Here is a 55,683-nt window from a genome sequence, read left to right as displayed (position 1 = left end):
GCTGTCAATTCAATCCCTACCCCAACCCGTGATCGCGCAAGTCCACGGCATCGCCACGGCCGCCGGCTGCCAACTGGTGGCCACTTGTGATCTTGCGATTGCAGCCGAAGGCACGCGCTTTGGTGTAAACGGGGTCAATATCGGGTTGTTTTGCTCGACCCCAATGGTGGCCCTCAGCCGGAATATCCCCCGGAAACAGGCATTTGAGATGTTGACGACAGGCGCGTTCATCTCCGCAGAACGCGCGACAGAGCTGGGCCTGGTCAATCGTGCAGTACCCGAAATGTTGTTGGAACATGAAACGATGGCGCTGGCCGAACAACTGGCGGACAAGCTTGGATCAGCGGTCAAAGTGGGCAAACAGGCCTATTACAAGCAATTGGATATGCCGATCGAACAGGCCTACGCCTATACCGGAGAGGTAATGGCGCAGAATATGATGCATCGGGATACCGAAGAAGGAATATCTGCATTTATCGAAAAAAGACCGCCAAATTGGGAACAATAACGAGATTATTTAAGGTAATTTTCGCGACTGTTCGCAATTTAGTCCTTTTCAAAAGGGCCACACTGTGGCAAAGCTGAGACATGGCTTAGGCCCAAATACGCTTTTGGGTCGCTGTAGGCGGAAGGTCCCTCCAAGCTGGTTTCTCTCACCGGCGCTGACATTCCCGCTGCGGCGACCCCAAGTACCCTCCTTAAATTACTAGCTAATCAACGCGAAATCTTGCGTGTGTTGCGTTGCGCGATGCTGTGCCCTATGTGGCACCTCATGACACAGAAATTGCATATAGTTGGCGGCGGCATGGCAGGGTCCGAGGCGGCCTGGCAAGCAGCGGAAATGGGTGTGGACGTTGTAATCCACGAAATGCGGCCCAAAGTGGGCACTTTTGCGCACCAGACCGGCAATCTGGCCGAGATGGTGTGTTCGAACTCCTTCCGCTCGGATGACGACGAACAGAATGCCGTCGGTCTGCTGCATTGGGAAATGCGCGAAGCCAACGGCATCATCATGGGCACCGCCGATACGCATCGCCTGCCCGCCGGTGGCGCATTGGCCGTGGATCGTGATCCGTTTGCCGAAGCAGTGACCGCCAAGCTGCAGGCCCATCCACGGGTTGAAGTGACGGGCGAAGAAGTCACCGCCCTGCCCGACGACGGCCACTGGATCATTGCGACGGGTCCGCTGACATCCTCGTCGCTGGGCGAGTCGATCAGGGCTCAGACAGGTGCTGAGGCTCTGGCGTTCTTCGACGCGATCGCGCCCATTGTCTATGCCGACAGCATCGATATGAGCCAGGCGTGGATGCAGTCACGTTATGACAAGGGCGAAACCGAAGAAGAGCGGACGGCCTACCTGAACTGTCCCATGGACCGCGATCAATACGAGGCCTTCATTGACGCCCTGCTATCCGCTGACAAAACCGAATTTCACGAAGGTGAAACTGCCGGGTATTTTGACGGCTGCCTACCCATCGAGGTTATGGCGGAACGGGGCCGCGAGACGCTGCGCCACGGTCCGATGAAACCGGTCGGCCTGACCAATCCGCATCAGCCTGACGTCAAACCTCATGCCGTTGTGCAACTGCGCCGAGACAACGCACTGGGTACGTTGTTCAACATCGTCGGCTTTCAGACCAAAATGAAATATGGTGCACAAACTGACGTATTCCGCATGATCCCCGGTCTTGAGAATGCCAGTTTCGCGCGCCTAGGCGGGATTCATCGCAACACGTTCATCAACTCTCCGACATTGCTGGATGCGCAGATGCGGCTGAAATCAAAGCCGAATATTCGGTTTGCCGGCCAGATCACCGGAGTCGAGGGGTATGTGGAAAGCGCTGCAATGGGCTTGTTGGCTGGGCGGCTGGCTGCTGCCGAGATCCTGGGGCGTTCCCTGCCTGAGATCCCGCAGGACAGCGCCATGGGCGCGTTGATACACCACATCACCGGCGGGGCCGAAGCCAAGACCTTTCAACCCATGAACGTCAACTTTGGTCTGTTTCGCCCGGTTGATGGCCTCAAAGGTGGTCGCCGGGGCCGTAAGGACCGGTACAAGGCTTACACCGACCGGGCCAAGACGGAATGGACAGACTGGCTGGCGCATTGCTGACTGGACGCATTGCACCCTACCGGCCTAACATACGGGTATGAGCGACAAATACCTCAAAGACGCCTACGGGCTTGATACGCCCGAGGCGACCCGTACGCACTATCAGAAATGGGCCTCGTCATACGACGCCGAAGTTGGGTCACATGGCTACGCCACGCCTGGCCGCGTGGCCGAGGCGCTTTGGTCCCAGATGCCCGAACCGCAGACGCCTGTTCTGGATTACGGTTGTGGCACAGGTCTGTCCGGCAAAGCCCTGCACGATACGGGATTTCAGGTAATCGATGGTGTGGATCCCACGCCAAAGATGCTTGAAGGGGCAGCCGCCAAGGAGGTTTATAGAAACCTCACGACGTTTGAGATCACCAATCCGGAACCACTGGAGCAAGATGCCTATAAGGCAATCACAGCGATTGGCGTGATCGGAACCGGCGCCGCACCGCCAGAGACGTTCGACCTGTTGATGAAGGCGCTACCCAAAGGTGGCTTACTGGCCTTTTCCTTCAACGATCACACACTTGACGACCCGTCCTTCACCACCCGTTTGAACGATTGGCTGGACATGGGCGCTGCGCGGTTGTTGTTTCGGGAATACGGGCCGCATCTTCCCGGGATGGACCTTAAATCTGACGTATATGTTGTTGAGAAGACGTGACATTCATTACCAGATTTGCCCCATCTCCTACAGGACCGCTTCATCTTGGCCATGCCTATTCTGCACTTCTTGCCAGTGATATGGCCGCCGCTGAAGGCGGTCAATTTTTGTTGCGGATCGAAGATATCGACCGCTCCCGCTGCCGGGCAAATTGGGAAGAGCAGATTTATGACGATTTGACTTGGCTCGGGTTGACCTGGCCAGAACCCGTGATGCGGCAATCGTCTCGTGTGTCAACTTATGAAGACGCGCTGAAAACGTTGTGGTCACAAGGTCTGTTGTACCCGTGCACCTGCAACCGTCGGGACATTGCCGCCGCCGCCGGAGCACCGCAGGAAGGAGTTCCTCTGCATGGGCCGGATGGGATCATTTATCCGGGCACGTGCAGGCATGTTTCAGAGCGATCGGGGCCGATTCCACAATATTTGCCCCTTCGACTGGACATTGAAATGGCTGCACGTGTAGTTCCAGATCTGTTTAGGACTGCCACTCAACCATTTGCAAAAGCGGCGATTTTCGAAGAAACAGGCGCAGGACCGGAAGGGGAAACGGGCCCCGTCACTTTCACTGCTGATGAGTTGCGGGACACAATCGGAGACGTGGTATTGTCCCGGCGCGATATGGGAACGTCCTACCATCTATCCGTCGTTCTGGATGACGCAGCGCAAGGCGTAACTCATGTCGTGCGCGGTCAGGACCTGATCGAGGCGACGCGTATTCATGTTCTGCTGCAGGCTTTGCTCGGTTTGCCGACACCCGTCTATCACCATCACAAACTGATCCGAGATGATGCAGGCAAACGCTTGGCCAAACGCGACGACGCGCGCGCCATCGCCAAGTATCGTGGTGATGGAGTTACCGCGGAACAGGTTCGGGCCATGGTCGGGCTGTGAACGACGCTAGTCCATCGGCCGCATTAGCTCGACCTCCTCACCATCCCGCACTGCGGTGTAGAAACAGGTGCGCCGGTTCGTATGACACGCCGCGCCGGTCTGTCGCACCAGGACCAGCAGGCAGTCGCGATCACAATCGACGCGGAAATCGATCAGTTCCTGAACATGCCCTGAGGTTTCGCCCTTGATCCAGAACGACTGGCGTGAACGCGACCAATACGTCACGCGGCGCGTTTCAAGAGTTTTTTCAACCGCTTCTGCGTTCATCCACGCCATCATCAGCACCTCGCCAGAGGCTTCATCTTGTGCGATCGCCGGGATCAGACCAGCGTCGTTAAACTTCAGGCTCAACGGATCGAAAGTGACGGTCTCGGACATTGTAAAAACCTTTTGCATCCCGGTGGATGGCCACTATGTATGGGGAACACGCAACGAGGGAAAGCCATGTCTGGCGAGAACGACCTGATAAAGCTGTATTCTGGGCGCATTCTGGCCCTGGCTGCGGACATTCCGCATCTGGAACGACTGGAAAACCCTGATGCGACCGTAAAGAAACGCTCGCCATTGTGCGGGTCGACCGTGACCGTGGACGTCAAGGTTGAGGACGGTCACGTGTCCGACTTTGGTCAGGACGTTAAGGCCTGCGCCCTGGGGCAGGCCTCGGCCTCGGTCGTTGGATCCGCTGTAATTGGAACCACGCGCGCGCAAATCGAAACTGCGCGAGATCAGCTGTCGGCTATGCTGAAGAAAGACGGCCCTGCTCCGGACGCACCATTTGACGGGCTGGAAGTTCTCATGCCTGCGCGTGATTACAAGAACCGGCACGCTTCGATTCTGCTGGCGTTGGATGCGACCGCTGAAGCTATGGAACAGGCTGAGCAGGCCAACTGCGCCTGAAGATGGTAATTCAATTCAAACCCATCTAACCTCCGCCATAGTTTTGGGGAGAATTTGGTTTGAATAGTTTGCTGGAACATTTTGTTACCCTGTGGGTCGTTATTGATCCGATTGGAACAATTCCCGTATTTATCGCCGTTACAGCCGGGCTTGGGGCCGCGGCGCGTCGCAAAACAGCCCTGTTGGCGGCGTTAATAAGTGCCGGGGTTTTGCTGTTCTTCCTTGTCTTTGGACAGCTGCTGATCGAGGCGCTGGATATCGGACTGAACTCATTCCAAGTGGCCGGAGGGATCATCCTGTTTCTGTTCGCCCTAACGATGATCTTTGGCGAAAGCAAACAAGAGGTCGAGCAACGCGCAGCGGAAGACGATCAGGAAGACGAATTTCACAAGGCCAACCCCGCGATCTTTCCGTTGGCAGTGCCCTCACTGGCGTCGCCGGGTGCGATGCTGGCCGTGGTTATCCTGACTGACAACAACCGGTTCAGCGTGGCGGATCAAGGCATCACGGCGTTGGTTATGCTATCTGTCGTGGCCATCGCCTTTGTTTTGATGCTGCTGGCCGAGCCGATCATACGACTGATTGGCCATTCCGGTGCTGCCATTATCAGCCGCATCATGGGGATGATCCTGGCATCGGTTGCAGTGAATTCCGTGCTGTCGGCGATGCTCGAAATCTTCAAAACCGGACAGTTGTAAAAAAAACCGCCGCTCCTTCCGGGCGGAAAGGGCGGCGGTAGGCAATGCGTGTCTCGCGTGGGATCCGTATTTCCGCGCAGGGCCGAGGCATGGCCCTTACAAGGGAATTTGGACAGGCAGGTCACCCTTGACAGAAATGGGGACGACAGCGCGGAGTTTTCGGCACGAGATCGCAGGCAGAAAGGGTCAGAACGCTCCGGGAAGGTGAAGGGCAACCACCAGCATCACCACCAATGACACCGCACCTGCCGCATCCTGCAATAGCGTGGAATGCGAACGGCTTATGGCGGTCTTGATCTGGGTCAGCATGGTCTCACCTCCGGTCGGGTTTTAATCCTTTGTTGACCTTTTGTTCTCATATTTCGTCGAGTCAGTAAAGAACTTTTTGAGAACATTTGTGAACTTTATAGAACAAAATTACTAACCCACTGAAATTAAACGGATTGCCTGATCCTGTTTCATAAGCCAAAGTAGAACACGCACCGCCTGCCCACGTTCCGTGGCCAAGGTCGGGTCTTTGCTAAGCAAATTGCGTGCGTCCGTCTGTGCTACAGCCATCAATCCGGCCTGGCGTTCCAGGTCCGCAATCCGGAATTTAGGCAACCCGGATTGGGCCGTACCGATCAGGTCACCTGCGCCGCGCATCTGCAGGTCAGTCTCTGATATCCGGAACCCGTCTTCGGTCTCACGCAGAACTTCCAGCCGTTTGCGCCCACCTTCACTGAGCGGGGGTTGATACATCAACAAGCAGGTCGAGTCCGCCTCACCCCGTCCCACGCGGCCGCGCAGCTGGTGTAGTTGAGCCAACCCGAATATCTCAGCCCGTTCGATCACCATGATCGAGGCGTTCGGAACATTCACGCCAACCTCGATTACAGTCGTGGCAACAAGTACTTTTGTTCGGCCCTCTTGAAACGCGGCCATTGCGGCATCCTTGTCGGACGCGGGCATCTGGCCATGGACCAGGCCGACAATACCCTCGCCCAGTATGGCACGCAGCCGTTTGAACCGCTCTTCCGCTGCCGTCAGGTCCGAGACTTCGGATTCATCGACCAGCGGACAGACCCAATAGCACTGACGTCCTTCATCGATAGCCCGACGCAAATGCGCCACGACGTCATCCATACGCTCGGTGCTGATAATCGCCGTTTTGATCGGTTTCCGCCCCGGTGGTTTTTCATCCAGAACAGAGACGTCCATGTCCCCATATTGCGCCAAAGCCAGGCTGCGCGGAATCGGTGTCGCGGTCATCACCAGAACATCCGCGCCCTGCCCTTTTTCGGACAGCTCCATCCTTTGTCGGACCCCAAACCGGTGCTGTTCGTCCACAATGGCAAGTCGCAGGGCGTGGAACTCCACATCGCTTTGAAACACTGCGTGGGTGCCGACAAGGATGTGAATATCGCCCTGTTTTAGGGCGGCCAACTTTGCACGCCGTTCGGCGCCCTTGTCCCGTCCCGTCAGGATTTCCAGAACGACTCCGGCCTCTTCGGCAAGCGGGCGCAGGCCTTCCAAATGCTGCCTGGCCAGAATCTCGGTCGGCGCCATCATGACACCCTGTCCACCAGCCTCGACCGCGACCAGAAGTGCCATGAAGGCGACCAAGGTCTTCCCTGCGCCCACATCGCCTTGCAGCAATCGGTTCATCCGTGCGTCCGAGCCCATGTCGGCGGTTATTTCCTTGATCGCCCGCGCCTGGGCCCCGGTGGGTTTGTAAGGCAGATTAGCAAGAACTTTAGCTTGCAGAGCACCAGTGCCGACGCTCACGATGCCCCGGGCCTTTCGCTCGCGTTGTCGCGCCAGAGCCAGCGTCACCTGATGGGCAAAAAGCTCATCATAGGCAAGGCGTTCCCGGGCTGGCGCATGCGCGGCCACATCATCCGCCCCCTGTGGATTGTGCGCCGCGGATACAGCCGTGGCCCAATCCGCCCAGCCCTGTTTTGACACTTGCGCAGGGTCAATCCACTCAGCCAGCTTTGGTGCGCGGGTCAATGCGCTACGTGCTGCCTTGTACGCCGTTTTTTGGGTGATGCCCTGTGTCAGGTGATAAACCGGCTCGAATTCTGGTATGTCATTCGCGCTTTCCACGGGCAGCATGTGATCTGGATGGACCATCTGCGCCATGCCATCGAACAGTTCGAGCTTGCCAGAGATCACACGACGGCTGCCTTGCGGTAAAACTTTTTTCAAATAGTCGCCGCGCGCGTGGAAAAAGACCAACTGAAACTCGGTCTGCGTGTCTTCGACATGAACGCGGTAGGCCCCGCCCTTGCTTCGCGACGGTCGGTGGGTGCCGACCGTGACCTCAACCGTCAATGTCGTTGGCAGATCAGCCCCCTGGATTGTATCGCGCCGCCTGCGGTCCACGACAGCGTAGGGCAAGCCGAACAGCACATCACGCGGCGACTCGATCCCCGCCTGCACCATTGTCTGCGCAGTCTTGGGGCCAACGCCCTCCAGAGTCTCGAGCCCCGCGAAAAGGGGAAACAGGATTTCAGGGCGGCCGCTCATGCGGTGCCGATCAGGTGCAGCCATTCATCTTCGTCCAGCGTCTCGATACCAAGTTCTGCTGCCTTCTTGGCCTTGGATCCCGCGCCCGGGCCTGCCACCAGCAAATCGGTCTTCTTGCTGACAGAACCAGAGACCTTGGCCCCCAGGGCTTCGGCGCGGGCTTTGGCCTCGGCGCGGGTCATCTTTTCAAGTGACCCTGTAAAGACAACCGTCTTGCCAGCCACCGGACTGCCCGATGTGTCGGGTCGTTTGGCGTCCTGCACGTCCAATTGCGCGACCAAAGCGTCGATGCTGGCGCGTTCTGCGTCCTGAGCAAACGCAGAAACCAACGCGCGCGCCATGACATCACCTACGCCATCTATGCCCAAAAGCTCGTCCCACTCAGGGCCTTCGAAATCAGCAGCTGCGGTTACGGCGTGCTCAAATTCTGTCCAGGCGCCATAGTGGTTCGCGATCAGATTCGATGCGGCCTCCCCGACATGTCGAATGCCCAATGCAAAAAGAAGGCGTCCGAATGGGATTTGGCGTTTTTCATCAATTGCAGCCCAAAGGTTCCCGGCACTTTGCGCGCCCCAGCCCTTGCGGTTGGCGAGCTTGTTTAGATTGGCCGCATCTCTGCTCTGCAGCGTGAAGATGTCCACCGGAGTTCGGATCGGTAAGTCCGGGTCATCATAGAACATTTCAATCTGCTTCGCACCCAACCCTTCGATATCGAACGCTTTCCGAGATACGAAATGTTTCAGTTTTTCAACGGCCTGCGCTGGGCAAATAATCCCACCGGTGCAGCGTCTGACGGCATCGCCTTCTTCCCGAACCGCATCACTGCCGCATTCCGGGCAGGTTGTGGGAAAATCATAAGGTTGCGCGTCATCTGGACGTTTCGAAACATCGACATCCGCCACTTTTGGAATCACGTCGCCCGCGCGATAAACCTGCACCCAATCGCCGACCCTAATATCTTTCCCATCCCGGATCGTGCCGCCCTTTGCGTCGCGACCAGCGACATAGTCCTCGTTATGCAGCGTGGCATTGGACACGACGACGCCACCAACAGTTACCGGGTGCAGCCGGGCAACCGGGCTGAGCGCACCCGTGCGACCCACCTGAATGTCGATTGCCTCCAGCCTTGTCCATGCCAGTTCAGCGGGAAACTTATGCGCGATGGCCCATCTGGGGGTCGTGGATCTGAACCCCAACCGGGCCTGCAGCGCCAAGTCGTTCACCTTGTAGACAACGCCATCGATATCATAACCAAGCGTGGCGCGTTGCGCTTCGATGCTGCGGTAGTGTTCAATCATCTGATCTGTCGTTTCGCACAACGCTGTCAGTGGGTTGGTTGAGAAACCGAATTTCGCCAACCGTTCAATGGCACCCATTTGTGTATCGGCCAAGGGAGCTGACAACTCACCCCATGCATAGGCGAAAAACCGCAGCGGACGGGAGCGTGTGATTTTCGCGTCAAGCTGCCTCAACGACCCTGCGGCAGCGTTTCGTGGATTTGAAAATACCTTTTCGCCCAGTTCTGTCTGTCGCGCGTTCAGCTTGTCGAAGTCTTCATGCGACATGTAAACTTCACCGCGCACCTCCAGAACCTCCGGAGCGTTTTCGACGCTGTGCGGAATGTCCGAGATCGTCCGCGCGTTCGCAGTCACGTTTTCACCAATCTCGCCATCGCCGCGGGTCGCCGCCTGCACGAGCTTCCCCTGTTCATACCTTAGCGATAGGGACAGACCGTCAATCTTGGGTTCAGCAGTAAAAGCCAGCTCCGCCGAGTCGCCCAATCCCAGATATTTGCGGATTGACCTGTCAAAATCCGAAACGTCCTCATCGTTGAACGCATTGCCCAGGGACATCATTCTGACAGCGTGTACGAGTTTTGAAAATCCCTCCGCCGGTCTTGCGCCCACTTGATCTGTGGGGCTGTCGGGCCGTTTCAACTTAGGGAAATGCGCCTCGATGTCCGCGTTTCGCCTCTTTAGCGCATCGTAGTCCGCGTCCGAGATCTCGGGGGCGTCCTCAGCGTGATACAGCGTGTTGGCCCGCGCAATCAATTCCGCAAGCCGCGCCAGCTCGGCACGTGCTTGATCTTCCGTCAGCTCTGTTACCGCAATTGAATCGCTCATGGCCTCGCCCTGTCACTTAGTCTTTGAACCCAGTGATAGGGCGAGGCCATGGCTAGGTCCAGATGTGCTGTTCCATGAGTGAGGGGGTCGCCCTGAACCTACGGCGACCAGATTTCATTTGAAGTCAGGCACCAACGGCGATCCGACGTTCGTCCAGACTGTTGCTTTGGGGATCGCGCAGCACGTAACCCCTGCCCCAGACGGTTTCGATATAGTTCTCGCCACCGGTCGCATTGCTGAGCTTTTTGCGCAGTTTACAGATGAAAACGTCGATAATTTTCAGCTCAGGCTCGTCCATACCGCCGTAGAGATGGTTCAGGAACATCTCTTTGGTTAGCGTGGTGCCTTTGCGGAGGCTTAGCAGTTCAAGCATTTGGTATTCCTTGCCGGTCAAATGAACGGCCTTGCCTTCAACCTCAACGGTTTTGGCATCCAGGTTCACCGCGACCCGGCCCGTATGAATGATGGACTGGGAATGCCCTTTTGACCGGCGAATGATTGCGTGAATTCGGGCAACCAGTTCTTCTCGGTGGAAGGGTTTGGTCATGTAGTCGTCTGCGCCAAAACCAAAGCCCTTGATTTTGCTTTCGGTATCGTCCGCGCCCGACAGGATCAGGATGGGAGTTTCAACACGCGCAATGCGCAGCTGACGCAATACTTCGTGACCGTTCATGTCCGGCAGGTTCAGGTCCAAAAGGATCAGGTCATAATCGTACAGTTTGGCCAGATCGATGCCTTCCTCGCCCAGATCCGTCGCATAGACGTTAAGATTGGCGTGCGTCAGCATCAGCTCAATGCTTTTCGATGTGGTCGGATCATCCTCGACAAGAAGTATACGCATTTACTGCTCCAATTAAGGTCAAATTACCAATTGAAATTGAGACTGATCAAAAATGGTTAACCTGACGTTACCGTTGAATCATTTATTCATACTCATCCTTAGGTTGTCGATATTTTTTTAATGCAGTGACTTTCAGAGCATCCGCGCCGTGTTCAGCCACCGCAGATACCCAGGAATTGAATTCTTCATCGCTTAGCCCATAGCGTTTTTTGGCCTCCGACAACGAAATCAGCCCGTATAGAACGCCGCGCACCACAATGACCTTTCGAGAAGCGACCCATCTGGTCGTCTCTGCAGGTGGCAGATCGTTACGCGATAAAACCGTTCCATCCGGCAGGGTTACGGACCTTGGCCCTTCGACTTTGTGCAAATACATCTCTTGAACCTCTTTCAGCTGCGACAAAGCTGACAACAGCCTACTTAATGCCGCGTGAAACCGCCCCTTGAGAGTGTGTAGAATTTTCCTATATTCTGCCGGTCTTTCTTAACCCACACTGGAATCGCCATGGCCCTCGATACCGAGACACCGCTGAACTCGCTTGGCTTTGCCAAACCCCCGTCAGAGACGCGGGTGGTTGTTGCCATGTCCGGCGGCGTCGACAGCTCAGTTGTTGCCGCTTATCTGGCCGATCAGGGCTATGACGTGGTTGGCGTGACGCTGCAGCTGTATGACCACGGCGCGGCCTTGGCCAAGAAAGGCGCGTGCTGCGCGGGGATTGATATCCATGACGCGCGGCGTGTGGCCGAGGAACGCGGCTTTCCGCATTACGTTCTGGATTACGAGAACATCTTCAAAGATGCTGTGATCGACGAATTCGCCGACAGCTATCTAGCCGGGGCGACTCCGGTCCCGTGTATCCGATGCAATGAGCGTGTGAAGTTCAAGGACCTTTTGGAAACCGCCAAGGACCTTGAAGCCGACTGCATGGCCACTGGTCACTATATCCAGCGCAAGATGGGCGCGAACGGGCCAGAACTGCACAGCGCCGAGGATGCGAACCGGGATCAATCATATTTCCTGTTTTCGACCACGCCCGAACAATTGGACTTTCTCCGATTCCCTCTGGGCCACCTGCCCTCGAAGGATGCGACCCGAGAAATGGCCGCGCAATATGGTCTGTCGGTGGCGGACAAGCCCGACAGTCAGGACATCTGCTTTGTGCCCGATGGGAACTATGCCAGCGTGATCGAAAAGTTGCGCCCCGGTGCGGCGGAACCAGGTGAGATCGTTCATTCCGACGGTCGGGTGCTTGCGCAGCACAATGGCGTCATCCACTACACTATCGGCCAGCGCCGCGGTCTGGGTATAGGCGGGCTGAGCGAGCCTTTGTATGTGGTGAAGCTGGACGTAGACAAAAAGCAGGTTGTGGTTGGCCCGAAAGAGCTGCTGGCGACCCGGACCGTTCCGGTACGCGAGATCAACTGGCTAGGGGATGAGCCTTTTACGTCGCGCGACGAATGGCATCTGTCGGTCAAGGTGCGGTCGACCCGACCGCCGCGTGAGGCGATTGTCCGACCTTTGTCGGAAACGACTGCCGAAGTCGAATTGCTGACACCCGAGGAAGGCATTTCGCCCGGTCAGGCCTGTGTGTTCTATTCCAATGAAAGCAGTCGCATTTACGGCGGCGGCTGGATCTGGCGCGGTTACTGAGGCGTCCGGATCACAAGACGTCGGTCGGGCTGTTCACCAGAATATACAGTCCGACTGCCACCATGATGTAAGGTGCAATCCTGTCAAGGCGGGCAAAACGCGGCCCTAAAACCTGTGCGCGTGGTGCGCCCCAACTTGCAATTCCGATCAGCGTTGCCAGTGCACATCCGGCCCCGATTAAGGCCGTCAAACGAAACGCTGGCGTCGAATCCGCGAACAGCGGAGTCATAGCCGCAAGCGTATCAATCGATAGCGTCAAAAACAGCGCGACGACCGAGGTGATGGCCCCAGTATCGGGCAGTTGACGCCCGCCCGACCCTTTCCGTTGTTGCCGTATGCCATAAAGGCCCAGAGATAACGGGATAATCCCAAGATAACCGACCCAGTTCAGAAATCGGCTGTGATCCAACCCGCTGGCAATCACAAGCGACAGGCTCAGAATTATCATTTGCGCCGCGGCAAAGCCAAAGACGGCCCGGCGTGTCTCCATCACCATGATCAGGCCAAACAGGATGACCAGATTGTCCAGGTTAGTTGATATGGTCACGATCGCAGCGGAAAATGCGAACAGGATGTGTTCAATCATGGCGATTGGGCAGCCTGTTCAAAACCGCTCGGGCGGCGCGCAGACCCGGCGCTTCACCACCCCGCCCCAGACGGACCATGGTCACGTCCATCGCGCTGCGCTGCGCATCCGGACCGGCGGCCACGTCTGAGAGTGCCGAGGCGATCCTATCTGGCTCGCAATCATCCAGCAGGCATTCAGGAACCGCGCGCGTTTCAGACACCAGATTGACAAGCGTCGCTGTGTCCAAATTCACCATGCGCTTTGCGATCAGTGTCGTCAGCCAGTTCAGATTGTAGGCTATCACCATTGGCGTGGCCTGTGCCGCCAGTTCCAATGAAACTGTCCCAGACGCCGCCAACGCAAGGTCGGCCGCAGCAAAGGCCGCCCTTTTCTGCGCCTGAGCCTGGTCCGAGGGCAAGTCCCGCGGATCAACTACGACGGGCGACCCTGGCCAGTCCTGAACATGTTCGGTGACCGCATCAACCATATGGGCCACAGCCGGCACGACAACGCGCGTGTCAGGGCGCTGTTTCAGAAACAGGCTTAACGCCTGACCAAAGACCGGAGCCAGACGATCAACCTCACCCCGCCGCGAACCGGGCAAGGCCAGAACGATGGGCGCTTGGCCTAGGCCGTACGCCTCGCGAAAAGCCTGAATGTCTTGTTTGGTCGCCACTAGTTCGCTGACAACCGGATGCCCGACAAAGTCACATTCCATCCCCGCGCGTTGCATATAGGGCGGCTCGAACGGCAACAGGGCCAGCACATGATCGATGACCTTGGCCATCTTGTCCGCACGCCCCGGACGCCAGGCCCAGACGCTGGGGGCAACATAATGAACTGTGCGAATAGTACTTTGCGCTTTGACCAGCTTGGCAACCCGCAATGAGAAATCGGGACTGTCGATGGTGATCAGAACGTCTGGATTGCTATCCAGAACAGCCTCCGCTGTCTCAGAAATCCGGCGTTTGAGGTGAAAGAACTTGGGGAGAACCTCAACCAGTCCCATGACCGACAATTCGGACATGGGAAAAAGGCTGTCCAACCCCTGCGCCTGCATCAATGGACCGCCGACGCCCTGGAATTCAACCTCGGGAACCAGAGACTGCAGGCCTTCCATCAGCGCGCCGCCAAGCCGGTCCCCCGAAGGTTCACCGGCGACAACGAAAACCCGCATCAGTTCGTCCGCTCGCGAACGTACAGGAACAGGCCAAGCCGATCACATTCCGCAATCACACGGTCTTTCTCAAGTACAAGAACACCGCCCTTTTCGATCACAATTCCCGACAGCCCCGCCGCAACTGCACCAGACACAGTATCCGGCCCAATCGCAGGCAAATCAGCGCGCGTGTCCTGATCCGGTTTTGGTGCTTTGAACAGAATGCCGCCGCCCGCATCGGGGCGCTGAGTCAGAGACTGCAACATCCATGCCGTGCCGAAGATGCCCTCAATTGCCAGCGCCTGCCGTTTTGAAACCACGCAGGCCTGCCCCACATCCGCAGCACCCATCGCCCGCACGACCCCCGAGGCGCGATCGGCATCAGCCAAATCAGCCTCGGACGGTTGTGACTGCGTCAGACATCCCAGTTTTGGAAGAAGGTTCGGCGCGATTTCGTGGGCTGCCTTAACCTCCAGACCTGCATCCTCAAAAATGCTGATGACCGCGCGCAGCGCCGCATCATCGCCGGACATGATGGCTTGTTGCAGGATTGGGACCAAAGGCATTGTTGCAGCATCGATCCTTGCAGGATTAATGGGCGGTCGGCCTACGGCACCTGCCATGCAAATCTGGGTTACGCCCCGCGCCTTGATGTCGGCGAGAAAGGTTCCAACCTGTTCCAGGGGAAACTCGACATCCGGGGTCAGAGTGTCAGGACGGAACCCCTCCATCGCACAGACCACCGGGCGGTCGGACAGTTGCGCGACCACTTCACCCGGCAAAACGCCTGTTCCCGCAATCAGCGCCAGCATGATTTATTTCCCCGGTGTAAGGAAAGACCGATCCGAATGTCCGGTGACAAAATCGACGATCCGCTGAACGTATTCGCTTTCGTTATCTGCGCCGACCCGATGTGCCCGCTCCATGAACGTACCATCGCCCGTGGACAATTCGCGGAAGGCCGCCCGCAATGCGGCAATATCCTCGCGTGAGACACCGCGCCGTTTGAGGCCGACGAGGTTTAGACCATCAAGTTCGCCACGCGGCGCCTGAACCAGGCCATATGGGATCACGTCATTCGGAACCATGGTCAAAGCGCCAATAATCGCGCCACGCCCGACGCGGACCCACTGGTGCAATCCAGAGATACCACCGACAATCACGTCATCCTCAATGATGCAATGACCCGCTGCGCCGGCATGGTTGACCATGATGACACGATTTCCGATTTGAACATCGTGGGCAACGTGAACGCCTGCCATTAGCAGACAATCATCGCCGATCCGCGTGACACCGCCGCCGCCATCGGTCCCGGTGTTTACGGTGACGTGTTCACGAATACGGTTACGTTTACCGATCTCAAGACTCGTGTTTTCTCCGCCGAACTTCAAATCCTGCGGGATCTCTCCAATGACCGAAAAGTTGAAGATCACGGTCTCTTCACCAACCGAAGTATCGCCGGTCACGACAACATGCGACTTCAGCTCAACCCGATCGGCCAACTTGACTTGGGGACCCACATAGCAAAACGGACCTACGACGCAGCCTTCACCAATCTGCGCGCCGTCTTCGATGATTGCGCTTGGATGGATGCCGCTCATGTGGTCTTTTCCATATCCCAGTCGACATAGGCCGAAAACTCGGCCTCGGCCGCGACCTCTCCTTCGACCGTGGCGCGACCGGCAAATTTGAAAATCTTGCCACCCTTTTTACCGCGAACCGTTTCGACATGCATCTCAAGCACGTCGCCCGGGATCACCTTGCGACGGAATTTGCATTTGTCGATGTTCATGAAATAGATCAGCAGCTCGCTGTCGATCACATCCATGCCCACGCCCAGCATGACCCCTGCGGTTTGTGCCATCGCCTCGACAATGGTCACGCCCGGCATGATCGGGGTTCCCGGAAAATGCCCTTGGAAATGCGGCTCGTTCATGGTGACGTTCTTGATGCCAACAGCCGATTGAAAGCCCGAGATATCGACGACCTTGTCGACCAGCAGAAACGGATAGCGGTGAGGCAATATCCGCTGGATCAGCTGAATGTCTGCGCTTTTGGTTTCCGTGGTCATAGTGCAGTCGTCCCGTTCTGGATTTCTCTTTGACGCGTGGTTAGCAACACCGCGCCTTAAGGGCAAGCAAACCTATTCTTTGCTTTCGTCTTCAAGTTGGCTGCCATCGCCAATCTGTTCATTGATCCGCGCAATCGCCGTGTCCGTCACATCGGTTCGGTCCGAGCTGAGAAAGACATTGGACCGCTCGATAACCACCGATGCCCCGGATTCGCGCAACAACTCGATCAGGATCGGTTGCACAAGAACCAGAAAAGTCTGGCGCGCTTCCTCGCTTTGGCGCGCAAGCGCGTCCAGTTTGGCGCGCTGACTTTCGCGGTGCGACTGAACCTTATTGTCGAAGGCCTCGGCCAGAGGGCGAAACTCCTCGGTTGGCAGTTCTGCGCGCTTTTCGGTCAGGTCTTTTTCTTCCTTGCTCAGCTCAGCGACGATCCGTTCATTCTCGTCAGCCAGCAATGTGCCTTCGATTTCGATCTCGCGCATGACGCGGCGACCGAATTGCGACTCGGAAAACAACCGGTCGCTGGACAGTGTCAGAACATTCGCCTGAGGAACGCCTAGTTGCTGCGCCTGAGCGGTCGACACGCAGGCCAGCACCAGAAAAACGCACAGGGCCCGAATTGGGCCCTGCACTTCATTACATATCCGCTTCAACATCTGGCGATCAGAACCGTGCCTGAACGGTCAGGTCAAAGTTCTGCTCCTTGTCGAAATCTTCTTTCTTCAAGGCTTTCGAGAAGTTGAACCGCAGCGGCCCAAAAGGTGTTTCCCACAGAACCGATACACCGATCACATGGCGGACAGACCCGTCCGCGCCCACGATGTCGGCACCAGCAGTGTTCACGTTGTTGATGTTGTAGACGTTACCAACATCGTAGAACACACCGCCGCGCAGCCCCAGTTCTTCGGGCAGGCCAAGCGGGAAGTCTGATTCAAAGCGGGCAACCCAGTAGTAGTTACCACCGATCGCATCGTCCTGGCCGTTCGACAGGTCTCGCGGACCCAGACCCGCAGGTTCAAAGCCACGGAACGTGTTCGGACCAATCAAGAAGCGGTCGAGCACACGGCTGAAGTCGTCGCCCTGCCAATGCAGTGCACCCACTTCCATCGATGCCCGCAGAACAACTTCCTCGTTCAGGACACGTGTCTGCGCGATGCCGCGCGCTGTGGTCTTGTAGAACTCGTTGTCGCCGCCAAGACCGGCTGCATCAACGCCCACCTCAAACAAAACGCCCGCATTCGGGTTGAGACCACCGCGTCGGCTATCATAGAGGTAGGATACACCCAGCGTGCTGGATGTCCGCTTACCCTGCTCAATCTCCGAAGCGATAACAGCACCGTTCGCTTCATCATCTTGCTGCGTCATCTCGCTGCGGTTCCAACCATAACGGAGACGGAGCGAAGACAACTCGCTGATTGCGTAGCTCAGCTGCGGCTCGAAGAAAACGCGCTTGGTATCGTAGCTTGCAAAGCTCGAATTCGTCGATGCAAGGCCAAGACCAAGATCAAACTGCAACCGGCGACCCAGCAAATATGGTTCGGTGAAGTTAATGATGTATTGCTCGGAATCCTGCGCCGTCGAAAGGGTCAAGCCAAGGTTTTGACCGCGACCCAGGAAGTTGGATTCATTCAGGCCAATTGCAATCCCGAAACCGTCGGAAATCGAGTAACTACCACCGAGGCTCAGCGAGCCGGTGGGCTGTTCTTCGACGTCCACATCCACAATCACCTGGCTGGGCGTGGACCCTTCGCGCGGCTCAACATCTGCCACGGCAAAGAACCCAAGGGCACGGATACGTTCAGCACTCTGGCGGATTTCGCGCGGGTTGAACGGATCACCTTCGACCGTATCGAACTGGCGACGGATCACGCGGTCCAATGTCGTTGTGTTGCCTTCGATGTCGATACGTTCAACAAAGATCCGCGGACCTCTGGTCAGAACAAACTGAACGTCCAGCGTCAGATCGCGGGGGTTACGTGTGACCCGCGGTTCGACCCGCAGGAAATCAACACCCTGTTTCAAACCCAACCGTTCCTGACGCGCGATCGAGCTTTCAATCAGAGACGGGGAATAGGTCACACCCGGACGGATTTTCAACGCCGCTTGATATGCGGCGGGATCCACCCCGGGGATTTCACTGACGGTCGAAATCTTACCGAACGAGAACTTCTGCCCCTCGGTGATGTTCATCACCAGGAAGAACGCGTCACGTTCGCGGGTGAATTCGACGTTTGCGCTGTTCACGCGGAAATCCACGTATCCACGCGACAGATAAAAGTCGCGGATGACTTGCTTATCGAACTCGATCCGGTCAGCGATAAACGTGTCGCCGCGCAGGAAAGTACGCAGAATGTTGGCCTGTTTTGTCTCAAGAATTCGGCGCAAGCGGCGATCCGAGTATGCCCGATTGCCGACGAAACTGACACGCTCGACCTCGATCGTGGTGCCTTCGGCGATTTCAAAGACAAGATCGACACGGTTGTCGCTGCGGCGAATGATGCGCGGGATGACAGTTGCGGAAACGCGGCCCTGCGCTGAATAGATTTCGGCGATCTGATCTGCGTCGGCTTCAGCAAGCTGTGGTGTGAAAACCCGGCGGGGCTGAGAATTGATGGCCTCAAGTAAAAGATCGTCTTTTACGCGACGATTGCCTTCGATGCTGATCTGGTTGATCGTCGGATATTCTTCGACCTCGATCACCAGCGTGCTCCCACGCGGCGTCAGCTCAACTGTCTCAAAAACACCACTGTCAAGCAAACGCTGAAACGCATCGTTCAACTGTCCGGCAGTCACTGTCTGGCCGGGTTGGATTCCTGTCCGGGCAATAATTGTCGAACTTTCGATCCGCCTGTTGCCCTCAACATCGAACGAATTGATGGTGTAGCTTTGAGCGCGCGCAACCTCCGGTAAGAAGGTTAAGCTAGCTATAATTACAAAGGAAAAAATACGTAGCGTCTGCCACAAAATCTTGTTTGTTGGCTTCTGCCCCCCGCAGGATGTGCCTGCGCCTCGCCTATCAGTCATTTTTTTCTCTACCCAGAATTTTAGGACTTTATTGTTGAGTAGCGAGATTAAGTTTCCTTGTCAAAAGACGAAAACACAAAGCGACCCAGTGGGCCGCTGCAAGTTGTATTCAAATTGTGGTGAGAATCACATGCTGACAACGACAGCCCAGCCACCAATCGCCAGCGCGGTCGCGCCGAAAAACAGCAGAACGTCCCAGTTCAGCATGAACAGGAATCCAAAACTCTGATAAGATTTCCGCAGCGTCTTTGTCATTTGAGCCTCTGACACAAAAAAAATTAGACGCAGATAACCTAAGCGCGGATTGGGGCGAAAATGCGGCTTTTGTTGGCGCACGCGGCCACAATCAGCAGAACAGATCGTTGGACACGGAAAAGACCATCAGACCCAGGATTAACGATATCCCTACCCCCATCAGAACCTTCAGTACACCATCGCTTGGTGGTTTACCTGCCACGGCCTCATAGGCGTAGAACACCAGATGCCCGCCATCCAATGCCGGGATCGGAAACAGGTTCAGCAGCCCGACAGCCGTAGACAAAACAGCGATAAAGAAGATGAAGCTTTGCGCACCTTGGCTGGCCATCGCCCCGGAGGTTTCGGCAATACCAATTGGGCCGGACATGTTGCAGGTGCTTATGGCCCCCGTAACCATGTGCCAGATACCGGACAGCGACCCGTCTATAATGCGCAGAGTTTGACGTGCACCGCCCGAAATGGATTCAAGAACTCCGGCCGCCTCGGTCGCGGGTTCCAGCATCATGCCGCCAACGATACCGATGCGCCAATGTGTGACAAAGCCGCCTTCTGACTGCGGTTCGTCCGTGCGGCGCGGGGCAAGTGCGAACTCAAGATCTGCCCCGTCGCGCCAGACATTCAGCAACAGAACTTTCCCGTCGGACCCTTCGACATGCTCTTTCAACTGATCAAATGCAAAGATCGGGTCCCCGTTGACCGACGTAATGACATCACCACGCTTAAGGTCGATATCCATGGCCGCACTACGAGGCGTAACCTGCTGAATCAGGGGCGGAAACAGCCAGGGACCGGTCACATCCATGGTCTGATCATCGCGGATGACCGTATAATCCAGAACCGGTTCCACCGGCAACGCGTCAACAAAGTCAGCCCACGCGCCCGCCTCGTCAAAATCGGGCACTGCGACACCGCCAATGGCGACGATTTCGTCACCGTCCTGCAATTGCTGAACAGTGCCGGGCAAAGGGTGCAAGGTCCCGACCGTCAGTGGGTCTTTGGTCACGCCCTGGGTCAGGAAAATCAAGCCAAACACCAGGATCGACATGATGAAATTAAAAACCGGACCTGCGGCAACCGTAGCCGACCGGGCCCAAAGAGGTGCCCCATGCATTGTGCGACGCAGATCCTCCGGACTTTGCTCGGTAATTTCCTCCATCGCAGCTTCGTCTTTGCCCGACGCCGCATTCGCGTCGCCCAGGAATTTGACATACCCACCAAAAGGCAGCGCGGCGATCTGCCATCGCGTGCCGCGCTTGTCGATGCGGCTCCAGAGAACCGGGCCAAACCCGACCGAGAACACCTCGGCATGGATACCGGACCAGCGTCCAACGATGTAATGGCCGTACTCGTGCACCGCGACGATCACCGAAAGTGCGATGACAAAGGCAATGATCGTGTACAGCAAATTGCCAAACTGAGGGATCAGAGAAAGTACGTCCAAAATTTTATCCTGCTCGTTGGATGACGATGTCATCTACCCATGTACGTGCCAAATGGTCCGTTTGCAGCACGTTATCAAGAGTTAAAGGGGCATCAATAAGGCCACCTGCGGCCTCGAATCTGTCCAGAACGGCCTCGACTATGTCGGCCATCTGAAGGAAACCGATTTCGCGCGCGACGAACCGATCCAACGCCCGTTCTTTGGCGGCGTTGAACACGGCGCCTGACAGGCCGCCGCGTTCCATCACGGCACGCGCCAAGCGCAGCGCGGGATAACGCGCCTCATCAGGTTCACTGAACCTAAGCTGCCCAAGTTTGCCAAGGTCCAACCGTTCGACCGGCAAATCCTTCCGGTCGGGCCAGTGGAGAGCGTACCCGATGGCATGGCGCATATCCGGGGCGCCCATATGGGCCATGACAGCGCCGTCCTGGAACCCGACTAAGGCGTGAACGATGGATTCCGGGTGCACCAGCACTTCGATCTGATCCGGGGACACGCCGAAGAATTCTTTGGTTTCAATCAGCTCAAGCGCTTTGTTGAACATTGACGCGCTGTCGATTGTGATCCGCTGCCCCATATCCCAGTTCGGGTGGCTCGAGGCTTGCTCGACTGTCGCATGTGCCAGTCTGCTTAACGGCCAATCGCGAAAGGCGCCGCCACTTGCTGTGATAATGATACGTTCGACCGCGGCCATATCCTCGCCGACAAGCGCCTGAAATACGGCTGAGTGTTCGCTATCGACCGGCAAAAGCCGCGCGTTGTTTGCTTTGGCCGTCTCAAGTACCAACGCGCCGGCGCAGACCAGCGTTTCCTTATTGGCTAACGCCAGCGTGCCGCCTTGCCTGAGTACCTCTAGGCCCGGCTCCAGACCGGCGGCGCCCACAATGGCCGACATAACCCAATCGGCGGGCCGTGCCGCAGCTTCCGTCAGCGCATTTTGACCAGCGGCCACTTTGACGCCCGAGCCCGCAAGGGCCGTGCGCAGATCATCCAGCCGGTCTTCATAGGCCGTAACTGCCACATCGGCGTTCAAACGCCGGGCATCTTCCGCCAGTTTTTCGATATTCGCCCCGCCCGTCAGAGCGACGACGTCATACGCGGTGGGGTCGCGATCAATCAGATCAATCGTGTTCTGCCCAATTGATCCGGTCGCGCCGAAGATTGAGATTTTGCGCATCACATCGCTCCGGGGGAATAGACAATCCCGGCTATCAAAACGAACAAGGCCGCACCCATCATGCCGTCAAAGCGATCCAGAAATCCGCCATGACCTGGTATCAGGTTCGAGCTGTCCTTGACCGCAAATTTGCGCTTTGTCGCGCTTTCGACAATGTCCCCGGCCTGACTGGCCATCGACGCAAGCACCGAAATCACCACAAACATGACGCCAAAACCGGCATGTACAGCAAAGATCGTGCCAACCACAGCTGCTGCAGCCCACCCGCCTGCCGTGCCCGACCATGTTTTCTTTGGGCTGACCTTTGGCCAGAACTTAGGGCCGCCAAAGGTTTTGCCGACAAAGTATCCCGCTACATCCGTTGCCACGACCACCGAGATAAGCCAGACCATCCAGCCGAACCCCATGTTCTCGCGGATTGAGATGAAGCCCAGACCCGATGCAGCAATCCAGAAAGCGAAAAGCGCGTAGATCCCCTTGGATCGACTGATCTGCCCTGCCCCGACCAAGGCCGGCGCAAGCAGGAATGGCAGCGTATAAAGCGGCGGAAGATGATAGCTGAGCACGACCGCAACACCGGTGAGAATGCCCAACTGGATCGCGACACCATTGCGGTTCGGATCGATCATCCGCACCAGTTCCCAGGTCATCAATCCGCAGGCGATTGCGATAAAGGCTTCGAACCACAGCCCGCCCAGCCACACTTCGACCGAACCGATGCACACAAGCACCGCGGCAGACAGAACACGGGCGGTTAGGTCAGACCATCGGCCCTCGCTCATGCCGGAACCGCTCCGAACCGCCGGTCACGGCTTCCAAAGTTTCGGCACAGCCGTTCAAGTTCGGCGGAGGTGAAGTCGGGCCAAAGCGTGTCGATGAATTCGTATTCCGAATAGGCGGATTGCCACAAAAGAAAGTTGGATATACGCGCTTCGCCACTGGTTCGGATCACCAGATCCGGATCGGGAAGAACGTGCGTATCCAGATACTTGGGCAGAGTTTCCTCATCCACGTCCTCAGGGCGCAAATGGCCTTCGGCCACGTCACGCGCCAGCCGTTTGGTCGCCCGAGCAACCTCATCCCGCCCGCCATAATTCAACGCAATGGTCAAGTGCACCAGATCGTTGTGCTGGGTTGCAACCTCCAAAGTGTCCATCAGTTCCGTCAGCTTGGAATCCAGACGAACCCGATCGCCGATAAAGCGTACTCGCACACCGGCTTTGGTCAGGTTGCGCGCTTCCTTGATGATGTACCGTCGGAACAGGCTCATCAAACCGGCGACTTCCACCTGGGTACGTTTCCAGTTCTCGGTCGAGAAGGCAAAGACGGTCAGATACTTGATACCCAATTCCGGACAGGCTTCAACCACTTCTCGTACCCGCCGGGCACCGGCCTGATGCCCAAACAGCCTGGGCCGGTTGCGCGCCTGGGCCCAACGCCCGTTCCCATCCATGATGATGGCTACGTGGCGTGGCCCGATAGCGGGTGAGGGTTGAGTTGTGTCAGGCATGATGCGAGCTCAGACCTGCATGATCTCGGCCTGCTTGGTTTCAAGCGCGGCGTCTACGTTCTTGATCATCTGGTCGGTCAGGTCCTGGACTTCACTTTCCCAGAACTTCTGATCGTCTTCTGACATGCCGTCAGCCTTGGCTTTCTTGATCTGATCCATGCCATCGCGACGGACGTTACGGATCGAAACGCGGGCGTGCTCGGCATATTGCCCGGCAACCTTGCCAAGCTCGCGGCGGCGTTCTTCGTTCAATTCGGGGATCGGCAGCATGATGATGGTGCCGTTCAGCTGTGGGTTGATGCCCAGACCGCTTTCACGGATCGCTTTTTCAACTTTTCCAACCAGGCCCTTGTCCCAAACATTCACCGTCACCATACGCGGTTCGGGGACGTTCACGGTACCGACTTGATTGATTGGGGTCATCGACCCATAGGCATCAACCATGACCGGTTCCAGCATTGACGCCGACGCACGGCCCGTTCGCAGCGAAGCGAATTCAGTTCTAAGGTTGCCCATAGCGCCATCCATACGGCGCTTCAGATCGTCGGTGTCCAGTTCAAAATCGTCAGACATGCTGCTCACTCCCCGTCTTCAGGTGCTGTTTTGCATGGCTCATAGTCCATCGCAATTGGGATGTATAGCAATGATGATCTGGAATTGAGCCAATGACCAGAGGTGTTTCTGGTATTTTCGGGTTCTTTCAATGGCAACTGAACCGGCCAACATTGATGTCGGCCGGCCGGATCATGTGCATAGGAATCAGGCGTTTACATCGACAACAACACGGCCTTTGACCTGCCCTTTTAGGATATCCGCCCCCAATTGAGGCAGATCGCTCAGGGTCGCGGGATGAACCATTGCCTCAAGCTTGTCCATCGGCAGGTCGGTTGCGACGCGTTGCCATGCGCGAACCCGGTTGTCATAGGGCTGCATCACACTATCGATGCCTAGCAGGTTGACACCGCGCAACAGGAACGGAATGACGCTTGCGGGCAGCCCTGCCCCTCCGGCCAGACCAACGGCTGCGACTGAGGCACCGTATTTCATCTGACCCAGTACACGGGCCAACATCTCGCCCCCCACTGCGTCAATGCACCCGGCCCAGGACTCGCTTTCCAACGGGCGTTTCACGGTTTCATTAAGATCCTCGCGTGGGACAATCGTGGTGGCGCCGAGTGATTTCAGATATTCACCCGCCTCTGGCCGGCCTGTCACGGCAGCCACCTCATAGCCCAAATTGGCCAGAATGGCGGTCGCAACCGAACCAACACCACCAGCGGCCCCGGTAACAAGCACTGGACCATGACCCGGCTGCATGCCTTGATCCTCAAGTGCCATAACCGCCAACATCGCTGTGAAACCGGCCGTGCCCACTGCCATGGCTTGACGTGTGTCCAGACCTTCCGGCAAGGGAACCAACCAGTCGGCCAGAGCGTTAGCTTTTTGGGAATACCCGCCCCAATGCGCTTCACCCACACGCCAGCCGGTCAGAACGACCTTGTCGCCGAGTTTATAGCGATCGTCCGAGGACGCCTCGACCGTGCCACTGTAATCGACGCCGGGTACGTGCGGATAGCTGCGCACCAGCCCGCCGCCCTTCGGCGACATACAAAGGCCGTCCTTGTAGTTTACGGTCGAGTACTCAACAGCGATTGTCACTTCGCCATGGGGCAGATCCCCAACGGAAAGCTGTTTGACCGAAGCGCTTGCCAGTCCGCTGTCTTCGTCCTTATCCATTACCAACGCATTGAACATTTAACTTTCCTTTCTTTTAAATCAGTCACCAGCCAGTGCTGATCCGAGATATGTCGTTCAAATCCAGAACTTGTCCCGCACGGTCGCACCACGCATCCCATCGGGGGCTTCAACTTCGATCCGTGTGCCGGGTTCCCAATGGCTCAGCTTGACCATACCGATTGACACATTGGTGTCGAAATCCGGGGACCAAGCGGCCGACGTAATCTGGCCAATCCGCTTGCCTGCAGCCACTACCGGCCAAGGGCGGTCGCATGATGGTACAGCTTCGCCGTCGATTGCGATCGGACGGATTTGTTGAACCGGACCCTCCTTGGCCACGCGCAGCAGAGCGTCTCGGCCAATACAACCGATCGCCGTATGGGTGTTACAGAACTTACCCAAACCGCATTCATGCGGCGTGTTGTCGTCGGTCATGTCGTTGCCGTATGACAGTAACCCACCCTCAATCCGTTCGATTAGATTGGGACAGCCCGCCCGGACGTGCAGGTCTTCGCCCGCCGCAAACAGCGCATTCCACAAGGACATACCGATGTCCGAACCCTCGACATAGATTTCGAAACCACCTTGTTTGGAATAACCAGACCGTGCGATTGCGAGTTCACGTCCCTCGAACTCGAACTTGTCGAATTTAAAGAAACGAATGTCACGCACCCGGTCGCCAAAAACACGGGCCAGCAGGTCATCCGCCTTCGGCCCCTGTATCGCCAGCGGAGACACATCGGGTTCGTCGACCAGCACATCCAGACGGTATCCGTTGGCAATGCCCTTGACCCAAAGCAGCAAGTCACTGTCGGCAATCGAAATCCACCACCGATCTTCCGAAAGCTTCACCGCCACAGGATCATTCAGCATTCCGCCTGTTTCATCGACAATGGGAACGTAAAAGCACTGACCGGGCAACATCCGCCGCAGATCCCGTGGCGTTAGCATCTGCATCAGCCGCGCGGCATCCGGCCCACGCAGTTCTACCTGCCGTTCGCACGATACATCCCAAACCTGCACATGGTTTTTTAAGTGCCGATAATCCGCCTCAACGGATTCGAAAACAGTGGCCAATAACATACGGTTATAAACCGTATATCCTTTAACCCCAGCAGCTTCGACACCATCAGAAAAAGGTGTTCGGCGCAGGCGACGCGAGAGTGAGATCTGAGCCACTTAAGCCTCCTCAGGCAGAAAAACCAGATCGCTCACCGGTGCAGCAGAACCTGTTTCGGTCAGCATTTGATGCAGCTGGCCCCGGTGATGTGTTTGGTGGTTGAAGAAATGAATGACGCATTGCGCATACGGTTTCGTGACATCGGCTTCTTTGGCGGCCGAGAACCATGTGAACGGGCCGCGCAGGTCCTCGTCATTCAAGGACGCGGCCCATTGGGTTGTCCGCTGGTCAATCTGATCGCGCAGGGGCAACCATTCTGCCAGATCGATGCACAGTGACGGGCTTTCCGGGATACCGCCGCCGGGACCTTGCCCCTTGTCAAACCGCGACATCCATATCCAGTCCCCCCAAAGCAAATGATTTGCCGTGCCCAGGATCGAACCAAAAAACGCTCCGCGCTCGCGGGTCAGTTCCTCATTCGAAAGTGCGGTAAGAAAGCCCTTCAACTGGCTGTTTTGCCAGTGATTATATCGGGCCATCTCTTGCGCATAGGCGGCGGTGATCATCACTTTGGCCCATGCCAGTCAATTGGGCAGATTTCGGCAGATTTTCCGCCAAAATCCCAGACACGGCCGTAGTCGCGCACTTTGGACTTCGTACCACGCGCAACGATGATGTCTGGCCCCATCCAATACTTCGAGTTCGACACCATGACCGGATGTTCCGGGTCTTTGCCGCCCAGCATCTCAATCTCACCCTGAATTTTGCGGCCAATCGCGATGCGGCGCTTGGTGCCGTCGCGCTCAATCTGGACTGGCGCGCGCTCGGCCCCGATAATCTCGCTGACCAGCATGGTAAACAAACCGGTGGTCCCGCCTGCCTGACCGCTGAAGATTTGCAACAGCCCGTTGTAGGCCTTGCCGCTGGCACGCTCATCGACATAAGCGGCCACTTTCCACTGCCCTTCGCCCATTCGACCCGGAATATCGACCAGCAGTCCGACGTTCAGACCGGACAGGTCTTCGCCTTCATAGTGGCCCTCATCAACGATAATTCCCATCCACGCGTGGCAATGCCCCTCAGTCGGAGGATGTGCGCCCAATGAAACCACGCAGGGGCAGAACACATCGCATGAGCAGTTCAGGATCAATTCGCCTTTGATTGCCCAATTTGTCGGGCTCATCTCGCGCCGCTTGGGATTGGGCATACGGCTGTCAATGCGCTGACTGATCGGCAGCTTGTCGGCCTCGGGTTTTCTGTTCTTAGCCATAGGCTTATCCTCCGTAGCTTATTGGATAGACGAGCAGAACAAGACCGCCCGCAATCAATGCAAATCCCATCGGTCGGGTCACTGCGTGCCCGATCTGGGGTAGTTTCTCCAAAACCATGAACAGGGTCGCGAGACCCATCCACAACAGGCTCATGACACCGCCAACAAAACCAAGCGCCATGAAGCCCCAGCAGCAGCCCACACAGAATGCGCCCAATCCCAGCCCCATGCGCAATCCGCCAGTGAACCCGGTTTTCCAGTGCCCCAGAAAATAGGTCATGGGAGCATGGCAGACGCCGTGGCAGACCTCTTTCGCGCGGGTGAACTGAAATGCGCCGACGGCAATCATTAGGCCGCCTGCGAAATACCCGGATTTGCCGATGCCCAGCATGTCAACGACCCGACCAAACAACAGCGCCAACTGAACACCGGTGATCAAAGCTGCAAAGCCAACCCAGACGACTAGATACCCGGATAGAACACCCAACCAACCCGCCCGCGAACCATTGGCGCTGCGGATCAGATCGTCATAGCTGCGTAACGTCGGCACGAGCGTCGGCAGCATCATCGCCGCCATCATGATAGCCCACATCCAGAACAGCGGGCCAAACTCGGCCATGGGCATATACATGTCCATGCGCGGGTCCATGGCCGCCATGGCTTGACCCATTGGGCCGGGGCGACCGATCCAATCCAGATCCATGTCGCGGCTCATGGTGAACATGACCCACCACGCAGACAGGATCAGGGCATAAAACCCCAGCCAAAATGCGGTGCGTAGAACTGTGCGACTCACGCGCTCCTCCCGACTCAGTCCTTGCTTTTCAAATGTCAGACTTTTAAATGTCAGACAAATAAAAATTCACCGACGGTCCCCGGAATATGAAAATCGACCCCAAAAAACCTGCTGATCTGTCGGCTCAGATCGCTCAGGCCATTCGTGACGCGATCATCTCGGGCGAATTGATCGTGGATGAACGTTTGCCCTCCGAGGCGGAATTGTCCGAGCAATTCCAGGTATCTCGCCCAACCGTGCGCGAGGCTTTGAAGCGTCTTGCGGCGCAATCCCTGATCCGCACGCAACGCGGCGCAAGCGGTGGTGCATTTGTGAACCGGTTGAGTTTTGAGGGCGCGTATTCCCAACAGATCACGACATCGACTTTGTTGCTGTCGATGAATGCGGTCAGTTTCGACACCGCCTGCGAAGCGCGCTTCGCGCTCGAACGTGCCTGCGCCGCCTTGTCCGCGCAACGCCGTACAGCGGATCAGTTGGCCACCATGCGGGCCGAAGTTCACCGCCAATCCCAACCGGGCCTGACGGATGAGGCATTCTGCGCCTCGGACGTGGCGTTTCACCGAGCGCTGGTGGATGGTGCAGGCAATCCCGTGCTGTCTTATCAACTCGCCGGCGCGGTCGAAGCGATGCAGCCATTGATGAACATGATCACTTTCACAGCGCGGTCCCGGGAAGCAATTATTGCCTTCCACAATCAAATCGCCGACGCGCTGGAAGGTCGCGACTCGACCAAAGTGGACACGACGCTAGTTGAGCTTGAGAGCTACACAAGACAATTGGCGCAAGACGTAGCGCAGCAGCGACGTAATCCGGCGTAAGGAAAATGAAATGTCCACCGCTTTGAACGTGATTGCAGCTCTCATGACCATTGGGTTCGGCCTATTCGGGTTTCTGGCGCCCAGCTTTACCTTGGGCGCGCTGGATCTGAGCACCACCAACAGCAACATGGGGCTGAGCGAGATGCGTGCTTCAGTCGGTGGGCTTTTCGTCGTCACTGGCGTGGCCGTTTTGCTCCTCAACAACCCGATGGCCTACGCAATGCTGGGTGTTGTCTACGCGGGCGCGGCATTGGGTCGGTTTGTTTCAGTCTTTCTGGACAACCCACCGTTGGTCAAGGCGGCTACTTTTGGTGGAATCGAACTGGTCCTTGCACTTTGGTTGATACTGGCCAACATCAACAGGGCCGCCTAACCATCTGTAATTATTTCAAACGCCCGGTAAGATTCCCGGTTTGCATCCGGCTGCAGGCTCACCTATATAGGGTATGTCCTTCGGGACTATGGACATAAACGCGCTCGTAATAAGCGGATCGGACCCGGGGGCGGTACCCGGCGGCTCCACCAACATCCTTCATTTGGGGATCATGGGGCCGAAATAGGATCGACGAACGTCTAAAGGGGTTAGCTTTGTCTCGGCGGGGTGCCACCGTATCGGCCCGAAAAGTACAATTGCAAATGACAATCGTGCTCCGGTTGCAGTTGCTGCGTAAGCAGTAGCAAGACCGAAACTTAAGCCCTTGCGCCTAGCCGCGTAAGGCGGGGTTCGCAGGTACCTGGCAACAGAAACCTGCACTTTCAACTTAAAGTCTGAGTTTTTCGCTGAGCATGTTCATGTTCAGAGTTTTTTCACTATTTGGTCTCATGCTGACCCCAGCAGAATAAGGAGAGCTGGGATGTCGCACGCAGATTTACTCAGAGAGTGGTATTCCGAGGTTTGGGAAAACGGCAATACAGACGCGATTGACCAGTATTTTGCCCCCGAAGCAATGGCCGAAGGGCTTATTCCGGAAATGCAGGTCGGTGCGGATGATTTCCGGGATCTGGTCATGGCCTTTCGCCATATCCTTGGGGACATTCAGGTCGATATGCCCAAAATCATCGAAAACGGCGATTGGGTATCCGCCATCATTCACCTGCGCACGACGCGCGCCGATAATGGTGCCCCGCTTCAGGCCACCGGCAGCGTCATGGGACGGATCAAAAACGGCCGAATGGTTGAGGCGTATAACCAGTTCGATTTCATCTCACTCTTCGAACAGCTCGGCCAGTTCCCGCAGGACACTTTGCCTGTGTGTATGACCGGTCAAAGGCTGGATTGGGCCTGACCAAATAAGCAATCTTGACCCCCTCGGCGCTTACGCGGTAGCAAGTGCCATGGGGTAAGATTGCGAACACCCCGTGAGGCGTCAGCCCAAGTTTCGCATGTATCCGACAAAACCAGGAGACATGCTGTGCCCGCGCCAAACTCGATCACCCCAAAGCAATTGTTAAGACTGATAGGTACGCCGCAATCCCCCATTCTGATCGACATCTGTATGGATGTGGATTTTGAGGCTGACCCGTATCTTATCCCCGGCTCAATACGCAATCCTGCGAAAGATATCGAAGGGCTGGTCAACCTGATCGGTGACCGACCTGCAGTCGTAATTTGCCAGAAAGGCAAGAAACTCAGCCAGGCCGTCGTTTCTTTGTTGCGGGGCGAAGGTGTTCAGGCCGAGTATCTGGAGGGCGGCATGTTTGCGTGGCGAGACATGCCGGACGCTCCGCGTGTGCCTGCGAAAGCGTTTTCGATACTGCAGTCCAAAGGATCCCTTTGGGTAACTCGACACCGACCAAAGATCGATCGCATCGCCTGCCCTTGGCTGATCCGGCGGTTTGTGGACCCAAATGCCCGGTTCCTGTTTGTTGCCCCGTCGGAAGTCGACGACACCGCTGCAATTTTTGACGCGATCCCTTTTGACATCGAAGGCGCTCATTGGAGCCACCGCCAAGACAAATGCACCTTTGACACTATGCTGGACGAATTCGCACTGCACACGCCCGCGCTGGATCGGCTTGCAACGATCGTTAGGGCCGCAGACACCAATCGCCATGACCTCGCACCAGAAGCCGCCGGGTTGCTTGCGGTCTCTGTCGGGTTGTCCCGGCAATACCGTGACGATCACGAAAACCTTGCTGCAGGAATGCACCTGTACGATGCGCTGTATCGCTGGGCGCGCGACGGGTTTGAAGAGCAACACGACTGGCCAATGGATCGCAAATCATGACCCCGACCCTATCGGAGCTGGTTCGTATCTTTGGACGCATCGGGCTTTTGTCCTTTGGGGGGCCTGCTGCGCAAATCTCACTGATGCATCAGGAATTAGTGGAAAAACGCCCGTGGCTGGACGAACAATCGTATCTGCGGGCGTTGTCCCTTTGCATGCTATTGCCCGGGCCCGAGGCGATGCAACTTGCCACATATGCCGGCTGGCGGCTGCGCGGTGTGACCGGAGGGTTGATCGCCGGAGGCCTATTCGTCATCCCTGGCGCGCTGATCATCGCCGTTTTGGTCGGGCTTTACGCAGCTTTTGGGGACCTGCCTCTGGTTCAGGCCGCTTTCCTTGGTGTGAAGGCCACGGTAATCATCATTGTCCTTCAGGCGCTTAGAAACCTGACGCGCAAAGCCCTGACCGATGTGGAACACCGGGCAATAGCAGGATTGGGCTTTGTTGCTATCTTTGCCTTTAACCTGCCTTTTCCCTTGATCATTCTGGCTGCGGCGCTTTGGGGGTATCTGAGTTTCAAGGGTGAGGCCAGCACCGCCCAAGCACCCCCTGCCCCCAGTGCGACGCGCCCACTGCACACCTGCGCCATCTGGCTGACCCTATGGCTTGGCCCTTTGGTTCTTCTGAGCGTGACCGGTCAGAAATTGTTGAGCGATCTCGGGTGGTTCTTCGCCCGTCTGGCCGTTGTTACGTTCGGCGGCGCCTATGCGGTTCTAGCGTATATGACCCAAACCGTCGTCGACAAGTATCAGTGGATCAGCACAGATCAGATGATTGATGCGCTGGGGCTTGCGGAAACAACGCCGGGTCCTTTGATACTGGTGACGCAATTTGTTGCGATGCTAACGGGGCAGATTTCGGGCGGCATCCCTTTGGCACTTGCCGCTGGCGCGGTGGCACTTTGGGCCACGTTTGTTCCGTGTTTCCTGTGGATCTTCCTTGCCGCGCCCTATCTTGACCAATTGGCCGCCCGCCCACGGCTTTCCGCAGCCTTGCACGGGATAACAGCAGCGGTCGTCGGCGTGATTCTCAACCTTTCCGTGTGGTTTGCTCTTAACGTTCTTTTCAGAACAATCCCGGAATTGGCATGGGGACCCCTAACCATCCCATGGCCCGAACTTGCGACACTGAACATAAAAGCGCTGCTTTTGACGTTCATGGCCGGGGTGTTGATATTCAAGCTAAAATTCGGCATGGGAATGACCTTGGCTCTGATGGCCGTGGCCGGAATCGGTTTTCATTTTCTTTGAACAATCCACCAACTCCCGGTCTTTCGTTTCCGAACGAATCCCCTATGCTTGTGGTAACCACTTTTGAGGATCACACATGTCGCAGGACATCGATTATGGAACCCTGATGCACACCGCGATGCGCGGCCTCATTCAGAAGGTTCTGACCAACGTTTCTGAAAATGGTCTGCCTGGGGCGCATCATTTCTTCATCACCTTCGATACCCGGCAGGACGGTGTTGAACTGGCCGATTGGCTGCGCGAACGCTACCCCGAAGAAATGACGGTCGTCATGCAGCACTGGTTCGAAAACCTCGAGGTCGGCGACAATGGTTTCGCGATCACCCTGAATTTCGGTGACGCGCCCGAACCGCTTTATATTCCGTATGATGCGATCAAAACTTTCGTGGACCCGTCGGTTGAATTCGGGCTGCGTTTCGAAAGTCCGGAAGACGAAGAAGAGGTCGCAACCCATATCGTTGAAGAATCGATTGAGGTTGAGGAAACTCCGGTCCAGCAAGACGCAGATGTCGTTTCACTGGACAGTTTCAGAAAGTAAGCTCAGACTTACAAACCCCGCCTCTCGCGGGGTTTACTGTTTTTTGAGGAACGTATCGACCGAGCGGGATTTAATCCCGTTACGGAACCGCGAAAAGGACAGGTTCAGCCCACCCTCGGCCAGCGTGCGATCGAACTGCTGCAATTCATAGCCACCGTTTTCATCAATGAACAACGAGAACACCGTCAGAGTCTCGCCCTCGATCCGGCCCCACACGAACGGTTCGCCTTGCATTGGGTCCAGGGGCACCTCGTGACCAAACACATTGCGTTTCATCGCCGCTGAATACACGTCGGACCTGTCAGATTGCTTGAAATCGATCGAGAAGGATTGATCTTTGACCCGGCCATCCGGCTTATAGGTCGTGGTCTTCCAGCTGACGTTAAATCCCTCTTTGGTTTGATGGATCGAAACGCTCATATCGCGTGGGGTTTCGGTACCGTCATCGTCAACCAAATTGGCTGAACCGACGTAATCCCCGATAAAGGGCGTGATGTCCCCGGCCTGGGCCTGAAGATTGGCAAAGACAAGCCAGAATACGGCACCCACCGCGAATGCGATAAGCCGCAGCGGATTAACCCCGTTAAATTGCAGCACCTGACCCTCCAGCGTTTTGATCTTGCTATTCTACCCCAGTCACAGGCGCACACAATGGTCCTAGCACCTGTGTATCAAAGAAAAATGCCCCACCCCAACGCCTATACCTTTGGTCGGCTTACGCTTATGGTGCGCGCAACTGGCCGATTGCGCGATGACGCCGTCACGGGTAAACGGCATACGACTGCATACTAGACGGAGTGACCGATGTCCCAGACCCGCACCGAATCCGACAGCTTTGGCCCGTTGGAAGTTCCCGCCGACAAATATTGGGGTGCACAGACTCAACGCTCGATCATGAATTTTCCGATCGGCTGGGAAAAGCAACCCGTCGCTATCGTACGGGCGCTGGGCGTTATAAAAAAGGCCTGCGCGATGGAGAACAAAGCCATCGGCAAGCTGGATGCCAAGATCGCCGACGCTGTTATCCAGGCCGCGGGTGAAGTGATTGAGGGTAAGTTTGACGACAACTTCCCGCTGGTCGTTTGGCAAACCGGTTCGGGCACTCAGTCGAACATGAACTCGAATGAGGTCATCGCAAACCGCGCGATTGAGATCATGGGTGGTGTGATCGGTTCAAAAGAACCGGTGCACCCCAACGACCACTGCAACATGGGGCAGTCGTCGAACGACACTTTCCCGACAGCAATGCATATTGCCACCGCCATGAGCGTGCGCGACGTATTGCTGCCCGGGCTTGAGAAATTTGCATCCGCGCTGGAAGCGAAAGCCAAAGAGTTTGCCGGTATCATCAAGATCGGCCGCACACACACTCAGGATGCGACCCCTTTGACCCTGGAACAGGAATTCGGCGGCTATGCGCACCAGATCCGCCAAGGGATCGCTCGCGTCGAGGCTGCAATGCCCGGCATCTATGAACTGGCGCAAGGCGGTACCGCTGTCGGCACCGGCCTGAACACGCATGATGGCTGGGATGAGGCCGTCGCCAAGAACATGGCTGACATCACTAACCTGCCCTTCGTAACGGCACCGAACAAGTTCGAAGCCCTCGCTGCACATGACGCCATGGTGTTCCTGTCAGGCGCGCTGGCGACCATTGCTGGCTCTTGCTACAAAATCGCGAATGACATCCGGTTCCTGGGCTCTGGCCCGCGGTCTGGTTTGGGTGAGCTGATCCTGCCTGAGAATGAGCCGGGTTCGTCAATCATGCCCGGCAAGGTGAACCCGACGCAGGCCGAAGCGCTGACTCAGGTGGCCGCGCATGTAATCGGGAACGATGCGGCGATGAAGTTTGCTGGCTCGCAGGGTCATTTCCAGTTGAACGTCTACAATCCGATGATGTCGTACAATCTGCTGCAATCCATTCAGCTGCTGGGTGATGCCACCGACAGCTTTACCGAGCGTATGCTGCTGGGTATCAAGGCCAATGAACCGCGCATCGACAAGCTGATGAAGGAATCGCTGATGCTGGTCACGGCGCTGGCCCCGACCATCGGTTACGACAACGCCACTACTGTCGCCAAAACGGCGCATAAGAACGGCACGACCCTCAAGGAAGAGGCCATTGCGCTGGGCTTTGTTGATGAGGAGACATTCGATGCGGTTGTCCGGCCCGAGCACATGATCGGCCCCAAATGATCGCGTGGCGCAAACCAACCTGCCTGTGCCTGCTTATTGCGGGCACAGCGACCTCAGCTCAGGCTGACCTGTTCGACCTGATCGACTCTCGGCTGGAATGGATGCAGGACGTTGCTGCGTTCAAACACGCCAATGACCGCCCGGTCGAAGACCTTGAGCGTGAGAAAGTCGTAATTGACAAAACCTTGGAACAAGCAGCGCTTGCGGGCGTTGACCCGGACAGCGCGCAGCATTTTTTCGAAGTGCAGATCGAAGCCGCGAAAGAGATTCAATCCTGTTGGATTGAACGGTGGACCGAAGACCATACCTCTGTTCCCGAAAACTATGCGGACCTGACAACCGAGGTACGCCCTGCACTGTTGGATCTGGGCGGGAAGATCCTTGAGACATTGTCCGATCAACCACCGGTCTCACCCTCGTCGCAGGCCGATTTTCTGGACACCGTGAGTGTCGAATGCCTTTCAGATGACAGCAGCGCGGAATTGTTCGATAGTCTGACCAAAGTGAGACTTGCGCAATGACGGAACCGGTCAATCTGAACAAATATCGAAAAGAAAAAGCGCGGACCGAAAACAAGGCCCGCGCTGATCAAAACGCCATTACTTTTGGGCGCAACAAGGCCGAAAAGGATCTGGCGAAAAAACAGCAGCACAAGCTGAACCAAGACCATGAAGGCCGTAAGTTGGACAAATGAGCGGACGCCCGGTCAAACGATCCCTGACGCTGAAAGGCCATCGGACATCCGTATCGCTGGAAGATGAATTCTGGCAGGCGTTCCGGACCATTGCCAAGGAAAAAAACCTACCGATCAACGCTCTGGCGGCCGAAATTGATATCGAGCGTGACCCGGACATCGGACTTGCATCGGCCATAAGGGTTTTCATTCTAAACTGGTATCAATCCAAGTAAATCAGTCTTGCTCTGACATCCTGAAACCGCTTACAGTAAGGGGGAACAAAAGGAGTACAGGCCGGTGGTTGATACAGTTCTAGGGCCAGACGGAAAACCACGCTGCGCGTGGTGTCAGGCCGCGCCCGAGTTCTTTTACTATCACGATCAGGAATGGGGGTATCCGGTTGGTGACGACCAACGCCTGTTCGAAAAGCTATGCCTCGAAAGCTTTCAGTCCGGTCTAAGCTGGCGCACCATCCTGTCTAAGCGCGAGAATTTTAGGAAAGCCTTCAAATCTTTTGATATCAACGCAGTAGCCGCGTTTGATGATGCAGATACACAGCGTTTGTTACAAGATGCAGGAATTGTGCGACATCGCGGAAAGATCGAGGCCGTGATTAACAACGCACGCCGTGCGCAAGAGTTAATCGCTGCCGAAGGGTCTCTGGCCGCATATGTGTGGCGATACGAGGCGGATACACCGCCTGCCCCGCAAACAGCTTCAACGTCGCCGGAATCTGTGGCGATGTCGAAAGACCTGAAAAAACGGGGCTGGAAGTTTGTCGGGCCGACGACAGTGTTTGCCTTCATGCAGGCAATGGGGCTGGTGAATGATCACGCCGAAGCCTGCGTCATGCGTGAAAAAGCGGCGCAGTTGCGCCGCGAATTCACCAAACCCCAATAGTGTTTAGATTGACGCGCGGAAAATCTTGTCGATGTTTCCGCCCAAGGCCGCGTTGAACTCGGCATCCGATTGCTTTTTTGACAATCCTTCGGTCAACGCGCGCGAGAAGGACGCGATCATCTTACCGTTCTGGCCCAGCAGATCGCAGGCCTGTTCCGTCGAATAACCACCCGACAGCGCAACCACGCGCAGAACACGCGGATGATCGGCCAATTCATCATAGAGGTTAGCTTGGTTAGGGATCGTCAGCTTGAGCATGATGTCCTGTCCGTCAGCCAACTGATCAAGGTTTTTCAGGATTTCAGCCTTCAGGATGTCTTCGGCTTCGGCTTTGGTGGCGGAGTTGATGTTCACCTCAGGCTCAACAATCGGAACCATTCCGGAAGCCACGACTTTACGCGCAACGTCGAACTGCTGTGCAACAACCGCCGCGATGCCTTCGGCGTTTGCCTCATGAATGACCGAGCGCTCCTTGGTCCCGAAAACACCATCGGCTTTGGCCAATGTTGCGGCCAGACCCGGGATGGGTTTCATCATCTGAACGCCATTCGCTTCGTCTTCCAAGCCTTTGTCAATCTTGAGGAAAGGTACAATGCCTTTCACTGACCACAAATAGTCGGCGACCTTCTGACCATCAATTTGCTCGCCCAGAGTGCGTTCGAACAGGATCGCGCCGATCACTTTGTCCTTGGTGAAATCATCCGCCAGAATAATCCGCGCACGCATTTTCTGGATTTCACCGAACATCTCTTCGTCCGAGCTGTATTCAGATGCGTCCACGCCATAAAGCGCCAGCGCCTTGGGGGTCGAGCCACCGCTTTGATCCAATGCTGCGATGAATCCTGCGCCGTCGGACATTTGTGTGCGCTGTTCTGCTGATGACATAAGACTTTCCCGTTCAATATGATTCCGCGATTTAAAACCGCATACAGCAAGGCGTGAAAGGATGGTAGTTTGTTAGCGCTCAACCAACCGCAACCAAATTCCGTCTTTCGATCGGACAGTCAAATGCGCGACAGGAACCGGCGTTTGTCCCGCGACCAACTCGAACCGGTAGTGTCGCAACAGCATGGATAACAGAAGCGGCCCCTCGATCATGGCGAACCCGGCACCGGGACATACACGGGACCCTGTCGAGAATGGAATGTACGCCTTGCGCTGACAGGTCTTTCCACTCTCAGTTCCCCACCGGGTCGGATCAAACTCGTCGGGACGTTTCCAGAGCCTTTCCTGCCGATGTAGATGCCACGGGCTGATCACGATTTGCGATCCTTCGGCGACAGCCCTGTTGCGGAAACGTTCGGGGCATTTCGCTTCACGAACCATCATCGGCACGGGCGGATAAAGCCGCAGCGCTTCGCGGAACACATCCCGGCTAAGCTTTAGCCGCGACATTACAGAAAAATCGGGCGTGTCGAGCGCCGCAGCTTCCTCGGCCAGACTGTCCTGCCATTCGGGATACATGGCCATCAGGTACAGCGTCCAGGCCAGAGCGGATGCGCTGGTTTCGTGCCCGGCAAGAAAAAAGATCGCCACCTGATCGACCATTTCCTGCGTGTCAAACCCACGCCCGGTTTCGGGATCACGCGTGGTCATGATCTTGGTTGCTAGATCATCCGGCGCGCCACCACGAGCGATCAGTTCAGCCCGATCCGCCGTAAGTCGCTGGATTAGCGCCCTGATATCCTTTGCATTCTTCTTGGTGCGTCTTGAATGCAGCCGCGGCAACCACTTTGGCAGAGGGACAAAGGCCGCAATGTTCAGAATGGGTTGTTCACGCTGATAGCTGCGAAACTTGTCAAAAACCTGAGCGGCAATTTCGTGTTCGATGGGCACCGAAAACAAGGTGCGAAAGATGACATCCGCCGCGATATGGCTGGTGACCTCTTCAAACTCAACGACACCGCCTGACTGCGGACGCAACCGGTCTACCGCTGCTTGACCAGCCGCATGCATCGCCGGAAAGGTATCTTTCAAACGACCGCCCTCGAACGCGGGATCAATGATCCTGCGCTGCCTCTTCCAGGTGTCCCCATTGGTCAGGAAGACAGAGTCCCCCAGCAACGGACGCAGCCCTTCACTTATGCGGTTTGATTTGGGAAAATCATCAGGGCGTTTTTTCAGAACTGTGTCGATCAATTCTGGCTGATTTACCAAATATGATCGAAAGAACGGCGTGCGAAATTCGGCCATCCAGGCGCGGTACAGCTTATGGGGTTGGGCTGACAGAATATCCTTGCGAAACAACCTCAGATACCGCCAAAGCGATACTTTATCGGGGCGCGAAGTTGGCTTGGGCGGCGTCATACCTTCACCGAGATGTATTTTGAGACCGGCTTATCCATCCGTGATTTCGACGGTGCCCGTCCCTCAAACCTCTGACCTAAGGTTTGAGGCCCGGCAGTGATGCGAAAATAGTCATACCGATCGGGCTTGTCGAAGGCGCAGAGATACTGGAAATGCAGGCGGAAGAATTTCCATCGCAAGTTCTTCCAGCGTTCGGGGGACAGGGTCTGTGTGAAGGCCGCAGACAGAACCAGCGGCCATTTCTTTTCGGCGGTTGCGACACCGCTGACGGAAACCGGATCGCACAGCGCAAAAGAACAGCCATCACCGGGGGCCGAGACGTCGACCCAGGTCAGGCCTTCCTGCGTGGACAAGAATTGCAAGTCCGCCCTCAAACCCTGCGCCTCGGGTAGAAATGATACCATGGGCACGACCTGCCCCAATGTCAGGAACGAAAACGCGGGGCTGTCGTCGCGCTGCCTGCTGTCTCGGATAACATCGGCCAGAACACTGACACCCAGATGGGCCCCTGAGCTATGCCCGACGACCAGCACCTCGTCTGCGTCTGAATTCAGCGCCTCTTGGATCAAAGCACCGAATGCACGCAGGCGATTGCGTAATTCAACTGGCGTCGCCCCTTTGAGTTTTGCGGAATAGGCATAATCATGCATCAGGTAATAAGCAAAAAGCTGGCCGTCTTGCTGGCGAAACCAGCGCATCAAACCGTAGGCGGCACCAACTGCAAGGATTACGCCCATCCAGCCGATAAACGGCGTCAAAACCCATGTCATGGCCCCGGCTAGCAAGATCGCCAACAGCAGTTGAGCCAGCAACATTCCTACCGGGTACAGTGCGGCAATCACCGGTCCTTTACGCAGCTGCATCAGGCGCCACAGCGTTCCGGAGGACATATAGATCCATGCGGTCTGCACCAATTGCAGATAGGTCGCCGGGATCGAATTGGACATGCTGTCACGCACCAGATCCGACCAGACCAAAACACTCACATCGGCCTGAACTTCATCATCATCCTGCCGGGAAGTAACGTGCCATCCATATGGTCCATCGTCTGACTTGGCGGACACCGAAATCTCATAACCGGATATCTCCGCCTGCAGCGAGCCTTCGGTACGATAAAGCTCACGATACCGCCGCGGCGGTATCGGGTCATAGCCGGGAATATAGAATACCCGGCGTTTACACACCCGAGGTTGATTATTCTGACTGCTCATGGCCTTACCTTCTGCAGCGCAGGTTAACGCAGGCTAAGCGTCAAGGTAAGTCAGATCAGCAGATCATCCGAAATTCGCCAGCGCCGGGAATGTCTCTAACAGCCACCAGCTGAATTCAGTGAACAGGCCAGTGATCAGCATGATGCCCACGAATAGCAACAAGCCCCCCATCACCTTTTCGATCGTACCCATGTAAGGCTTGATCCGATTCATCACCGACATCGACCGGTTCAGGAACATCGCAGCCAGCAGGAACGGAATACCCAGGCCCGCCGCATAGACGCCCAACAACAGGGTTCCCCGTGCGACCGAGGCCTCGGACGCGGCCAGCGACAAGATCGCGCCCAGCTGCGGCCCAATGCACGGTGTCCAGCCAAACGCAAAGGCCAGACCAAGGATATAAGCCCCAAACACTGATCCACCGGAATCACCAGTCTCAATCCGCGCTTCGCGGTCCAGAAACGGGATACGGAAGACGTTCAGAAAATGCAGGCCAAAGACGATGACCACTGCGCCAGAGATCTTTGCGAACAACACCTGGTTCTGCAGGACAAACACCCCGAAGGCAGAAGCGGTGAAACCCAGCAACAAAAACACCGTAGACAGACCCAGAACAAAGAACAGAGCGGCCAAGGTTGCCTTGCGGCGTGCTTTCGCCTCATCCTGCATTTCGTTGATCGTCACACCGCTCATATAAGCCAGGTACGGCGGAACGATGGGCAGAACGCAGGGCGACAGAAAGCTGATCAGCCCGCCCAGCATCGCGATGAACATGGCAGGCAGCAGGCCCGCGTCTATGATATCTATTCCGAACATGTCCAAGCACATATGGTATGAGGCGGCTAACGTCACGGGGCCAATCGGTCACATCCTCGTGGTTGCACGCTGGACACCCCGCCAAAGTGGAAATATCTGAACCTTATGTCAAATCCGTCAGAAACACTCGATGCGCTGGGTCTGTTGTGCCCTCTGCCCGTCCTGAAAGCGCGCAAGCGTTTAAAATCCATGCCTGCCGGGGCCGTTTTGCGCGTGCTGGCAGATGATCCTGCCGCCATAATTGATGTCCCGCATTTCTGCGTCGAGAGCGGGCACCAATTGCTGTCGCAGGAAGACGCGGACGGCCATCAGATCTATTTGATCCAGAAATCTCACTAAGATCGGCCAAAAAGAAAAAGGCGGGCACCTGGCCCGCCTTTCCTTGTTACTGACCTAGTGACCACCAGCCACGCCGTTTGGGTTTGGCGGGCTGCTCCGGCTCTTCGGCCACGACCTCCAGAACCGGCTCAGGGGCTTCTTCAACCATGATTTCTGCGGGCTCCTGCGGGTCTTCTGCGATCACCTCAGCCACAGGTTCGGGTTGTTCAGCCTCTGCAGGTTCAACCTGTTTTTCAACGGCGCTTTCCGCTTCGGGCGTGGGCAGTTCTGCCACCGCTTCGGCCTGTTCAACCTTTTCGGCGGTTTCGACAGGAGCTTCAACAGGTGCTTCTGTCACACCAGTTTCCTCGGCCGGCGCTTCAGGGCTTGCGGCCTGGGCATCCTTGCTCACAACAGCTTCAGCGGCGACTTCTTCCGTAGCTTCAACAGGTTCCGCGTCCTTCTTCTTGCGGCGCGGTGCACGGCGACGTTTGGGCTTGGCCGCTTTTTCTTCTTCGGCAGGCTCAGAGGCTTCACCCTCAGGTTTTGCGTCATCCGCCGCTTCGGTTTTGGTTTCATCCGATTCCTCGGACGCCGCTGCGTCACCCTCTTCCGCGTTCACCTCAGGAGTTTCGTCAGAACCATTGCTCTTTTTCCGACGGCGACGACGACGCTTGCGCTTGGGCTTGGCATCCTCTTCGGCCTGAACGGTGGCTTCCTCTTCGACCGGCTCTTCCTCGCTGGCGTCGACAAGATCCATCAGGGACGCATCCACGGAAACAACGGGCGCGCTGGCTTCGGGAACGATCCGGCTTGCCGTCTTGAATTTCTCCATCGAGAAATCCGGGCTGACCAGATGTACGTCGCCTTCAACACGTACAGACAGGCCATAACGGGCCTCAATCTGAGCGATATGCTCGCGCTTCTGGTTCATCAGGAAGTTGGCGATACTGACAGGGCAACGAACAAGCACCTCGCCTGAGCGGCGGCGTGTACCCTCTTCCTCGATCTGCCGCAGGATCGACAGCGCCATATTGTCGTCCGACCGGATCAGACCGGTTCCGTGGCAAGCCGGGCATGGCTGGGTGGTCGCCTCCAACATACCGGGACGCAGACGCTGGCGGCTCATCTCCATAAGGCCAAAGCCCGAGATACGGCCAACCTGAATACGCGCACGGTCGGTTTTCAGCCGCTCCTTCATACGCTTTTCGACGGCGAGGTTGTTCTTGCGCTCGTCCATGTCGATAAAGTCGATGACGATCAGACCGGCCAGGTCGCGCAGACGCAGCTGACGAGCCACCTCTTCTGCGGCCTCAAGGTTGGTCTTAAGCGCGGTTTCCTCGATCGAGCCCTCTTTGGTCGCCCGACCCGAGTTCACATCAATCGCGACCAGCGCTTCGGTCACGCCGATCACGATATACCCACCCGATTTCAGCTGAACAGTCGGGTTGAACATCCCCGCCAGATAGCTTTCGACCTGATAGCGTGCAAACAGCGGCAGCGCATCCTCGTACCGTTTCACGTTCTTCGCGTGCGACGGCATGATCATCTTCATGAAGTCCTTGGCGATGCGATAGCCGCCTTCACCCTCGACCAGAACCTCATCAATTTCGCGATTATAGAGATCGCGTATCGACCGTTTGATCAGATCGCCTTCTTCATAGATTTTCGCGGGCGCAATCGATTTCAGCGTCAGCTCGCGGATCTGCTCCCACATGCGTTGCAGGTATTCATAATCGCGCTTGATCTCAGATTTCGTCCGCTTAGCACCGGCTGTCCGGATAATCAGACCCGCACCGGTTGGAACGTCAATTTCCGCAGCAATTTCCTTGAGCTTTTTACGGTCCGGCGCATTGGTGATCTTGCGGCTGATCCCGCCACCACGAGCCGTGTTCGGCATCAGAACGCAATACCGACCTGCCAGTGACAAGTAGGTGGTCAGGGCAGCGCCCTTGTTGCCACGTTCTTCCTTGACGACCTGCACCAGCAAGACCTGACGGACCTTGATAACTTCTTGAATCTTATAGCGACGTGGCCGCGGCTTGCGAACGGGGCGAATGTCTTCGCTGTCATCCTCGTCGGCGACGGATTCAATCGAATCGTCCTTCGCGGTGGCATCGGCTCGCGCTTCTTCTTCAGATTTGCCCTCGTTTTCTTCGGTCGTGTCCTCCGAAGGTTCGGGTGCATCTTGTGCTTCTGCTTCGCTAACCGCGTCATCGGACTTGTCAGCGGCTTCCTCATCTTTGGCTTCCGTCGCCTCGATTGCAGGCGCATCAGAGCTATTCGCTGCCTCGCTACTGTCTTCCGACGACGCACCTTCTGCTGCACCATCAGCGTCGGTTTCAGACGCCGCCACATCATCACCAGGCTCTTCTACCGGTGTTTCAGCAACGCGATCTGCCGGGGATGTGCCCTCAAGGTCCGGGCCATCAGCGCCGTCTTCGCTTTCGTCCAGATCAATGGTTTCCATGCCGGTGGGTTCGTTCGATACTTCAATCGACTCAACCGCATCGTCAGACTTAACGTCCGCAGCCTTCGACCGCGACCGTGACCGGCGTTTCTTCGGCTTGGCCTCTTCGGCTTCGTCACGCGCTTTCATTGCCTCAGCATAGGCGCGTTCTTCTTCCATCAGCGCTTCGCGATCGGCCACGGGGATCTGATAGTAATCCGGATGGATTTCCGAAAACGCCAGGAACCCATGCCGGTTCCCGCCATAATCCACAAAGGCCGCCTGAAGTGACGGTTCGACCCGGGTTACTTTTGCAAGATAGATGTTGCCAGCAAGCTGGCGTTTGTTTTCGGATTCAAAATCGAATTCCTCGACCTTGTTTCCGTCAACCACCACGACGCGGGTTTCCTCCGCGTGGGTGGCATCGATAAGCATTTTCTTAGCCATGTGTCCTTGGTGCACCGCGCCAAACGCGTTGTCCTTACCCGTCCGGGGGGACAGGCGCTTTTGGGGTGGTGTCTTGTCAGGGCGATTTCGGACGGCGCGCGGCAGGGTCTGGCGCTGTGGCCCCCTGCCCGTATACTCAATCGTTGCGCGCGCGTCATCGCGGTTCTTCTCCGACAGGCGCAGATCTAACCGCCGCCTGCCCATTTATTCCTTTCGCCCGCTGATGCGGGCTCAGGCGTTCATCTGCCCCTATGGGGCATAATCGGTCTGCTTTGCCTTGCGGGATTGATCACCATCAACGGCAGAGCAGCGAAACTCAAAGATTCGGGACTTTTGGGCGCAAATTAGCCCTGCCCGTCCAGATACAATAAAAGCAGTCCTGTGGAAAACACAATGGGCAAACTGCGAGAAGAACAATACAAAGCCCCGGGATCACTTCATCTGGCCAGAAATATTCCGGGGGTAATTTGAGCCGCAGGCTCAAGAGGGGGCTGCCCCCCTCTCTTTCTCACAAATAGTCCGAGCGCTGCAGCCCGTATTTCGCCATTTTCTCGTTCAAGGTCCGGCGTGGCAGGCAAAGTTCGTCCATCACAGACGCAATCGATCCCTTGTGCCGCCGCATTGTATTGTCGATCAACATCCGTTCGAACGCCTCAACATACTCCTTAAGCGGTTTGCCTTCGGTCGTCATGACCGGCTGCATTTCTTCGTGATCGGACATCAACAGCGACGCAATCGTCCCCGATCCACGTCGCGATTGTAGAACAGCCCGTTCCGCGATGTTGATCAACTGCCGCACATTTCCCGGCCATGGCGCCTGTAACAGCTGCGCCGCTTCTTGGGCACTCACCTGCGGCGCTTCGCAGCCGTACTCTTCAGAAAACTGCTCGCTCAGACGGGTGAACAGCGTCAGGATGTCCTCGCCACGCTGACGCAATGGCGGCATCGTGATCCGCAGCGCCGCAAGGCGATAGAACAGGTCCGGGCGCAGAACGTCTTCGCTGGTTTTTCCTGCTTCCTGAAGGTTGGAAATCGCAATGATCCGCGTTTCAGCCGGGGTGCCCTGATCATTCATCACGCTCAACAGGCGGGCCTGCAGCGTATCGCTCAGTGCTTCCACGTCTTCCAGCACAAGTGTGCCGCCCCGCGCCTCTTCGATCGCAGGCAACTGCGCATCTTCCGGCATCATTGGGCCAAACAGGCGTTTCGACAGCGCCTCTTCCTCAAGCGCGGCACAGGACACCAGTACAAACTTCTTACCAGCACGGCTGCCGACCGCGTGCAGCGCATGGGCCACAAGTGTCTTGCCAGTGCCGGTCTCACCATCGATCAGTACATGGCCATCGGCCTGCCCCAGATCGAGGATATCTTCACGCAGGCGTTCCATGACCGGGCTGGCCCCGATCAGTTTGTTCATGATCTGGGTTCCGCCCGACAGCTCACGCCGCAGGGCACGGTTGTCCAAGGTCAGGCGACGCGCGTTGCTGGCGCGTTTGGCCAGTTCCGACATGCGATCAGGGTTGAAAGGCTTTTCAAGGAAATCAAACGCCCCGACGCGCATCGCTTCAACTGCCATTGGCACATCGCCATGACCAGTAATCATGATGACCGGCAACGTGCTGTCAGCCCCCATCAGCTTTTTTAGAAGCTGGATGCCGTCCATGCCGGGCATTTTGATATCCGAGATCACGATACCCGGATATTCCGGTCCCAACACTTTCAGCGCGTCCTCTGCGCTGGCAAAGGTTTCCGTGTCATATCCCGACAGTGCCAGCCATTGGCTGATCGACTGGCGCATGTCCTGTTCGTCATCCACAATGGCGATCTTCATGGCCTGTGCCATAGTCATTCCTCGTTATTCCGCGGCCTCTAGGCCGTCGCTTCCCAGTATCGGCAACTGCATCTCGAACACGGCCCCGCCTTGCGGGCTGTTTCGTGCTGTCAGCCGTCCACCATGGTCGTTCACGATCCCGGATGAGATGGCAAGCCCCAGACCGACCCCGTCGCCGGGCTGTTTCGTAGTATAGAACGGTTCGAACAGGTTTTCGATGTTCTCGATTCCATAGCCGTTATCGCGCACTGTGAGCACCGCCGTATCGCCCGCTGCCAGTATGATTTCGACATCCGGTTCGGATACTGATTTGGTGGCGTCCAGCGCATTGCGCAAGAGGTTCACCATCACCTGCTCGATCCGCATCCGGTCGCCCATGACCGACACCGGTTCGTCGGGCAGTATCTGGGTGATCTTGACGTGACGCTGGCGCAGTTGCGGCTCCATCATGGACAGGGACGATGCCAGTGCTTCACTAAGGTTTACTGGGGAAAACGTATCCGCACCCTTCCGCGCATAGGATTTGAGCTGACGGGTAATCGCCCCCATCCTTTCGATCAGACCATCGATCCGACCAAAGCTTGCCAGCGCCTCTTCCGGCCTATTCCGACGCAGCAAAAGACGCGCGCCAGCCAGGTAGGTCTTCATTGCAGCCAGAGGTTGATTTAGCTCGTGACTCACGGCCGCCGACATCTCGCCCAAAGCGGCCAGTTTTGAGCTTTGCGCCAACGTCTGCTCGGCAACTTCCAGTGTTTTTTCAACCCGTTCCCGCTCAGCAATTTCCCGCTTTAGCCTTGAGTTCAATGCGCGAAGCTCTGCCGACTCGCGCTGGAACAACGCCATGCGGAACGTGGCTCGACGGCTAAGCGCGTAGAAGGCCAGTGCCAGAAGAATCGCAAAACCCATGATCTCAAGCGCGATAACACTGTTCACTTTTTCCCGAATCGACTCGTAGGTGGTGAACGAGGTCATTTTCCAACCTCGGAATGGAATGCGCGTCTCCATCCGCATCACTGCTTCGCCCTGCAGGTAGGCGTCTGGCGGCAACGCGGTCCAGTCTGTCGTGGCACGAATTGCACGCTGGATGGCACCTTGCGCAGGCTGGCGAAGCAATGCGGCGCTTTCTTCAAGCCCCCTCCATTGCGGTTCAGTCGATAGGATGATTGTTCCGGTGCTGTCCGTCACCATCACAGCGTCGGAAATACCGGCCCAAGCGCGTTCGAATTTCTGCAGGTCAACTTCGACCACGATAACGCCCAGAACCTCGGCATTGGCCTCCATTCGTCTTGAATAGACAAAGCTGTAGCCGCCCGATTCCTTTTCAATAACCGTGAAGATCGTCGAATTCGCCCGCACCGCATCAATGAAATACGGCGAACTCCGGTGTGGCTCGCCCAAGCGCGCGCGATCAGTGGCCGCAACAGTACGTCCATCACCGTCCAGCAACATCAGCGAGGCCGCGCCGATCTCTTCGACAAACGAAATCAGGCGCTGTGTGGACAGCGAATAGTCACTGGATCGCAGCGCGGAAATCAACGTGGGGTCACGCGCTAAAAGCTGCGGAACAATTGCGTTTCGGCGCAGTTCGCTCAGCAAGTTGCCCGAGTACAGTGCCAGCCGCACTTCGGCCCGGTTTCGCGTGGATTCGGTAAACCGGTCCGTCAGAAGACGGTTGGTTACATAAACCGTGGTAACCGTTGCGATTAAAAGAAAGATAACCGCCAAGCGCAGCCGCCAACCCAATGGCGCACCACGAAACGGTTTTGTCAGAAAGGACCAGCCAGAGCGAACTTCGGAACTCATCCCGGAAAGTTACGCGGGCTGGATCGTAAGCTCAAGTCACGCCGGGGCAAGAACGCCGGATAATGCGCGGAACAATGCCGTTCCGTCCGTTCCGCCATGGCCGTCATCCGCCGCACGTTCAGGGTGTGGCATCATTCCCAGCACCCGGCGGTTTTCAGACAGGATACCGGCAATATCCCCGACCGAGCCGTTCGGATTCTCGGTATAGGTGAACGCGACCTGATCCTGATCCTGCAGTTTGGACAATGTGGCGTCATCCGCAAAATAGTTACCATCATGGTGCGCGATCGGAATACCGATCACATCGCCCGCATTGTACCCTTCGGTGAACGCGCTGTCGCTGGTTTCCACCTTCAGGCCAACCGTGCGGCAGATATATTTCAGACCGGCATTGCGCAGCAAAGCGCCTGGCAGGACGCCGGTTTCTGTCAGGATCTGGAACCCGTTGCAGACACCAACGGCATAACCGCCACGTTTGGTATGATCGACCACGGCCTTGCAGATCGGTGACTGCGCCGCGATAGCGCCACAGCGCAGGTAGTCGCCGTAGGAAAAGCCGCCCGGAACACCGACGATATCCACGCCTTCGGGCAGCGCGGCATCCTTGTGCCAGACCATATCGACCTGAAAACCCGCCTGTTCAAAAGCGACGGCAAGATCCCGGTCACAGTTGGACCCTGGGAATACGATGACAGCTGCGCGCATGGCGGGGCCTCCGGTGATAAGGTTCAGACCAGTTCGACTTCGTAGCGTTCGATGACCGTGTTGGCCAACAGCTTTTCGCACATCTCGGTGATGTCCGCCTCGGTCGCGCCTTCAGCCAGCTCAAGGTCGATCACCTTGCCCTGCCGTACGCCTTCGACCTGATCAAAGCCCATGGCACCCAATGCGTGACGCACCGCCTCACCCTGCGGGTCGAGGACCCCGTTCTTGAGCATCACATGCACACGTGCTTTCATTCTCGCAACTCCAGCTAAGGGCCGATGTTGTCGGCCCGTTCCGTTGCGCGGGGGATAACGTGCTGAAAGGCGTTCGACAACCCTTGTCAGCACGCAGTTTGACGCAGTTGGTTTTCTTCAGCTGCCGCCCGATAGCCCAGGGTAATGTTTGTCGATTGCGTCGAACGTACCGGTCAGAACCATCTCAACGGCGACAGCCACCAGAATGATTGCCATCACCCGCGTTATTACATTGATCATCGTGGGTCCAAAAAACCGCGAGATCGGATCGGCAAACAAAAGCCCCAGCCCAACGATGGCACAAGCGATCAGGACGGCTGACCCAAGCGTCACAATCTCGGCCCCGTCGGAAAGCGTATGGGCAAAGACAATCGTGGTTGCAATCGTACCCGGACCAATTGTTAACGGAATGGCCAGGGGCACCACGGCGATGTTGCTTTTCTTCTTGGCCCCTTCTTCCATCGCCTGCTGATCCCCTTGCGAGCGGTCGGACGCATTCAGCATCGACATGCCGACGCCCAGAATGATCAGGCCACCGGCGATCCGGAAGGACGCAATATCGATCCCAAAAACAGCCAGGATTTCTTCGCCGATCACGACGGAAATCAGGGCAACCACCACAACGGTGCCTGTCACCACTAAGGCCACGCGTTTACGCTCGGCCGGGGAATACCCTTCGGTCATGCTCAGAAAGATCGGTATGCCGTATAGCGGATTAAATATCGCCAGCAGGGCCGCGAGGAATTTAAAAAATACTGCCTGATCAAAAAGTTCGGCCATTGCTTGAGACACCGTTAAGTTATTTAGCTCGACAATGTGAGAAAATTGATCTGTCTGTCAATTTAACCGCACAAAGAAAAAGCGCTGCGGATGTCCCGGCAGCGCTTTTGCTATACTACTGACCCACAGGATGATCAGTTGATCAGCGTAGGCTTAGCGACGTTACTTTTGGGTAAAACGCCCAGCCGGCGTGCGACTTCGGAATAGGCGTCCGTCAGACTGCCCAGATCGCGGCGGAATACGTCTTTGTCCAGTTTTTGACCGGTTTCGATATCCCACAGACGGCAACTGTCGGGGCTGATTTCATCGGCCACGATCAAACGCTGGAAATCCCCGTCATAAACACGGCCAATCTCGATCTTGAAATCGACCAGACGAATGCCGACAGCCAGCATCATGCCGCTCATAAAGTCATTGACGCGCAGCGCGAGGCTCAGGATATCGTCCATGTCCTGTTGGCTGGCCCAGCCAAAGGCAGCGATGTGTTCCTCAGTAACCAGCGGATCACCCAACGCGTCGTCTTTATAGCAATATTCGACAATCGGGCGCGGCAGTTGCGTCCCTTCGGCAATGCCCAAACGTTTTGACATTGTTCCCGCGGCATAGTTGCGAACGATGATTTCAAGCGGAACAATCTCGCAATTGCGCACCAATTGCTCGCGCATGTTCAAGCGACGGATGAAATGGGTCGGAACGCCAATCTGGTTGAGGCCGGTCATGAAGAACTCGCTCAGGCGGTTGTTCAGCACGCCCTTACCGTCAATGACATCTTTCTTCTCCGCATTGAACGCGGTGGCATCATCCTTGAAATACTGCACAATGGTGCCGGGTTCCGGGCCTTCATACAGAATTTTGGCCTTACCTTCGTAAATCTTTTTGCGACGCGCCATGAGCGACCTTTCCAGTCCGGGGCGAGGGAATGAGTCCCTTCGCGTTGGCGCCCTCATAGTCCAAGCCCCCCTTTCCCGCAAGTTCAGCAGACCGAGAGGCTTTGACGCAGCGCAATTCCCTTGCACAGGCGCTCAGCTATAGTCATATCATCAATTAAGAAGATGTAAGCTATGAGGTCCGCAAACAATGACCACTTTTGACGAACGCGAAAACGCTTTTGAAGCAAAATTCGCTCATGACGAAGAAATGCAGTTCAAAGCACAGGCGCGCTGCAACAGATTGCTGGGCCTCTGGGCCGCTGAAAAGATGGGCAAGTCCGGCGAGGACGCCGAAGCCTATGCCAAAACCGTAGTAATCGCCGATTTCGAAGAGGCCGGGCACGAAGATGTCGTGCGCAAGGTCGCCGGTGATTTGGGCTCGCTGTCGTCCGATGAGGAAATCCGCGCAAAAATGGCCGAGCTTTTGCCCCAAGCCAAAGCGCAGGTCCTGAGCGAAACCGAATAAAAAAACACTCGGCTCATGATCTTCATGAGTTTTATGAATTTGATTTGATGCCCCGGTCATGAGACACGGGGCGTCTCTATTTTTAACGGCCCCATTCGGCCATTTGGGAATACCCCCATGACAAATGCGCTCAATAAACTTCTGGAAACAAAAGATGCTTTGCTGGCCGACGGTGCCACGGGCACGAACTTGTTCAATATGGGCCTGCAATCAGGTGACGCGCCCGAGCTGTGGAATGTCGAAGCACCAGACAAAATCCGCGCTTTGTACCAAGGCTCAGTTGACGCAGGCAGCGACCTGTTTCTGACCAACACCTTTGGCGGCACATCCGCGCGCCTGAAACTGCACGACGCCCAGAACCGGGTTGGTGAGTTGAACCGGATCGGTGCCGAACTGGGCCGTGAAGTGGCAGACAAGTCCGGACGCACCGTTGTTGTCGCTGGCTCGGTTGGTCCGACCGGTGAGATCATGGAGCCGATTGGCAGCCTGTCACATGCCGGCGCAGTCGAGATGTTTCACGAACAAGCCGAAGCGCTGAAAGAAGGTGGCGCGGACGTTCTATGGGTCGAAACCATCAGCGCACCCGAAGAATTCAGAGCGGCAGCAGAAGCTTTTGCGCTGGCCGACATGCCCTGGTGTGGCACCATGAGCTTTGACACTGCCGGACGTACCATGATGGGTGTGACCTCTGCTGATCTGGCCCAACTGGTCGAGACCCTGCCCAATCCGCCGATCGCATTTGGGGCCAACTGCGGCACCGGTGCCTCAGACATCCTGCGTACGGTGCTTGGATTTGCGGCGCAGGGAACAGAACGTCCGGTGATTTCCAAAGGCAACGCTGGCATTCCAAAATATGTCGATGGCCACATCCACTATGACGGCACACCTGAATTGATGGGGCAGTACGCTGCGATGGCACGGGATGCGGGTGCCACGATCATCGGCGGGTGCTGTGGCACCATGCCAGATCACCTGCGCAAAATGCGCGAGGCACTGGATACAACCAGCCGCGGTACGCGCCCGACGCTGGATCAGATCACGGATGCTTTAGGCCCGTTCTCATCAGCTTCGGACGGTACCGGAGACGATGCGGCAGTGCCTGAACGGCGCAATCGCCGCCGCCGCCGCGCTTAAATCTTTCAGCGCCCCTCGAATTTCGGGGGGCGTTTTTCCATGAAGGCCACTACCCCTTCGGCAAAGTCGCGCGACCGGCCGCAATCACCCTGCAAATGCGCCTCCATCTCCAGTTGCTGCGGCAGAGTGTTGTCGTAAGTTCCGCGGATTGCCTGTTTGATCGCGCCAAACGCGGTAGTCGGTCCGTTGGCCAGATAGGCAGCCCGCTTGCGCCAATGCGCGTCGAAATCGTCGTCAGCGACCGCTTCCCAGATCATGCCCCATTCGTCTGCCTGTTTAGCGCTGATCTTGTCTGCAAACAGCGCCGCGCCCATGGCCTTGGCGAACCCCATCTGGCGTGGCAGGAACCATGTGCCGCCCGCATCCGGCATCAAGCCGATACGGGAAAACGCCTGCAGGAAATACGCGCTTTCAGTCGCAATCACCACATCGGCGCTGAGCGCAATGTTCGCCCCGGCCCCGGCTGCTGGTCCATTGACGGCTGCGATAGTTGGGACCGGACAGTTGTAGATGGATTCCAGCATGGGATCATATTCGTCGCGCAGTGTGCGTTCCAGATCAATCCGGCCAGTGCTGGAAGAATCGCCCAGATCCTGACCTGAGCAGAAGGCGCCCCCAGCCCCTGTCAGCACGATTGCCCGCGCATGCCGGGCCGCATGTGTCATCGCATGGGTGACCTCGGCCCGCATCTGTGCGGTCAGCGCGTTCATCTTGTCGGGCCGGTTCAGGGTTACCACTGCCAGATTGTCAGTGATTTCCAGCAGTATAGCCTCATAGTCCATGTAGTCCTCTCCCCATGCTCACGGCATTGGGGAACCCTGACTCAATTCAAGACGAAGGGAAAGAAATACGGTGGGTCAGTCGTCAAGAATCTGGCGCAGGCGTTCTTTCTCAGCTTCGCTGAGGCTGTCCTTGACTTCCGTGCCCACCGCCTGCGATCGGTTGCGTAAAAAACTCCAGCCTATCACGGCGGCGATCAACAGCATGATCGGACCGGCCAGCCAAAGCACCAGGTTCGCCCCCGTAACCGTCGGCTTCAACAGAACGTATTCACCGTAACGATCCACGATAAAATCGACGGCTTCTTCATCCGTATCGCCCGCGACCAGCCGTTCGCGCAGCAACAAACGTAGGTCGCGGGCAAGTTCGGCATTGCTTTCGTCGATGCTTTCGTTGCGGCAGACAAGGCAGCGCAGGCCGGTGCTCAGGTCACGCGCGCGTTGCTCCAGGACCGGGTCCTCCAATACCTCGTCTGGCTGCACCGCAAACAAGGGCGATGCGATCAGGGCGAAAATCAGGATCAGACGCTTCATTCCGCCGGTACTCCACCCGAGGGTGCTTTGCGCGCACCCGCTGCCACCCGGAACCTGCGGTCAGTCAAGCTCAGAAGCCCGCCCAATGCCATCAGGATACATCCGCCCCAGATCCAGTTGGCCAGAGGTTTGATGTAAGTCCGCATGACCCAGCCACCATCGGCTTGCTGGTCCCCTATCACGACATAGAGGTCACCCCAAAAGCGATAGTCGATTGCCGCCTCGGTAGTAGGCATCCGGGCAACGGGGTAATTGCGTTTCTCGGGATGCAGCGTGCCCATAGACCGCCCGTTCTTTTCAACCTGAACATCCGCAGTGGTTGAGAAATAGTTCGGTCCCTTAACTTCGCGGACGTTTTCAAGTGTCAGTGTGAACTGCCCTACTTCAAACGGCTGACCGGGCTGCGCAACGCGGATATCTTCAACTTCCCACGCGGTCAGACCGGCAATGGCAAAGATAGTCACGCCAAGCCCGGTATGAGCCACCGCTTTACCCCAGTCCGCGCCCGGCAAGCGGACCAGACGTTGGATGCTGCCCTTGCGACCGGTGCGGCTCCACAAGTCAACGGCCGCACCTAAGGTGATCCAGGCCCCCAGAAACAGACCGATTGGCCCAAGGGCGCTGCGTCCGGTCTGCATAACCCAAACCAACAGGGCCAATGCGACCGACAAGATGAACACATAGCGCAGAGAATAGGCCGTCTTTCCCAATTTGCCCCGCTTCCATGGCAACATGGACCCTATTGGCAATGCGATACCCAAGGCGACCATAAAGGGAGTAAAGGCCGCATTGAAGAATGGCGCCCCGACCGAGAGCTTACGGTCAAACGCCATCTCAGCCACCATCGGCCACATCGTTCCGAAGAATACTACGAAACAGCTGACTGCCAGCAGGATGTTATTTAGAATCAACGCGCTTTCGCGGCTAACGACGCTGAACACACCCTTGGCCTCCATCGCTTGCGCACGGGCCGCGAACAGGGTCAGCGCGCCACCGATGAAGAGCACCAGAATGATCAGGATAAAGACGCCGCGTTCCGGGTCATTTGCAAAGGCATGCACAGAAGTCAGCAAGCCCGACCGCACGATAAATGTCCCGATCAGCGAAAAGCCAAACGCGATGATGGCCAACAGGATGGTCCAGCTTTTCAACGCTTCGCGTTTTTCCACGACGATGGCGGAATGCAACAGGGCAGCGGCCAAAAGCCATGGCATGAACGAGGCGTTTTCCACCGGGTCCCAGAACCAGAAACCACCCCAACCCAGCTCGTAATAGGCCCACCATGATCCCAGAGCGATGCCAATGGTCAGGAATATCCACGCAGCGAGTGTCCACGGACGCACCCAGCGGCCCCATGCGGCATCAACGCGCCCTTCGATAAGGGCCGCCACAGCAAAACTGAATGCCATGCTAAGCCCCACATAACCCAGATACAGGAACGGCGGATGGAAGGCCAAGCCGGGATCCTGCAACAACGGGTTCAGGTCTCGACCATCAAACGGGGCGACGATCAGCCGATCAAAAGGGTTCGAGGTGAACAGGATGAACGCAAAAAACGCCACCGCAATCATCGATTGAACCGACAGAACCCGCGCTTTCAATGTCGGTGGCAAGCCACCCCCAAAAAAAGCAGCCATTGCTCCGAACAATGACACGATAAGAACCCACAACAGCATCGAGCCCTCGTGGTTTCCCCATGTCCCGCTGATCTTGTACAGCATTGGCTTGGCCGAATGGCTGTTCTCGACGACCACACGCAGGGAAAAATCCGAAGTTACAAACGCCCAGACCAAGGCACCGAAC

The 55,683-nt window shown here is 56.7% G+C and carries 61 protein-coding genes and 1 other RNA gene (2 of these 62 cut by a window edge); 23 read left to right on the top strand and 39 right to left on the bottom strand.

Features of this window, described 5'->3' with window-relative positions; translation table 11 throughout:
- From AC2FIS_RS02845 to gluQRS, 4 genes are all read left to right on the top strand, one after another.
- Window positions 1-508 carry the 3' portion of an enoyl-CoA hydratase gene (locus tag AC2FIS_RS02845; RefSeq protein ID WP_282168336.1) on the top strand. The gene continues 278 nt to the left of window position 1, outside the view, so the window shows 508 of its 786 coding nt (coding positions 279-786); the start codon falls outside the window, past its left edge; the stop codon is at window positions 506-508.
- 264 nt (window positions 509-772) lie between these two features.
- The gene (gene trmFO, locus AC2FIS_RS02840) at window positions 773-2,113 is read left to right on the top strand and encodes a methylenetetrahydrofolate--tRNA-(uracil(54)-C(5))-methyltransferase (FADH(2)-oxidizing) TrmFO (RefSeq protein ID WP_058271586.1); all 1,341 of its coding nucleotides are present in this window, start codon (window positions 773-775) and stop codon (window positions 2,111-2,113) included.
- A 37-nt stretch (window positions 2,114-2,150) separates the two neighbouring features.
- Window positions 2,151-2,765, top strand: a complete 615-nt coding sequence (locus AC2FIS_RS02835; protein ID WP_496771884.1) for a class I SAM-dependent DNA methyltransferase — start codon at window positions 2,151-2,153, stop codon at window positions 2,763-2,765.
- A complete protein-coding gene (gluQRS, locus tag AC2FIS_RS02830) occupies window positions 2,762-3,658 on the top strand; it encodes a tRNA glutamyl-Q(34) synthetase GluQRS (protein WP_496771883.1) in 897 nt (298 codons plus the stop codon). The genes AC2FIS_RS02835 and gluQRS overlap by 4 nt, the downstream gene beginning before the upstream one ends.
- 6 nt (window positions 3,659-3,664) lie before the next feature.
- On the opposite strand, the gene hisI is transcribed toward gluQRS, so the two are convergent.
- Window positions 3,665-4,054, bottom strand: a complete 390-nt coding sequence (gene hisI, locus AC2FIS_RS02825) for a phosphoribosyl-AMP cyclohydrolase (protein ID WP_496771882.1) — start codon at window positions 4,052-4,054, stop codon at window positions 3,665-3,667.
- A 48-nt stretch (window positions 4,055-4,102) separates the two neighbouring features.
- Between hisI and AC2FIS_RS02820 the strand changes: the two genes are divergently transcribed.
- Both AC2FIS_RS02820 and AC2FIS_RS02815 read left to right on the top strand, forming a co-directional pair.
- The gene (locus AC2FIS_RS02820) at window positions 4,103-4,555 is read left to right on the top strand and encodes an iron-sulfur cluster assembly scaffold protein (protein ID WP_108858657.1); all 453 of its coding nucleotides are present in this window, start codon (window positions 4,103-4,105) and stop codon (window positions 4,553-4,555) included.
- Between the two features lie 59 nt (window positions 4,556-4,614).
- Window positions 4,615-5,253, top strand: coding sequence for a MarC family protein (locus AC2FIS_RS02815; RefSeq protein ID WP_496771881.1), 639 nt, complete (start codon window positions 4,615-4,617; stop codon window positions 5,251-5,253).
- Window positions 5,254-5,439: 186 nt separating this feature from the next.
- Here the strand turns inward: AC2FIS_RS02815 and AC2FIS_RS02810 are convergent, their stop codons facing one another.
- From AC2FIS_RS02810 to sciP, 5 genes are all read right to left on the bottom strand, one after another.
- Entirely contained in the window at window positions 5,440-5,562 is a 123-nt protein-coding gene (locus AC2FIS_RS02810; RefSeq protein ID WP_255414864.1) for a hypothetical protein, read from the bottom strand.
- Between the two features lie 111 nt (window positions 5,563-5,673).
- Window positions 5,674-7,764: an ATP-dependent DNA helicase RecG gene (gene recG, locus AC2FIS_RS02805; RefSeq protein WP_496772104.1), complete on the bottom strand. Its 2,091-nt coding sequence runs from the start codon at window positions 7,762-7,764 to the stop codon at window positions 5,674-5,676.
- A complete protein-coding gene (gene ligA, locus AC2FIS_RS02800) occupies window positions 7,761-9,887 on the bottom strand; it encodes an NAD-dependent DNA ligase LigA (RefSeq protein WP_496771880.1) in 2,127 nt (708 codons plus the stop codon). Before ligA ends, recG begins: the two co-directional genes overlap by 4 nt.
- A gap of 124 nt (window positions 9,888-10,011) precedes the next feature.
- Window positions 10,012-10,728 (bottom strand): response regulator transcription factor CtrA, encoded by a 717-nt coding sequence (gene ctrA, locus AC2FIS_RS02795; RefSeq protein WP_113790658.1) that lies wholly within the window; start codon window positions 10,726-10,728, stop codon window positions 10,012-10,014.
- An 82-nt stretch (window positions 10,729-10,810) separates the two neighbouring features.
- On the bottom strand, window positions 10,811-11,104 hold the full coding sequence (gene sciP / locus AC2FIS_RS02790) for a CtrA inhibitor SciP (RefSeq protein ID WP_496772103.1): 294 nt from the start codon (window positions 11,102-11,104) through the stop codon (window positions 10,811-10,813).
- 129 nt (window positions 11,105-11,233) lie between these two features.
- Between sciP and mnmA the strand changes: the two genes are divergently transcribed.
- Entirely contained in the window at window positions 11,234-12,379 is a 1,146-nt protein-coding gene (mnmA, locus tag AC2FIS_RS02785) for a tRNA 2-thiouridine(34) synthase MnmA (RefSeq protein ID WP_282168343.1), read from the top strand.
- Between the two features lie 10 nt (window positions 12,380-12,389).
- On the opposite strand, the gene AC2FIS_RS02780 is transcribed toward mnmA, so the two are convergent.
- The 18 genes from AC2FIS_RS02780 to AC2FIS_RS02695 form a co-directional block, all read right to left on the bottom strand.
- A complete protein-coding gene (locus tag AC2FIS_RS02780) occupies window positions 12,390-12,926 on the bottom strand; it encodes a hypothetical protein (protein WP_496771879.1) in 537 nt (178 codons plus the stop codon).
- Between the two features lie 31 nt (window positions 12,927-12,957).
- On the bottom strand, window positions 12,958-14,124 hold the full coding sequence (gene lpxB / locus AC2FIS_RS02775; RefSeq protein ID WP_496771878.1) for a lipid-A-disaccharide synthase: 1,167 nt from the start codon (window positions 14,122-14,124) through the stop codon (window positions 12,958-12,960).
- Entirely contained in the window at window positions 14,124-14,918 is a 795-nt protein-coding gene (locus AC2FIS_RS02770; protein WP_496771877.1) for an LpxI family protein, read from the bottom strand. Before AC2FIS_RS02770 ends, lpxB begins: the two co-directional genes overlap by 1 nt.
- A 3-nt stretch (window positions 14,919-14,921) precedes the next feature.
- Window positions 14,922-15,707, bottom strand: a complete 786-nt coding sequence (gene lpxA, locus AC2FIS_RS02765) for an acyl-ACP--UDP-N-acetylglucosamine O-acyltransferase (protein WP_496771876.1) — start codon at window positions 15,705-15,707, stop codon at window positions 14,922-14,924.
- Window positions 15,704-16,177: a 3-hydroxyacyl-ACP dehydratase FabZ gene (gene fabZ, locus AC2FIS_RS02760; protein ID WP_472723733.1), complete on the bottom strand. Its 474-nt coding sequence runs from the start codon at window positions 16,175-16,177 to the stop codon at window positions 15,704-15,706. Before fabZ ends, lpxA begins: the two co-directional genes overlap by 4 nt.
- A gap of 72 nt (window positions 16,178-16,249) precedes the next feature.
- On the bottom strand, window positions 16,250-16,834 hold the full coding sequence (locus tag AC2FIS_RS02755) for an OmpH/Skp family outer membrane protein (RefSeq protein ID WP_282151163.1): 585 nt from the start codon (window positions 16,832-16,834) through the stop codon (window positions 16,250-16,252).
- A gap of 7 nt (window positions 16,835-16,841) precedes the next feature.
- On the bottom strand, window positions 16,842-19,202 hold the full coding sequence (bamA, locus tag AC2FIS_RS02750) for an outer membrane protein assembly factor BamA (protein ID WP_496771875.1): 2,361 nt from the start codon (window positions 19,200-19,202) through the stop codon (window positions 16,842-16,844).
- Between the two features lie 126 nt (window positions 19,203-19,328).
- On the bottom strand, window positions 19,329-19,457 hold the full coding sequence (locus AC2FIS_RS02745) for a hypothetical protein (RefSeq protein WP_496771874.1): 129 nt from the start codon (window positions 19,455-19,457) through the stop codon (window positions 19,329-19,331).
- A gap of 91 nt (window positions 19,458-19,548) precedes the next feature.
- Entirely contained in the window at window positions 19,549-20,901 is a 1,353-nt protein-coding gene (gene rseP, locus AC2FIS_RS02740) for an RIP metalloprotease RseP (RefSeq protein WP_496771873.1), read from the bottom strand.
- 4 nt (window positions 20,902-20,905) lie between these two features.
- A complete protein-coding gene (gene dxr, locus AC2FIS_RS02735; protein ID WP_496771872.1) occupies window positions 20,906-22,078 on the bottom strand; it encodes a 1-deoxy-D-xylulose-5-phosphate reductoisomerase in 1,173 nt (390 codons plus the stop codon).
- On the bottom strand, window positions 22,078-22,860 hold the full coding sequence (locus AC2FIS_RS02730) for a phosphatidate cytidylyltransferase (RefSeq protein WP_496771871.1): 783 nt from the start codon (window positions 22,858-22,860) through the stop codon (window positions 22,078-22,080). Before AC2FIS_RS02730 ends, dxr begins: the two co-directional genes overlap by 1 nt.
- On the bottom strand, window positions 22,857-23,588 hold the full coding sequence (gene uppS / locus AC2FIS_RS02725) for an undecaprenyl pyrophosphate synthase (RefSeq protein WP_109311554.1): 732 nt from the start codon (window positions 23,586-23,588) through the stop codon (window positions 22,857-22,859). The genes AC2FIS_RS02730 and uppS overlap by 4 nt, the downstream gene beginning before the upstream one ends.
- Window positions 23,589-23,597: 9 nt before the next feature.
- Window positions 23,598-24,161, bottom strand: coding sequence for a ribosome recycling factor (gene frr, locus AC2FIS_RS02720; RefSeq protein ID WP_058271567.1), 564 nt, complete (start codon window positions 24,159-24,161; stop codon window positions 23,598-23,600).
- 186 nt (window positions 24,162-24,347) lie between these two features.
- Window positions 24,348-25,343: an acryloyl-CoA reductase gene (acuI, locus tag AC2FIS_RS02715; protein ID WP_496771870.1), complete on the bottom strand. Its 996-nt coding sequence runs from the start codon at window positions 25,341-25,343 to the stop codon at window positions 24,348-24,350.
- 57 nt (window positions 25,344-25,400) lie between these two features.
- Window positions 25,401-26,504 carry a dimethylsulfoniopropionate demethylase gene (locus AC2FIS_RS02710; protein WP_496771869.1) on the bottom strand — a complete coding sequence of 368 codons (1,104 nt, stop codon included), beginning with the start codon at window positions 26,502-26,504 and terminating at the stop codon, window positions 25,401-25,403.
- Complete coding sequence (locus AC2FIS_RS02705) at window positions 26,505-27,011, bottom strand: DinB family protein (RefSeq protein ID WP_282118484.1); 507 nt, start codon at window positions 27,009-27,011, stop codon at window positions 26,505-26,507.
- Window positions 27,011-27,715: a DUF1326 domain-containing protein gene (locus AC2FIS_RS02700; protein WP_496771868.1), complete on the bottom strand. Its 705-nt coding sequence runs from the start codon at window positions 27,713-27,715 to the stop codon at window positions 27,011-27,013. Before AC2FIS_RS02700 ends, AC2FIS_RS02705 begins: the two co-directional genes overlap by 1 nt.
- Window positions 27,716-27,719: 4 nt before the next feature.
- On the bottom strand, window positions 27,720-28,511 hold the full coding sequence (locus AC2FIS_RS02695) for a DUF2182 domain-containing protein (RefSeq protein WP_496771867.1): 792 nt from the start codon (window positions 28,509-28,511) through the stop codon (window positions 27,720-27,722).
- An 86-nt stretch (window positions 28,512-28,597) separates the two neighbouring features.
- Here AC2FIS_RS02695 and AC2FIS_RS02690 point away from each other — a divergent pair, with 86 nt between their 5' ends.
- The 7 genes from AC2FIS_RS02690 (at window position 28,598) to AC2FIS_RS02660 (ending at window position 33,345) form a co-directional block, all read left to right on the top strand.
- Window positions 28,598-29,329: a FadR/GntR family transcriptional regulator gene (locus AC2FIS_RS02690; protein WP_496771866.1), complete on the top strand. Its 732-nt coding sequence runs from the start codon at window positions 28,598-28,600 to the stop codon at window positions 29,327-29,329.
- Between the two features lie 10 nt (window positions 29,330-29,339).
- The gene (locus AC2FIS_RS02685; RefSeq protein WP_496771865.1) at window positions 29,340-29,702 is read left to right on the top strand and encodes a DUF4345 family protein; all 363 of its coding nucleotides are present in this window, start codon (window positions 29,340-29,342) and stop codon (window positions 29,700-29,702) included.
- 36 nt (window positions 29,703-29,738) lie between these two features.
- Window positions 29,739-30,084, top strand: a transfer-messenger RNA (tmRNA) gene (gene ssrA, locus AC2FIS_RS02680).
- A gap of 99 nt (window positions 30,085-30,183) precedes the next feature.
- A complete protein-coding gene (locus AC2FIS_RS02675) occupies window positions 30,184-30,615 on the top strand; it encodes an ester cyclase (RefSeq protein ID WP_282168355.1) in 432 nt (143 codons plus the stop codon).
- Between the two features lie 126 nt (window positions 30,616-30,741).
- A complete protein-coding gene (locus tag AC2FIS_RS02670; RefSeq protein WP_496771864.1) occupies window positions 30,742-31,557 on the top strand; it encodes a chromate resistance protein ChrB domain-containing protein in 816 nt (271 codons plus the stop codon).
- Entirely contained in the window at window positions 31,554-32,807 is a 1,254-nt protein-coding gene (gene chrA, locus AC2FIS_RS02665; RefSeq protein WP_496771863.1) for a chromate efflux transporter, read from the top strand. Before AC2FIS_RS02670 ends, chrA begins: the two co-directional genes overlap by 4 nt.
- Window positions 32,808-32,883: 76 nt before the next feature.
- Window positions 32,884-33,345: an SspB family protein gene (locus tag AC2FIS_RS02660; protein WP_496771862.1), complete on the top strand. Its 462-nt coding sequence runs from the start codon at window positions 32,884-32,886 to the stop codon at window positions 33,343-33,345.
- Window positions 33,346-33,378: 33 nt separating this feature from the next.
- Here the strand turns inward: AC2FIS_RS02660 and AC2FIS_RS02655 are convergent, their stop codons facing one another.
- Window positions 33,379-33,942, bottom strand: a complete 564-nt coding sequence (locus AC2FIS_RS02655; protein ID WP_496771861.1) for a hypothetical protein — start codon at window positions 33,940-33,942, stop codon at window positions 33,379-33,381.
- 207 nt (window positions 33,943-34,149) lie between these two features.
- Between AC2FIS_RS02655 and fumC the strand changes: the two genes are divergently transcribed.
- From fumC to AC2FIS_RS02630, 5 genes are all read left to right on the top strand, one after another.
- Complete coding sequence (gene fumC / locus AC2FIS_RS02650) at window positions 34,150-35,541, top strand: class II fumarate hydratase (RefSeq protein WP_496720345.1); 1,392 nt, start codon at window positions 34,150-34,152, stop codon at window positions 35,539-35,541.
- On the top strand, window positions 35,538-36,062 hold the full coding sequence (aroQ, locus tag AC2FIS_RS02645) for a gamma subclass chorismate mutase AroQ (protein WP_496771860.1): 525 nt from the start codon (window positions 35,538-35,540) through the stop codon (window positions 36,060-36,062). Before fumC ends, aroQ begins: the two co-directional genes overlap by 4 nt.
- Window positions 36,059-36,235, top strand: a complete 177-nt coding sequence (locus tag AC2FIS_RS02640; RefSeq protein WP_496720342.1) for a DUF4169 family protein — start codon at window positions 36,059-36,061, stop codon at window positions 36,233-36,235. The genes aroQ and AC2FIS_RS02640 overlap by 4 nt, the downstream gene beginning before the upstream one ends.
- The gene (locus tag AC2FIS_RS02635) at window positions 36,232-36,450 is read left to right on the top strand and encodes a ribbon-helix-helix domain-containing protein (protein ID WP_496720340.1); all 219 of its coding nucleotides are present in this window, start codon (window positions 36,232-36,234) and stop codon (window positions 36,448-36,450) included. The genes AC2FIS_RS02640 and AC2FIS_RS02635 overlap by 4 nt, the downstream gene beginning before the upstream one ends.
- Window positions 36,451-36,514: 64 nt before the next feature.
- The gene (locus tag AC2FIS_RS02630; protein WP_496771859.1) at window positions 36,515-37,117 is read left to right on the top strand and encodes a DNA-3-methyladenine glycosylase I; all 603 of its coding nucleotides are present in this window, start codon (window positions 36,515-36,517) and stop codon (window positions 37,115-37,117) included.
- Window positions 37,118-37,120: 3 nt separating this feature from the next.
- Here AC2FIS_RS02630 and AC2FIS_RS02625 read toward each other — a convergent pair whose 3' ends face one another.
- The 4 genes from AC2FIS_RS02625 to AC2FIS_RS02610 all read right to left on the bottom strand — a co-directional run bounded on the left by AC2FIS_RS02625 (window position 37,121) and on the right by AC2FIS_RS02610 (window position 41,451).
- Entirely contained in the window at window positions 37,121-38,002 is an 882-nt protein-coding gene (locus AC2FIS_RS02625) for a fructose bisphosphate aldolase (protein WP_496771858.1), read from the bottom strand.
- 72 nt (window positions 38,003-38,074) lie between these two features.
- Window positions 38,075-39,424, bottom strand: coding sequence for a cytochrome P450 (locus AC2FIS_RS02620; RefSeq protein WP_496771857.1), 1,350 nt, complete (start codon window positions 39,422-39,424; stop codon window positions 38,075-38,077).
- Window positions 39,421-40,635 carry a hypothetical protein gene (locus tag AC2FIS_RS02615; protein WP_496771856.1) on the bottom strand — a complete coding sequence of 405 codons (1,215 nt, stop codon included), beginning with the start codon at window positions 40,633-40,635 and terminating at the stop codon, window positions 39,421-39,423. The genes AC2FIS_RS02620 and AC2FIS_RS02615 overlap by 4 nt, the downstream gene beginning before the upstream one ends.
- A gap of 63 nt (window positions 40,636-40,698) precedes the next feature.
- The gene (locus tag AC2FIS_RS02610) at window positions 40,699-41,451 is read right to left on the bottom strand and encodes a cytochrome c biogenesis CcdA family protein (protein ID WP_058271899.1); all 753 of its coding nucleotides are present in this window, start codon (window positions 41,449-41,451) and stop codon (window positions 40,699-40,701) included.
- A 105-nt stretch (window positions 41,452-41,556) separates the two neighbouring features.
- On the opposite strand from AC2FIS_RS02610, the gene AC2FIS_RS02605 reads away from it, so the two are divergent.
- Window positions 41,557-41,790, top strand: coding sequence for a sulfurtransferase TusA family protein (locus AC2FIS_RS02605; RefSeq protein WP_113790691.1), 234 nt, complete (start codon window positions 41,557-41,559; stop codon window positions 41,788-41,790).
- A 46-nt stretch (window positions 41,791-41,836) separates the two neighbouring features.
- Here AC2FIS_RS02605 and AC2FIS_RS02600 read toward each other — a convergent pair whose 3' ends face one another.
- Complete coding sequence (locus AC2FIS_RS02600) at window positions 41,837-44,665, bottom strand: Rne/Rng family ribonuclease (RefSeq protein WP_496771855.1); 2,829 nt, start codon at window positions 44,663-44,665, stop codon at window positions 41,837-41,839.
- On the opposite strand from AC2FIS_RS02600, the gene AC2FIS_RS02595 reads away from it, so the two are divergent.
- Window positions 44,633-44,854 (top strand): hypothetical protein, encoded by a 222-nt coding sequence (locus AC2FIS_RS02595; RefSeq protein ID WP_186437365.1) that lies wholly within the window; start codon window positions 44,633-44,635, stop codon window positions 44,852-44,854. The two genes, AC2FIS_RS02600 and AC2FIS_RS02595, sit on opposite strands and share 33 nt — an antisense overlap.
- 319 nt (window positions 44,855-45,173) lie before the next feature.
- Here the strand turns inward: AC2FIS_RS02595 and AC2FIS_RS02590 are convergent, their stop codons facing one another.
- From AC2FIS_RS02590 to purC, 6 genes are all read right to left on the bottom strand, one after another.
- On the bottom strand, window positions 45,174-46,508 hold the full coding sequence (locus tag AC2FIS_RS02590) for a sigma-54-dependent transcriptional regulator (RefSeq protein WP_108858689.1): 1,335 nt from the start codon (window positions 46,506-46,508) through the stop codon (window positions 45,174-45,176).
- A gap of 12 nt (window positions 46,509-46,520) precedes the next feature.
- On the bottom strand, window positions 46,521-48,299 hold the full coding sequence (locus tag AC2FIS_RS02585; RefSeq protein WP_496771854.1) for a sensor histidine kinase: 1,779 nt from the start codon (window positions 48,297-48,299) through the stop codon (window positions 46,521-46,523).
- Window positions 48,300-48,335: 36 nt separating this feature from the next.
- Window positions 48,336-49,004, bottom strand: coding sequence for a phosphoribosylformylglycinamidine synthase subunit PurQ (gene purQ / locus AC2FIS_RS02580; RefSeq protein ID WP_496771853.1), 669 nt, complete (start codon window positions 49,002-49,004; stop codon window positions 48,336-48,338).
- Window positions 49,005-49,027: 23 nt separating this feature from the next.
- Window positions 49,028-49,258: a phosphoribosylformylglycinamidine synthase subunit PurS gene (gene purS, locus AC2FIS_RS02575; RefSeq protein WP_058271544.1), complete on the bottom strand. Its 231-nt coding sequence runs from the start codon at window positions 49,256-49,258 to the stop codon at window positions 49,028-49,030.
- Window positions 49,259-49,375: 117 nt separating this feature from the next.
- On the bottom strand, window positions 49,376-50,038 hold the full coding sequence (locus tag AC2FIS_RS02570) for a MarC family protein (protein WP_496720326.1): 663 nt from the start codon (window positions 50,036-50,038) through the stop codon (window positions 49,376-49,378).
- A 134-nt stretch (window positions 50,039-50,172) separates the two neighbouring features.
- Entirely contained in the window at window positions 50,173-50,928 is a 756-nt protein-coding gene (purC, locus tag AC2FIS_RS02565) for a phosphoribosylaminoimidazolesuccinocarboxamide synthase (RefSeq protein ID WP_058271542.1), read from the bottom strand.
- A 187-nt stretch (window positions 50,929-51,115) separates the two neighbouring features.
- Between purC and AC2FIS_RS02560 the strand changes: the two genes are divergently transcribed.
- Window positions 51,116-51,433, top strand: coding sequence for a DUF1476 domain-containing protein (locus AC2FIS_RS02560; protein WP_496720324.1), 318 nt, complete (start codon window positions 51,116-51,118; stop codon window positions 51,431-51,433).
- Window positions 51,434-51,550: 117 nt separating this feature from the next.
- Window positions 51,551-52,567, top strand: a complete 1,017-nt coding sequence (gene bmt / locus AC2FIS_RS02555) for a betaine--homocysteine S-methyltransferase (RefSeq protein WP_496771852.1) — start codon at window positions 51,551-51,553, stop codon at window positions 52,565-52,567.
- A gap of 5 nt (window positions 52,568-52,572) precedes the next feature.
- Here the strand turns inward: bmt and AC2FIS_RS02550 are convergent, their stop codons facing one another.
- From AC2FIS_RS02550 to AC2FIS_RS02540, 3 genes are all read right to left on the bottom strand, one after another.
- Complete coding sequence (locus tag AC2FIS_RS02550) at window positions 52,573-53,349, bottom strand: enoyl-CoA hydratase-related protein (RefSeq protein ID WP_496771851.1); 777 nt, start codon at window positions 53,347-53,349, stop codon at window positions 52,573-52,575.
- Between the two features lie 75 nt (window positions 53,350-53,424).
- Window positions 53,425-53,880 (bottom strand): cytochrome c-type biogenesis protein, encoded by a 456-nt coding sequence (locus tag AC2FIS_RS02545; RefSeq protein ID WP_496771850.1) that lies wholly within the window; start codon window positions 53,878-53,880, stop codon window positions 53,425-53,427.
- Window positions 53,877-55,683: the 3' portion of a heme lyase CcmF/NrfE family subunit gene (locus AC2FIS_RS02540; protein WP_496771849.1), read on the bottom strand. The gene runs 158 nt beyond the window's last position; only the last 1,807 of its 1,965 coding nucleotides appear in the window; its start codon lies beyond the right edge, outside the window; its stop codon occupies window positions 53,877-53,879. Before AC2FIS_RS02540 ends, AC2FIS_RS02545 begins: the two co-directional genes overlap by 4 nt.

The organism is Ruegeria sp. CDSB113, assembly GCF_059611045.1.
The sequence above is the reverse complement of the archived record's forward strand: the minus strand, read 5'-3'. Positions and strand labels throughout refer to the sequence as shown.

Excerpts from the sequence above, each read along its gene's own strand:
- frr (WP_058271567.1), bottom strand. The coding sequence starts at position 24,161 with ATGTCTGACGATTTTGAACTGGACACCGACGATCTGAAGCGCCGTATG.
- AC2FIS_RS02835 (WP_496771884.1), top strand. The coding sequence starts at position 2,151 with ATGAGCGACAAATACCTCAAAGACGCCTACGGGCTTGATACGCCCGAG.
- AC2FIS_RS02615 (WP_496771856.1), bottom strand. The coding sequence starts at position 40,635 with ATGAGCAGTCAGAATAATCAACCTCGGGTGTGTAAACGCCGGGTATTC.
- bmt (WP_496771852.1), top strand. The coding sequence starts at position 51,551 with ATGACAAATGCGCTCAATAAACTTCTGGAAACAAAAGATGCTTTGCTG.
- AC2FIS_RS02550 (WP_496771851.1), bottom strand. The coding sequence starts at position 53,349 with ATGGACTATGAGGCTATACTGCTGGAAATCACTGACAATCTGGCAGTG.
- dxr (WP_496771872.1), bottom strand. The coding sequence starts at position 22,078 with ATGCGCAAAATCTCAATCTTCGGCGCGACCGGATCAATTGGGCAGAAC.
- AC2FIS_RS02700 (WP_496771868.1), bottom strand. The coding sequence starts at position 27,715 with ATGGCTAAGAACAGAAAACCCGAGGCCGACAAGCTGCCGATCAGTCAG.
- AC2FIS_RS02810 (WP_255414864.1), bottom strand. The coding sequence starts at position 5,562 with ATGCTGACCCAGATCAAGACCGCCATAAGCCGTTCGCATTCCACGCTA.
- AC2FIS_RS02620 (WP_496771857.1), bottom strand. The coding sequence starts at position 39,424 with ATGACGCCGCCCAAGCCAACTTCGCGCCCCGATAAAGTATCGCTTTGG.
- AC2FIS_RS02820 (WP_108858657.1), top strand. The coding sequence starts at position 4,103 with ATGTCTGGCGAGAACGACCTGATAAAGCTGTATTCTGGGCGCATTCTG.
- AC2FIS_RS02560 (WP_496720324.1), top strand. The coding sequence starts at position 51,116 with ATGACCACTTTTGACGAACGCGAAAACGCTTTTGAAGCAAAATTCGCT.
- fumC (WP_496720345.1), top strand. The coding sequence starts at position 34,150 with ATGTCCCAGACCCGCACCGAATCCGACAGCTTTGGCCCGTTGGAAGTT.
- sciP (WP_496772103.1), bottom strand. The coding sequence starts at position 11,104 with ATGTATTTGCACAAAGTCGAAGGGCCAAGGTCCGTAACCCTGCCGGAT.
- AC2FIS_RS02600 (WP_496771855.1), bottom strand. The coding sequence starts at position 44,665 with ATGGCTAAGAAAATGCTTATCGATGCCACCCACGCGGAGGAAACCCGC.
- lpxB (WP_496771878.1), bottom strand. The coding sequence starts at position 14,124 with ATGCGGGTTTTCGTTGTCGCCGGTGAACCTTCGGGGGACCGGCTTGGC.
- trmFO (WP_058271586.1), top strand. The coding sequence starts at position 773 with ATGACACAGAAATTGCATATAGTTGGCGGCGGCATGGCAGGGTCCGAG.
- ctrA (WP_113790658.1), bottom strand. The coding sequence starts at position 10,728 with ATGCGTATACTTCTTGTCGAGGATGATCCGACCACATCGAAAAGCATT.
- ligA (WP_496771880.1), bottom strand. The coding sequence starts at position 9,887 with ATGAGCGATTCAATTGCGGTAACAGAGCTGACGGAAGATCAAGCACGT.
- AC2FIS_RS02690 (WP_496771866.1), top strand. The coding sequence starts at position 28,598 with ATGAAAATCGACCCCAAAAAACCTGCTGATCTGTCGGCTCAGATCGCT.
- AC2FIS_RS02640 (WP_496720342.1), top strand. The coding sequence starts at position 36,059 with ATGACGGAACCGGTCAATCTGAACAAATATCGAAAAGAAAAAGCGCGG.
- AC2FIS_RS02755 (WP_282151163.1), bottom strand. The coding sequence starts at position 16,834 with ATGTTGAAGCGGATATGTAATGAAGTGCAGGGCCCAATTCGGGCCCTG.
- AC2FIS_RS02770 (WP_496771877.1), bottom strand. The coding sequence starts at position 14,918 with ATGCTGGCGCTGATTGCGGGAACAGGCGTTTTGCCGGGTGAAGTGGTC.
- AC2FIS_RS02585 (WP_496771854.1), bottom strand. The coding sequence starts at position 48,299 with ATGAGTTCCGAAGTTCGCTCTGGCTGGTCCTTTCTGACAAAACCGTTT.
- uppS (WP_109311554.1), bottom strand. The coding sequence starts at position 23,588 with ATGCCTGACACAACTCAACCCTCACCCGCTATCGGGCCACGCCACGTA.
- aroQ (WP_496771860.1), top strand. The coding sequence starts at position 35,538 with ATGATCGCGTGGCGCAAACCAACCTGCCTGTGCCTGCTTATTGCGGGC.
- mnmA (WP_282168343.1), top strand. The coding sequence starts at position 11,234 with ATGGCCCTCGATACCGAGACACCGCTGAACTCGCTTGGCTTTGCCAAA.
- AC2FIS_RS02635 (WP_496720340.1), top strand. The coding sequence starts at position 36,232 with ATGAGCGGACGCCCGGTCAAACGATCCCTGACGCTGAAAGGCCATCGG.
- recG (WP_496772104.1), bottom strand. The coding sequence starts at position 7,764 with ATGAGCGGCCGCCCTGAAATCCTGTTTCCCCTTTTCGCGGGGCTCGAG.
- AC2FIS_RS02705 (WP_282118484.1), bottom strand. The coding sequence starts at position 27,011 with ATGATCACCGCCGCCTATGCGCAAGAGATGGCCCGATATAATCACTGG.
- AC2FIS_RS02730 (WP_496771871.1), bottom strand. The coding sequence starts at position 22,860 with ATGAGCGAGGGCCGATGGTCTGACCTAACCGCCCGTGTTCTGTCTGCC.
- purC (WP_058271542.1), bottom strand. The coding sequence starts at position 50,928 with ATGGCGCGTCGCAAAAAGATTTACGAAGGTAAGGCCAAAATTCTGTAT.
- AC2FIS_RS02745 (WP_496771874.1), bottom strand. The coding sequence starts at position 19,457 with ATGACAAAGACGCTGCGGAAATCTTATCAGAGTTTTGGATTCCTGTTC.
- fabZ (WP_472723733.1), bottom strand. The coding sequence starts at position 16,177 with ATGACCACGGAAACCAAAAGCGCAGACATTCAGCTGATCCAGCGGATA.
- purQ (WP_496771853.1), bottom strand. The coding sequence starts at position 49,004 with ATGCGCGCAGCTGTCATCGTATTCCCAGGGTCCAACTGTGACCGGGAT.
- AC2FIS_RS02545 (WP_496771850.1), bottom strand. The coding sequence starts at position 53,880 with ATGAAGCGTCTGATCCTGATTTTCGCCCTGATCGCATCGCCCTTGTTT.
- bamA (WP_496771875.1), bottom strand. The coding sequence starts at position 19,202 with ATGACTGATAGGCGAGGCGCAGGCACATCCTGCGGGGGGCAGAAGCCA.
- lpxA (WP_496771876.1), bottom strand. The coding sequence starts at position 15,707 with ATGAGCGGCATCCATCCAAGCGCAATCATCGAAGACGGCGCGCAGATT.
- AC2FIS_RS02625 (WP_496771858.1), bottom strand. The coding sequence starts at position 38,002 with ATGTCATCAGCAGAACAGCGCACACAAATGTCCGACGGCGCAGGATTC.
- purS (WP_058271544.1), bottom strand. The coding sequence starts at position 49,258 with ATGAAAGCACGTGTGCATGTGATGCTCAAGAACGGGGTCCTCGACCCG.
- AC2FIS_RS02610 (WP_058271899.1), bottom strand. The coding sequence starts at position 41,451 with ATGTTCGGAATAGATATCATAGACGCGGGCCTGCTGCCTGCCATGTTC.
- AC2FIS_RS02605 (WP_113790691.1), top strand. The coding sequence starts at position 41,557 with ATGTCAAATCCGTCAGAAACACTCGATGCGCTGGGTCTGTTGTGCCCT.
- AC2FIS_RS02590 (WP_108858689.1), bottom strand. The coding sequence starts at position 46,508 with ATGGCACAGGCCATGAAGATCGCCATTGTGGATGACGAACAGGACATG.
- AC2FIS_RS02570 (WP_496720326.1), bottom strand. The coding sequence starts at position 50,038 with ATGGCCGAACTTTTTGATCAGGCAGTATTTTTTAAATTCCTCGCGGCC.
- hisI (WP_496771882.1), bottom strand. The coding sequence starts at position 4,054 with ATGCAAAAGGTTTTTACAATGTCCGAGACCGTCACTTTCGATCCGTTG.
- acuI (WP_496771870.1), bottom strand. The coding sequence starts at position 25,343 with ATGTTCAATGCGTTGGTAATGGATAAGGACGAAGACAGCGGACTGGCA.
- AC2FIS_RS02685 (WP_496771865.1), top strand. The coding sequence starts at position 29,340 with ATGTCCACCGCTTTGAACGTGATTGCAGCTCTCATGACCATTGGGTTC.
- chrA (WP_496771863.1), top strand. The coding sequence starts at position 31,554 with ATGACCCCGACCCTATCGGAGCTGGTTCGTATCTTTGGACGCATCGGG.
- AC2FIS_RS02660 (WP_496771862.1), top strand. The coding sequence starts at position 32,884 with ATGTCGCAGGACATCGATTATGGAACCCTGATGCACACCGCGATGCGC.
- AC2FIS_RS02675 (WP_282168355.1), top strand. The coding sequence starts at position 30,184 with ATGTCGCACGCAGATTTACTCAGAGAGTGGTATTCCGAGGTTTGGGAA.